The organism is Lactobacillus sp. ESL0679, from assembly GCF_029433515.1.
Lineage (GTDB): Bacteria > Bacillota > Bacilli > Lactobacillales > Lactobacillaceae > Lactobacillus.
On sequence record NZ_JAQTIG010000007.1, the window covers coordinates 57672 to 115342 of the forward strand.

The following is a 57671-nucleotide window of genomic DNA, read 5'->3' on the forward strand; positions in this document are numbered from 1 at the left end:
CATGAACCTTGAAGATGTGACAGTTTTTGCTGATTTAATGGGCGGTACTCCAGCTAACGTTGTTAGTCAGATGATTATGGGTGGTCAATCAATCCAGTTAATTTCGGGGATGAACTTGCCGCTGGTAATTGAATGGCTTAACAGTCAAATGAATGGTAACGAATCTGATTATATTACTGCCGGCAAGGCAGGGATGGTTAACATTACTCAAATGCTGGCAAACATGAAGAAGTAAAATTATTTAAGGTATAAAAATACCATGAGTTGAGAAAAGCTCATGGTGTTTTGTTGTTTTGAAGTAATGATGGATTTAATTAAAGAGCAGCTGGATCGTTTCTAATGGGTTAAGTTCAGCAGCAATTGTTGCAATGCCGTCTGTAACAGTTACCTGGGCAATCTTAGTGCTGACTGTCTCGCCATTTTTGCGCACAATTGTCACTGCGTTACTTGGTAATGGTTTACTTAGGTGCCAGCGAATTTGTGAATAAGCATCTAGGGTGAAGTTGGCTAGCCAAGCAACGCGGCGGTCATCTTGCATGTTTAATTTAACATTCGGCATGGCAATTAGATAATCGATTGGCTGGATACTATCAAGCATTTGCTCTAAAAGTCCCTGCTTGTAAGTGGTAAATTGTGATTCCCAGCCATGTTTTGGATCCTGATCCATCGGCAAAACAATAATATGCTTGTCAATTACCGCCATGACATTACCTAGCTCTTCATCAAGCGAGCTGTAAGCCTTAGACCAGATAGCAACATCACTGCCTGTTTCATAAGTAAGTTTTAAATAATTTCCGGTATGCTGCAGCATTGTAATTCTTGGATTCTTGACACCATCAACGGTAACATTGTCTGCTTGTTCAAATGACTGGTAGGCAGTGCGGTATGGGTGCCAAACGGCTTGTTCAATGTGCAGCAGTTTACCTAAACCACGCTCAAGCAAGACGTTAACACTTTCGCCGTCTAGTAAAACCGTATTGTTATTAAGTAGGGCAGTAATCTGACTATTGGTGAAATTCCGCAATAATTGTCCCGCAATGGCGATAGTTTGCTTTTGAAGTTTAGTATGAGCATTGACTGGCAGAATTGTGGTCGCAAAGCCAAAGGCTGATAGAAGACTAGCCCAATTCTTTTCGTGTGGCAATAATTCTTCTGCTGCTTGACCGCTCTTAGTATGCAAGCAATAACTGGAATCTTGATCAACTAAAATTTTAATGCCAGCTAAGTGGTTAATCTTTAAGCAATTTTCGGATAGTTTGTTAACAAATGGCTTGATTTCAGCTAGCATTTTCGCATAATGCCAATTTTCATTAATGCCGTTGCCCATCATGTCGAATAGATTAAGCAAAATTCCCTTACTGCCAATCAGGGCAGTGGTGATAATCTGAAACTTGGTAAAGGCGAGTGATTTGACTAGTGGCGAATACATGTAACTTTCCAGCTCAGGATATAATTCCGCATTTTCGCCTAAATAAGCGGCAGTGATACGAGTATATTCTTCAAAATTACGTCCATATTGTAATGGTGCAACTTCGTTATAAGCGGGCAAATGTGGCCTAGCTACTTGGGGATGATTGGGCCCAGCTTGAGCAGCAAACAATTGCTGCCAATCACGGCCTTCAATTGCATGCCAATCAGGGAATGAGGTCATCTGTGCGAGGTCAGTTTCTGGACTAACTTGGTGCACGGCTTCTTCGATTAAATGCTCGTTTTCAATCATTTCCTGGCGAGCCTGGTCTAGGTAAATTTGCCGTTCTGGCATCGGTTTTCCTGGCTTGAGCATATTTTTAACAAAATCTTCGCGTGACTCTGCCTTGCCTAATTTTTGCTGGTAAAGTCGCATATGATAATCACAAAAACACATCAATTTTAGCGGTGTGTGGTTATAATGGCGAAAATCATCTTCGAGCCATAAACGTCGGGGATGAATGCTAGCATATTGAGCATAAGTTTGCGCAAGATATTTGCGCCAAGTTGGGTCAGCAGGACAAGCCATGTCTTGCGCTTTTTGCCCATTGATGTCGACAAAGGTATTAAAGCCAATTGCGGGATTGACCTGGTAGCCGCGGTCGGAATGCATGATTGTCGTCCAGGGGTTAAGGCTAGTAGTAACTCCCATTTGCTTGAGCTTTTTCTGCAACGGCTTAATCGCATCAAGCCAAACTTGAGTTTCCTGAGTAGTTAAATGACTGTGGTTTAGTTCTTCGCCATTTATAAAAAAGGCAACATCGTCAATTTGCCCTTTTTGAACAAATTCAATCAGTTTTTGGTCTTTTTCAGATGTGTTGGTGCGAGGATCAAGCATGTATCTGAGCGTATAAATAAAAGACATGAAATTCTCCTGTATAAAATAATATGAGTCAAATAGTCATACTGACCCCATTTAATTGTTAATCTTTATAATTAAAATTATAAAGCGCTTCTAAAAAAATGAAAGTGCTTTAATCGAAATTTATACTACTGGTAAGGTTAATTTTTACTATTTTATAAATAATCATGAAAAGCTTTACATAAAAGATAGGTAAGCTTTAAAAGCAATTTACATGAGTATATAATAATGGTGTGCGATTAATTTGAATTAAAGGAGAAAAATAATGAGAACAATTTCTTCAGAAGTTGCTAAACATATGACGAACTTGTCAACTGATGAGGGCGTAATTAGCGCCTTGGCGATTGACCAACGTGGTTCATTGAAAAAGATGTTGGCAGAAGCTGCCAACAAGCCAGCCGACGAAACAACAATTGTTGATTTTAAGAAGGCAATTTCAAGTGAATTAACACCTTATGCGTCATCAATTTTGACTGATCCAGAATATGGCTTACCTGCAACCAAAGTTAGAGATAAGAATTGTGGGTTGCTTCTTTCTTATGAAAAGACCGGTTATGATACAACTGAGCCAGGTAGAATGCCAGACTTGATTGCTAATCAATCAGGTTTACGGATTAAGAATGAAGGTGGCGATGCAATTAAGTTTTTGCTCTACTACGATCCAGATGAGGGCGAAGAAATTAACGATAAAAAGCAAGCCTTCGTTGAAAGAGTCGGTGCTGAAGCTAAAGCCAATGAATTACCATTGTTCTTGGAATTATTGACTTATGATGCAAATATTGCTGATGCTAAAGGCGCAGATTTTGCTAAGGTAAAGGCCGACAAAGTTTTAAAGACTATGAAGGAATTTTCAGCACCAAAATATGGTGTAACAGTTTTGAAGGTGGAAATTCCATTCAACATTAAGTTTGTTGAAGGCTTCAATGGTGATAACGAAGTTGTCTACACACAAGCTCAGGCTAAGGAATTGCTGAAGAAACAATCAGATATTACTGATTTGCCATATATCTTCTTGTCAGCTGGGGTAACATCAGAAGAATTCATCGCTGAAATCAAGATGGCTGAAGAAGCTGGGGCTGACTTTAATGGTGTTCTTTGTGGTCGTGCCACATGGAAGCCATCAATCAAGCCATTTGCTGCAGAGGGTGAAGAAGTCGGTAAGAAATGGCTGGCCACTCAAGGCAAAGAAAATATCGAAAACTTGAACAAAGCATTAACAGGAGCAAAATCTTGGCGTGACAAGTTAACAGTAGAAAAATAAAATAATTAACTTAAATTAAAACATTCTATGGCTAAAACATAGAATGTTTTTTTGTTTTAGTGTAAATTAGTATTAAATTATTTTTAATAATTAAGAAATATTTAATTTATTTATAAGGAGATATGGAATGCTTAAAATTGTGGCTTATGGTGTTCGTGAAAACGAAGTGGCCTTTTTTGAAAAGTTAAACAAGTATCATTATGACTTGAAACTAGAACAGGAATTGTTGACTCATGATAATGTGGCAACTGCTAAGGGTGCAGATGCCGTATTATTGCGCGCCAATTGTGTTGCCGATGCAGCAAACTTGGCTAAATTCAATGATTGGGGAATTAAGTATGTTTTTACACGAACAGTTGGCTTTAATCATATTGATTTAAAAACCTGTGCCAAATATGGGATGAAGGTTGCGCGAGTTCCTGCATATTCACCTTATGCGGTTGCAGAACTGGCGTTAACACTGGGGATGATGCTGTTTCGCCATCTTGCACTAGCAACGACTAGTACAGACAAAGGTGATTTTCGCGTGTTACCCAGCATGTTTTCTGGTGAAATCCATTCAGGAACTGTCGGAATTATTGGTACTGGGCGAATTGGTGCTACTGAAGCCAAACTTTATCATGGGTTCGGCACCAATGTCCTGGCCTATGATCCGTACCCGAGTGACTATGCGAAACAATTTGTAACGTTTGTTAGCCAAGATGAATTGCTCGCTAAGTCTGATATTGTTTCAATTCATGTTCCATATTTCCCAGGGCAAAATGATAAGCTGATTAATGCCGCTTTTTTAAGTAAAATGAAGAAATCAGCAGTGCTAGTTAATACGGCAAGGACCCAGCTGGCAGATTATGATGCGATTATTGCTGCTGTCAAAAATGGGACAATTGCTGGCTTTGCCTCAGATGTCTTGCCCAATGAGGCTAAAGTGATGGGGCATAACTTTCACGGTCAAATTACTGATTCACAAACTAAGCAATTGCAAGAACTTTATCCTAAGGTCTTGCTCACACCACATATTGGCTCTTATACCAGTCCGGCCCTGACTGATATGATTGCGGTCAGTTACGAGAACTTTCATCAGGTTTTATCAACTGGGCACACGGATAATGACGTTAAGTTAGAATAATTATTAAAAAGCACAGGTTTCTCAGCGAGAAGCTTGTGCTTTTAGTGATTTGAAGTATATTTATTAACTTTATTAGAGACTACTTACTTTTGTAAAAAGCGGTTCTAACTGAGTAAGCATCGCAAAATATGCGAGTCATTATTTGCAAAGGTAAACGAGAACGTACTTCATATTCTGGAAAATAATTAGTTTTAGATTTATAGCCAATAAATGATAATGTAGAATATTTGAGAATTTTGCCATATTGGTTAGTGGTAAAAGTGATTATGGAAATGTCATGTTTATATAGCTTCTTTGCAGCTGTTAGAAGTTCCTCTGTTTCACCATTTAATGTAATGAAGATAACTAATGCATTAGTTTGAATCTTGTTGGCAATAGTTTTAATGATATTGGGGTCAGAATGGAATTCACAGTATTTACCAGTTAGTTGCAGTTTAACCATGATTTCACTGGCTATTGATTCAGATAAACCACGAGCAAAAATATATACTATTTTTGCTTGCTTAGTCAAAGAGATACTATCTTCAATTGTACTATAACTTAAATTATGCAATGTATTGTTCATTTCGATTTCATTTTTGGTGATTACGCTGCTGATTTTATCGTCAGCCTCATTAAGGACACTAAAAGTCGAATTAGAATTGTTTTTTAATTTGAGAAATTCGCGATATGAAGTGTAACCACTATAGCCCATTTTTTGCATTGTACGAACAATTGTTGCAGTAGATACATGAGCATATTGACTTAATTTAATAATGGACATATTAGCGATTTTACTGGGATTGTTTTCAACTATGTTCCATAAATGTAATTCAGTTGCACTTAGTTCTTTTGTTGGCATTGAAGTACCTCTTTTGTAAAATTTTTTGATTATTTTGGAAAGCGCAATCATTTAAGAAAAACGTTACACAAAATTATCTATATAATAGATTAAAGGTAGAAAAAGGAGAATTCATATGATATATACAATAACTTTGAATCCTGCAATTGATTTAGTCATTGTAACTAAAAAATTACAGCCAAAGGTTGTAAATCGTACTGAAAAGTTTGAATTACAACCTAATGGTAAAGGTGTCAACGTTTCATTTATTTTACAAAAGCTAGGAATAGAAAATGTTGCAACTGGCATTGGTGGTGGCTTTACTTTAGATTATATAACTTCAGGCCTTGAGGAAAAAGGTATAGCGACAAAATTTTTGAAAGTTAAAGAACCAACTAGAGTTAATGTTTTTACTGATGTAATTGAAGAGAATACAGAATATAAAGAAGTTAATCCTGGACCTGATATTAATCAGAAAACGCAAACATCATTCTTAACGTATTTACAAAAAGTATTGAAACCAAATGATATGGTAGTTGTTTCGGGAAGTTTTTCTAAAGGAATTAAACCTGGATTTTTAGTTAAAATTGCACAAATTGCACAAGAAAAGCAAGTCAGATTGGTGATTGACAGCAGTTATTTGGCAGTCCTGGATACATTAGATTATCATCCATTTTTACTAAAGCCGAATGAGGATGAGTTAGCAAGTTTCTTCAATTATCAAGGAAAGATGGATTCTAAAGTAATAATTGAGCTAGCAAGAAAACTAATTAATCGAGGTTGTCAAAATGTATTAGTTTCCTTGGGTGCTGCAGGAGCAGTTCTAGTTACGAAAACAAAAGTCTTATCAGCTAACGCGCCTAAGATTCAAGTGGTCAATTCAGCTTGTGCAGGGGATACTATGCTTGGTACTTTTATTGCTTTTTTAGAGAAAAAGCAACCATTGGAGAAAGCACTTCAAGTTGCTATTGCAGCAGGAAGTGATACTGCAAGTAAAACAGGGTTAACTGATTTTGCACTAGAAAAGTTATTGCCGCAAATTATAGTTAAAGAAGGGATGAAATAAAATGGCTAAATATGATTTAGTGGGAGCAACAGGTTGTGCAACTGGGGTTGCACACACTTTTATGGCTGAAGAAGCATTGGAAAAAGCCGCTAAAAAATTGGGCTATACAATTAAAATCGAAACTCATGGTCAAACAGGGATCGAAAACAATTTAACCAATGATGAAATTGAAGAAGCTAAGGCAATAATTGTGGCATCTGATATTGATGTTGGTACAGATCGATTTGCAGGTAAACGCTTAATTGTTGTTCCAGTTGCACGTGGTGTTAAGGAACCAGAAGAATTAATTGAAAAGGCTTTAACAGCTCCAATTTATAAAGACAATCAAGTAGCTTCAAGTTCAAATAGTGATAATATTAGTAATCAGAAATTGGGTAATAAAATTTATACGTCGCTAATGAATGGTGTATCACACATGTTGCCATTTGTTGTTGCAGGTGGTGTACTGATTGCAATTTCTTTCTTTTGGGGAATCAATTCGGCCGATCCTAAGAGTAGTGAGTATAATCAATTTGCCGCAATGTTAAATACAGTTGGTAGTACAACAATGAACTTAATGGCTCCTGTTTTAGGTGCTTACATTGCTGAAGCTTTAGCACAAAGGACGGGATTTGTTGTTGGACTTGCTGCTGGTTTCATTACTTTTAATGGCGGTGGTGGCTTTTTAGGAGCTATTATTGGTGGCTACCTTGCTGTTATTGTTGTTAAGGCGTTACAAAAAGTCTTTGCGCCGCTACCTGATGATAAATTTAGAGGTCTAAAATCAATTTTTTTATTCCCGGTTTTAGGTGTATTTATTACCGGCGCAATTATGTATTGGCTGAACACGCCAATTAAAGCAATTAATCTTGGTTTAATGTCATGGCTAAAAGGTTTTGAGAACACTAGTCCAATTTTATTGGGAATTATTGTTGGGATTATGTGTTCAACTGACTTTGGCGGACCAGTTAATAAGGCTGCGTATGTTACAGGTACAATTTTACTAGCACAAGGAAATTATTTCTTTATGGCTGGTGTTTCTGCAGCATGTATTCAATCACCATTAGCTACTGGTTTTGCTGTCTTGTTTAATCCTAAAGCATATTCTAAGAGTGAAAGAACTGCTGGGTATGTTAACTTCTTACTTGGATCTACCCATATTACTGAAGGTGCAATTCCGTTTGCCGCTAAACATCCGTTGTGGAATATCCCAGCATTTATGCTTGGTTCTGCTGTCTCATCAGCATTAACTTATATGACTCATATTAGTGTACCTGCACCTCATGGTGGTTTCATTATTTTACCATTAGTTAATAAGCCGTTCTTATGGGTGCTTTGGATTTTACTTGGTGCTGTTATTTCAGGAGCTTTACTTGCGTTAATTGCCGGTAGATTTGCAAAAAAGGAAGCTAGATTAGCAGGTAATTCAGGTTCATTAACTGGTGCTGCTAAGGTAGAAGTCCAAGAAACACATAATCCAAATGATATTCTTGATATTAATAATATTAAGCTTGATGTTGATGTTAACAATCGTGATGAAGCACTTAAGTATTTGGCTGATCTAGCCGTAAATAATAATTTAGCAAGTGATAGCAGTAAAGTTTTGGCTAGTTATAGAACTAGAGAAAAAGAGGGTTCTACAGGAATGACAGATGGTTTTGCAATACCGCATGCTCAATCAGCGGCTATTAAAAAATCTTCAATGTTAGTGTTGAAATTAAAAAATCCAATTGATTGGCAGTCACTTGATGGTCAATCAGTTGATACTGTAATTTCGTTTTTGATTCCACAGGTTGATAGTAATGACCATTTGAAGTATTTGTCGAATACTGCTAAATTACTTACACACCAAGATTTTATTACTGAATTGAAGGCTGCTAATACGCCACAAACAATTAAGGCTCTGTTTTCAAGAGAATAAGAAGTATAGATAACGTTGTAAAAAATATAAATTTTGTTAACCTAGGACTAGCTACTTATAATGAAGCTAGTCTTTTTACTTATTTAAAATAATACTTTCTGATATAAAAATCTATCTAAGTCTTACCCAATGAAATCAAAGTGATGGGGCAGAACTTTAACGGTCAAATTACTGATCCACCAACAAAGCAATTGCAAGAGCTCTATCCTAAGGTCTTGCTCACGCCGCATATTGGCTCTTATACCAGTCCGGCCCTGACTGATATGATTGCGGTCAGTTACGAAAACTTTCATCAGGTTTTATCAACTGGGCATACAGATAATGATGTTAAGTTAGAATAATCACTAAAAAAGCACAAGTTCTTGATATAAAAACTTGTGCTTTTAGTTATTTAAAGTGATAATTTGCAATTTTACTTAGGTATCGTTGCCGTCTGGCTAGTGATGAATTAGTAATACCGCCAAAATGTAGCCAATGTCTATCCTGCATACCTAACTGGTGTAAAGTTTGATTGATGAAAATTCTCTTAATTGCATTGCCATTAAATAAGCTGATGTAAAACTTAGGCGAAGTTGAAGTTGTTAAGACATATGTATGCTTGATATTAGTCAGCTCACCATGAACGCCAGTTTTGGAAACAGTGTGGGACAGGCCGTCTCCTTCCTTCATTACTTTATCGATAAAGCCTTTGAGCATACCAGGAATACTATTCCACCAAAGCGGCGTGATAAAAATAATGGTTGATGCACTTTTTAATAGGGCCAGATATTTTTTTACAAGTGGGTCATGGGTATTGCCATCATGAAATAACCGTAATTCTTCTTGGTCATAAACTGGGTTAAAGCCATCATGGTATAAGTCAATTACGGTGAAGTCACTATTATTTCTAGTCAAATTTGTCTTAATTGCTGTTAAAACGGCATGATTAAAACTTTTGTCGTAGGGATGGCAGTAGATAATTAATGTTTTCATTTCATTCGTCTCCTTTAATCATTTGAATAAGTGTTAGTTGAACTAATTGTTTGTTGTAATTTGTAATGCCGTTTTTAATTAGTAGAGCATAGCCTTGGATGAAAGACCAAATTTGAATGAAAAAATCATCGCTGGTAGTACTGCTATTTTGAGTAATTTGGTCAGTTAATTGACGCATTTTTACTAGAAATGGAAATTCGTTAGCAGTATTTTTAAAGGCAGCTGTAGCATTTTCATTGAAAAAAAGGAATTCCATTGTGTTTGGATGTTCTTGTACCTGGTTAACAAAATAATCAGCAATTTGTAGAAGTTGTGCCTCTGGCTTATCGTTGTGAAAGTCAATTTGTGCGATAAAGTCTTGTGATAATTTAATAGTTGCTTGATTAAATAGGTCATTTTTACTAGTAAAATGCTTGTAAAAAGCGCCAGTTGTTAAGCCAATTGCAGCAGTTAATTTTCGTAGTGAAAGGTTTTGAAAACCTTCTTGGTCAATAACTTTGATGGCTCTTTCAACTAATTGTTCTTCTGTTTTTTTCATATATATCTTCCTATTTTAGATAACGGTGTTACCGTGGCTTTTGATTTTATGATAACACCGTTATCTAAAAAGAACAAGAAATTCTTGTAAAATAAAAAAGCTTCCTTAGTAAGAGAGCTTTTTTATTAAGACTAATCTTCGACTTTCTTAGCTTCATTCATCGCCTTCATCAATGAAGGGTTCTTTGAGTGACAGTCCTTGATCATTTGCCAATCTTTCTCGTCTAATTTAACAACGTATTTGCTCATGATAATTTTCCTTTCATTAAAAATACAATTTAACTATAGCACTTTTCGCAATAATAGAAGAATAGAGTTCACAACAATTTTTGCAATTGTGTTGCAAAAGCAAGCACTGTCTAGACCATTTGTTATGTGAAAATTTGATTTTTTATCGGTGAATGATGCTTCGAGTGCTGATTTTAAAGGGATTGTTAATTTGAGAAAGCGCTTTTGAAAAATATTACAATTGTTACATAAATCTGTTACTGGGTAATCAATTCTTAAAGCCTGAGAGATAGTTCTGTTATGGTTCTGACATTTTAACACTGTAGTATAGAGACAATCAAATTGAGTAAGTCGTTTTTAGATTTGTTCAATTTTGGAAAGAAAATGATATGAAATTTTTTTATTAAGGAGAGATAATTTTTGAAGGTAAAATCTATCTTAGTTAAATCAGCAGCAGTGGCAGCATTAACAGTTTCAGGTGCAATGGTAATGAATAGTGCAAAGACAAGCACTGTTCACGCAGCAACGGTTGCTAATGATGCGGCAGTTGTTACAGTGAACTACGTTGACGGCAACTTAATTCACGTTTGGAATAATTACGAGAATCCAGTAGCTACCGGTCAAGTTTTACCAAGTAATTCTTCTTGGAAAGTTATCAAAACCGCTTACGATGCTCAAGGTCATAAATGGTACGACCTTGGTAAAAATCAATGGGTTAGAGCTTCATACGTTAACAAAGGCTACTCCCCAGCTCAAGATACACAAGTAACAACAAATAATGCTAATACTAATAACACTGCTGCTACTAGTCAAAATGTTGTTGCAACTGCTTCTGATTCAGAATCCAGTGCTAAGGCATGGATTGCTGGACATGAATCAGGTGGCTCATACAGTGCACAAAATGGCCAATACATCGGTAAATACCAACTTTCTTCTTCATACCTTAACGGTGATTATTCTGCCGCTAACCAAGAACGAGTTGCAGATAATTATGTTGCCAGTCGTTACGGCTCATGGGCAGCTGCTAAGGCTTTCTGGCAAGCAAATGGTTGGTATTAATTTTTAAAACTACCAATATCATAAAACTGAATAATCTAAATAGGCGTTAGTCAAAAAATTGGCTAACGTCTATTTTTTGTAATTTTTAAGTAAAAGCTCAAGTATTTTTAAAGAAATCGTTTACATTTAATTTAAAAATAGTATACTTGAATTAAAGATTATATAAGATTATATAATCAAGCATAATTTAAGGAGCGGATATTATGAAAAAAGAACATATTGATCAAATCAATAAAGCAATTGAGGAAGTTAAGAAGCGGGATATCAAGAGTATTTACTTTGTAGCTTGTGGTGGTTCACAAGCGGTGTTAATGCCAGGTAAATACATGATGGACAGAAATACTGACTTGATTAGCCAAGTATATACTGCAAATGAATTTGTTTATGATGCACCAAAATCATTGGGCAAGAATTCAATTGTTATTTCGATATCACACTCTGGTACTACCCCAGAAACTGTTAATGCTACTAAATTAGGGAGAGAAAAGGGTGCCATTACTATTAGCTTTTCTCACGCTGATGAATCTCCATTATGGCAAGCAACTGAATTTCCAATTCACTATGATTGGGGAACAGATGCTGATGCCAGTGATTTAAATAAGCCTGTAGTATATGGCTTGGCATTTAAGTTGTTAGAGCACTTTACTGGTGATAAAAAGTGGGCTGTTTGCTTTGACGAATTGAATAAGTTACAAGACTTAACAGTTAAGGTAAAGAAGGATCACGCTAAATCTGCTGAAAAATGGGGCCAAAGCTATAAGCGCAGTGCAAATATTTACACTATTGGTAGTGGTATTAACTATGGTGAAGTTTACTCAACTGCAATGTGCTGGTTTATGGAAATGCAATGGATTAATTCAGCAGCAATTAATTCTGGTGAATATTTCCATGGCCCATTTGAAGTTACAGACTATGATGTACCATTTATTTTAGTTAAGAGTATTGGTAATACTCGTCACCTTGATGAACGAGTAGAAAAATTTGCTAAGCAACATACTAAGTGCTTAGAAGTTCTTGACCAAGCAGATTTGCCATTAGATGACGTAAAGCCAGAAGCTAAAGAATTTATTGCAGCTATTTTATCTGGTGTTGTTATTAGACAAATGGTTGAGGCAATTGCCTACGAACGCGGTCATTCATTGGATGTTCGTAGATATATGTGGCACCTTGATTATTAATTAAGAGTGGGTAACTAAATATGATTAAACTTTTTAGAGTAGATCATCGTTTAATTCATGGGCAAGTTGTTTTTTCATGGGTTAAGCAATATTCTATTAATCGAATTATTGTGGCAGATGACATAGTTCCAAACAATCCAATGGCTAAAATGGCATTATCAATGGCTAAGCCAACAGATTGCGAATTGGATATTGTGCCAATTAATCAAGTTGCTTCTGTTGTTGAAGCAAATCCAAAAGATCAAATTATGATTTTGGCAAAAGGACCAGTTGAAGCATTAGCAGTAACGGAGCAAGTACCAGAAATAACAGAAATTAATTATGGTGGTGTTGCTAAAAAAGACGGTTCAAAGCAATATGGTAAAACCATTTTTCTCAATGATGAAGAATTAGAAGCAACCAGAAAAATTATTGCTAAGAACGTTAAGATTGTGGTTCAACAGGTTCCAGCAGTTTCTCCAGAAAAAGTGGACTTTAATAAGTAGTGAGTAAGGAGGATGAGTTATGTTAATAAAAGCAATCCTGCTAGGCTTAGTGTCGATAGTCGGCGTAATTGACTCAAGATTAATTGGACGTCAAAACGTCGGGAGACCTTTAATTCTATGTACATTGACCGGTTTAGTGCTAGGTAATTTAAAAGCTGGCATTATTTTAGGTGCTTCGATGGAATTAATCTCAATGGGATTTGTTGCCATTGGTGCCGCAGCTCCGCCAAATATGCAAATTGGTAGTATCGTGGCTACAGCGTTTGCAATTATTTCTGGTGCTAGTAAGGAAACGGCTCTAGCTATTGCGTTGCCAGTAGCTGTTGCAGCGGAATTTATTGATATTTTAATGAGAATGATTATTGCGCAATTTGGTCACGTAGCCGATAAGGCGATTGATGAGGGTAAATTTAAAAAAGCCCAGCATATTCATGTGATTTGGTCATTTTTATTAAACTCAATATTGTATTTTGCCTTGATTTTCGTTGCCTTTTACTTTGGTGCCAATTCGATCAAGCCAATCGTTAATAGTATTCCTACTGTAATAACTCATGGGTTAACAGTTGCGGGTAACCTATTATCAGCATTGGGATTTGCTATGTTGCTGAGTACAATGCTCAGTAAAAAGCTATTTCCATATTTCTTATTTGGCTTTTTAGTAGTTGCGTATTCTAATTTGAGTCTGATTGGCTTAACCTGCTTCTCGGTTTTGTTAGCCTTTATTATGGATAAAGTCAATTATGGTGGAAAGAAGGCGGCGAAATAAAAATGGAAGAATCTGAAAAGAAAAGCATCATTACAAAGAAAGACTTACGTAAGGTTTTCTTTAGATCAATGACCATTATGTGTTCGTGGAACTATGAGCGGCAAATGCATATGGGCTTTATGTACGGAATGGCTCCAATTTTAGACAAATTATATGCTGATGATTTGGAAGAAAAGAAAAAGGCCTATAAACGTCATATGCAATTTTATAACTGTACGCCGCAGTTGACTTCCTTTATCATGGGGATTGCTGCTTCGATGGAAGAACAAAATGCTCAAAATAAGGGTGAATATGATCCTGAGTCAATCTCAATGATTAAGACTAGTTTAATGGGACCTTTTGCTGGTATTGGTGATTCGTTTTTCCAAGGTACAGTTAGAATAATTACTTTTGGTATTGGGCTTTCATTTGCCAAGCAAGGCAGTATTTTAGGTCCATTGCTAGCAGTTGGGCTATTTATGATACCTTCATTGCTGACTTCATATTACGGTACATTTTTAGGTTATAATTCTGGGAACAAGTACTTAACTAAGATGTATCAAGAAGGTTTAATGGACCGCATAATGGAATTTGCTTCTATTATTGGTTTATCAATAGTCGGTGGCATGGTTGCTAGCATGGTAGATATTACGACGCCGATTAAATTTGCTGCAGGTGGTGCTAAACTAACTTTGCAGTCAATTTTAAATCAAATGTTTCCTAAAATGTTACCCTTGCTGTTTACTTTAGCAATCTATTATTTGATTAAGAAAAAGATTAATACAAATGCCCTCTTAATTGGTATTATCATTTTTGGTATAATAATAGGTGCTTTGGGAATTTTGTAAAATAAAAGTCCATTTTCAGCTTAATGTCTGATAAATGGACTTTTTTATTGCTTTATAGTAGGATACACGTATGAAAAAGCTAAAAGATGATAAACTATTATATTTACAAATTGCTTCTTTGATTAAAAGCAACATTTATTCTAATAAGTATTATCCCACACAAAAATTACCAACTGAAAGCGAACTTTGTGTTTTGTATTCAGTTAGTAAAATAACAGTTCGTAAAGCAATAAAAATTTTAGAAGCTCAGGATTTAGTTAAAAAAATTCGTGGTAAAGGTACTTTTGTAAAAGTTAAAAAAGAAAGTTTACAAATTGGGAAAAATTCAGTTGGTTTTACTGACTTTTTTTCAACTAAAGGACAACAATTAGAGAGCCAATTTTTGCAAACGCAATTTATTAATGAAGTTAATGAATTGCCAGAAGAAATTCAAGCTAAATTTTCGGTTCCAGTTGTTTACATTAAACGTCTTTTTATTAGGGAAGGAGTACCGATAGGACTAGATAATCTCTATGTTTCTGGTGAGGAATTTCCTAAATTTATTGAAAAGATGCTAACATCAAAAGGCTTGTATAATACTTTGCTAGAATATTATGGTGTCAAGATTACTAAATCAGAATTGAAAATTGATGGCATAACGGCAGATGCAGAGTATGCGGATGAATTAAAGTGTGCACTTGGTGATCCTTTGTTTGTTGTTAAAAAGGATGGCTATACTGCAGATCATCAATTAATTCACTCTTCTAAGTCAGTTGTTAGGTGTGATCGCATAGAATACAAGTTTACTATTTAAAATCGTAAATAATAGATATTAGGGAAGACAGTTTATGATGTCTTCCTTTTATTTTGGATAAAAATATCCTGTTAACCAGATACTATAAGGTATCTGGCAACAGGATATAATAGATAGTTTTTAAAATTAATATTAACTATTCAGTGGCTTTTTATTAGTAATAATGATTCCTGAGATTAGCAGTAGCACACCTAAAATCGTATAAGCAATAAAAATTGGCGTCCAGGAATGAAGCAAGCCTTGCAAGTAGCCTGATAAGGCAGGACCAACTGCTGCTAAGAGATAGCCAAATGATTGGGCTGTCCCTGACAGTTGAGCTGTTTGCCTAAAGTTAGCCGACTTCTTTTGAAAGAAAACAACGCAGAGACTGAAGGCTGAACCGGCGCCAATCCCTAGAATAATTGCTAGAATCACATTAGCAGTGAAGTTTCCGGGGAATAGCAGTAATAGTCCAGCACCTATGGCAAAGCCACCACCGACAATGCTGGAAGCTAAAGCCATACCGATCTTTTTTCGAGCAATAATTGGTGTCAATAAGGACATTGGCATCCCGCATAACTGAAAAATTGTTGCCAATAGCCCAGCCGTTGTCACGCTAAAGCCTGTGCTGGTCCAAAAGCTTGGCAGCCAGGTTAACATTGAATAGTAGAGCAGTGACTGGGTACCAAAGAAGAAGGTAATTAACCATGTTAGTTGATAGTGATTAATTGAAGTAACCTTGTTTTGCGTGGTTGCCTTAACATGGTGTGGTTTAGGAACGATCCGGACAACAACTGCCCATAATAAGAATCCACCGAGGCCAATTAAACTAAATAATGCCAGTGTCATTGGCAAATTGATTTTTTTAACTAGCGGAGCTGCAAGTCCGGTCCCAAGAGAAGCTACTAATCCCATGGTAAAAGTGTAAAGACTGGTGAAAACCGTCGCCTTAGTTGGAAAATATTCCTGAATAACGGCGGGAAGCAGTACGTTACCACCGGAAATCCCGACACCAATTAATACTGTTCCTAATAATAGGAAGTAGCTGTTAGGAATAACGCGTAAGTAGCCGCCGATTGCTAGGATTAAAAGTGTAAAAAATAGCACTCTGGCATTACCTTGCTTAATCCCAAGGTGAGCAATGACTGGCGATAATAAAGCAAACATGACTAGTGGAATAGTTGTCAGCCAGCCGCTCATACTTGGCGCCAAGCCAATTTCGCTTTGCAGCCAGGGTAAAATTGGCGGAATCATTGTAATTGGCAGCCGTAAATTAGCGGCAATTAGTAAGATACCTGCACCAATTAAAAAATTTTTCTTTTTCACATTAACACGTTCTTTCAATTTGTTTTGCTTATCAAAGCACCAGTTAATAACTTTAATGGAAAAATAATATTTTGGCAAATAGACTGTTTTAATAAGAGAAGCAGAATTAAATTAATTGGCATTAACTAGCAATAAGTTTTAAAATGACAGTTAAAGCCACAAAGAGATATAGAACTATCGACTCTCGAGGAAATTAAATGAAGAAAAATAAATTTGCGCTTGCTTTAATTAGTGTTACTTTGTTGTCGATTGGTATGGCAGATGTGCAAAACACTTCTCAATCCGTCATAGCGGCAACTCAAGGCTATGTCAAGGTTAAGACAAAGAAAAAGGTTCGGCTTTATTGGGCTTCTGGGAAACATTCTAATTATTATGCTTTACCGAATCGCAAATATTCGTATAGTAGTAAAAGTCGAATTGGTAAGCGGCATGTATCTGCCTATAAAATTGGTAATAATGCGCACTGGATTTTAGCTAAAGATGTGAAGACAGTTAAAAAGGCAAAAGCTGTTACCTATGCTAAAGCTCAAATGGTTTTGCCGCGAGGGTACACTCGGGCAGAATTACTCAAGGCATATGAGGGACACCCTAGTAAGGCGTTTGTCGCTGCTTCCATGCAAGGGATGAAGACCAATACTTTTAGTCGTAATCATCTTGCCGAGAGTAAGGCAGATAATCAGACGCAGGTTGACTTAGATAATATCACGCTAGAGCAATTGACGACTTTATCGGATTTTTCTCTTAGATTAATTAATGAAGCTCGCAATAACTTGGGTCTGAAGGCTTGGGTGGATAGTGCTGGTGCGCAAAAATTGGCGCAAACAATTGCGACAGAGTACGAACAAAATGGTAAAACGATCAAGGATGGTCATTATGTGCCAGGCATTGTTCGGGCCTGCCAAGCTAACGGTTTAAATTTGAACGATAATTATGTTGAAGATATGGCTGGCTTTTATAATCAGAAGCAAACATTGTCGATGACTGAGCTGAAGAAAAGTATTTATTTTGGCATTAAGCAAATGATGTTTGGCTATGTTGGCAGCGGTGAAAGTGATCGCGGTAAACGTAGTTACTATCAAGAATGGGAACATGCTGGAGATCTGTTTAACACGCAAGGTTCTTTGCACGATGGTGATTATAATTATTTCGGCTTTAGCGTATCGCGAACTGATGACATTTGTTCACTACATTTTATTAGTGTACCGACCTATGTTGTAAAAGATCAGAAGTATAATTTGAGCTTCAAGCCATAATTTTAAAAATTTAAAAAGGCAGTTTACACTTGATGTAAACTGTCTTTTTTTTGCTTGATAATTCTAAAAAACGAATTTGGTAAAAGCTTGGCTAATACCGTTATCATTATTTGAGCTAGTTATATAATCAGCTTGCTCCTTAGCCTGCTGGCTACCGTTACCCATGCACACACCTGTACCAGCAAAATTAAACATCGGAATATCGTTACGCTCATCGCCAAGTGCCATGACCTCGCTAGCATCAATATTTAACGTAGCACAAAGCTCTTTTAGACCATTACCCTTGTTGACCTTGGGATTGAGCAGCTCGATGAAGTGAGGGTCGGAGCGAATAACATAGAGCTCTTTGCCAAATTCAGCTGAAATGCTGTCTTGATAACGATCAAGTAATTCAGACTCGCCGACAAAGCAACCTTTAGCAACCGAAAAGTTGTTGGGTAATTCGTCTGGTGTACGCACATATAGAGGAGCGGTATTTTCGTAAGCCTGAAGATAGACAACGTAATCAATATTATGATTAGCGGTGATAATGTGTGAATCTTCGTCCACAACGTTAAAAGGTAACTTGTGTGCTAATGCAAATGCCGTCATTTTGCGATAAAGTTCATTGCCAACCAAATCTTTAGTGATAATTTTATCGTCAGCATCGCGTGTAATTGCGCCATTTAGGGTAACGGCGTATTGCTTTGGACCAGTAATGCCTAGTTCTGTCATATATGGCTTAAGACCTGCAATTGGCCTGCCAGAACAAAGTACAATTTTGACGCCTTGGTTAAGTGCCTTAGTAATTGCTGCTTTAGTGCTGGCTAAAATCTGCCCAGCTGAATTTAATAAAGTGCCGTCAGTGTCGATTGCGACTAGTTTAATTGCCATGTTATTTTCCTCCTAGCTGTTGCTATCATTACTATCATTATACTAAAATTAAACTATTAATAATAGTGGAGGAAAAAGAATGTCAGTTTATATTCGCTTGGCGCAAAACGCTGATATGCCGGCAATTATGATGATTATTAACCAAGCAAAAGAGTTGTTAAAACGCGATGGTAGCCCTCAATGGCAGGATGGACATCCTAATAGGCAAATGTTTCAGGATGATATTATCAAGAAGCGCGCGTACGTGTTAATTGTTGACCAAGAAGTAGCGGGAGTTGCGGTTTTACAAACTACTCCTGATCATAATTATGATGAAATTACGGGTGCATGGCAAAATACGACGACGGAATATGCAACAATTCACCGAATTGCAATTTCTGATCAATATCGCGGCCAACATTTGGGAATGATTTTTATTTCCAATTTATTGTCGCGGGGAGTATTCTTGGGCTTTCATAACTTTCGCATTGACACGCATGCTTTGAATAAGCGTATGCAGGGGCTAATCAAGAAGTCAGGTTATCAATATCGCGGTGTAATTCAAGTTGACCCAACGCCAGATGGGGCTAGATATGCGTATGAATTAAACTTATAACAAGAAAATAAAAATTTTACTTGACTTGAGCGTTACATTTCTCTATACTTATCAATGTTGAGTGACAAGTAAAAGCTCAAATGTTTGGGTTATAGCCAAGCGGTAAGGCACTAGTTTTTGGTACTAGTATGCGCTGGTTCGAATCCAGCTAACCCAATAGATGTAATTAGTCTTAATGTCAACTAGCTTCAAGCGTTGGTGTTAAGGCTTTTTTGTTAAATGAAATTAAGTAAAATTATGCCGAATTACGTTGTTAGGTTACAACATTTTTGCAATGGTGGGCTAATCAAAATATTCTAAAATTGGTCTAAACGTAAAAAAGTGACCCGAAAAATGCTATAATAATTGTGTTCAGTAATTTAAATCTATTAGCTTAGATACCTCAAGAAAGCCTTAATAGCGGGCTTTCTTTTTGTTTGTCATTAATTTAGTTTAAACAGTTTTTAGTAAAAAAGTGCGGTGCAAAATTTTGTAAATCGGTGCAAAGTTTTTGGTACTGATTGTGTAATAGATTGAGATAATCAGATTTAATTAATGTGTAGATGCAAAATTCGGTGCATCCCTTTAGGGTGTTAAATTGTTTACAGGGGGTCTGTGATTTACCAACTCCTTTAAGTTAAATCACTATAAGCCAACTTGATACCGAAATGGTATCGAGTTATTCAATCATGTTTTACGACGGTATTAAAAAATCCTCTGCGTAAACAGAGGATCATTTTAATGACTGCCTAAAGTAACCAGCTTTAGGACTTTTTGAGGTTCAGCCTCATTGATATCATTCAATATCATTCTACAATATTTTAGGTCATTGTCAACGTATAAAATTCTGGTAAAATGACTAATGGAATTATCTGAGATTTAATCACTCTCAACTATGATAATTCTAGGAGGTGGAACTCCGATGATAAGTTTTATTATTGGCGTGGTATCTGGGATACTAGCCAATGTTATTGCTGATATGATTGTCGATTATATTAGACGTCATCATAAACAATAATTTCAAAAGGGGAGCGTGTGGGCAATACCACTACTCTCTTTTTATTATAGCAGCTGAGGTACTGAAATGGTACTAGAGAGATCCTAACTACCTGATAGCAATAAAAAATCCTCTGTACAAGCAGAGGATCATTTTAATGACTGCCTAAAGTAATCGGCTCTAGGACTTTTGAGGTTTTACCCCGCGATAAGTTTTATCGTGAATATTGTACGAAAGAACATTAGCATTGTCAACGTATAAAATTCTGGTAAAATGACTAATGGAATTATTTGAGACTTAACCACTCTCAATTATGGTAATTCTAGGAGGTGAAGGCCTCTATGGTATCATTCATTTTGGGTCTAATATCAGGTATACTAGCTAACTTAATTTCTGCATGGTTATATGACCATTTCAAGAAATAGTCCAACATTTAAAGGGAGTAAGCAGGTAAAGCTGCTGCTCTCTTTTTATTATAGCAGCTGAGGTACTGAAATGGTACTAGAGAGATCCTAACTACCTGATAGCAATAAAAAATCCTCTGCATAAGCAGAGGATCATTTTAATGACTGCCTAAAGTAATCGGCTTTAGGACTTTTAAGGTTTGAAGCCTTGTAAAATCTCACTAGCTTAATTCTACAATATTTTTAGTTATTGTCAATGAATAAAATTCTGGTAAAATGGCTAATAGAATTACTAGGGACTTAATCACTCTTAATTATGGTAATTCTAGGAGGCGACAAGCCTTGAAAGATCTCATAATTGGCTTAGTATCAGGTATATTCGCCAATGTTATTCTGAATTGATTATAGATCACTTCAAAAATCATAGTAAGAAATAATTTTTCAAAAGAAGAGCGTGTGGACAATACCACTGCTCTCTTTTTATTATAGCAGGAATTATGCCTACTTAAAATTACTTTCTTTAACGTATTTTCCACTATCGATGCAGTAGTAATTTTTGCCATTAATTGTAACTACTGGACCTAAGACAAGTAATGAATGATTTTTCTTTAATGATTTTTGCCGTGCTTTTTTACCAAATTGATTGTAGACGTAAGCATTATGACGTAACTTTTTAACTGTAAATTGTGGCTTTTGCTTACCGCCATACATTACATAAGTAGCGGCAGGGCACTTAGCGTTTGCTTGATTGTATAAGGTCTGTAATTCGCCAGTTGTAAAGGTTTTGCCATTGGGTTTGTTGACAGTTCCTGTACCGACTGCTTGAATATGGTCTTTGCCACTTGCAAGGCTTGCATCAGGATAAATCCGGTGATGACCTAGTTTTAAAATAAAGCCAGAGGGATCACCTGTGTTTTTAAGCATATCTTGAATTAAATCGGTTCGATCAAATTTGTTATGAATAATGTGGTTAGTATCAAAGTTGCTGAGATCAAGTTTGATCAACTTAGTATCGTCTTGGAAGGTAAAGCGATTGTGCGTGACCTTTTTGGTATTAAAGCTTGATAAATTGATAGTCCGCAAATTCTTAGCACCTTTGAACATCCCGCTCATCCGATGTAATTTCTTGGTATTAAAGCTTGATAAATCAAGGTCGGTTAAACTAGTTGCACCGTTAAACATGTCGGTCATATCAGTAACTTTTTTGGTATTAAAACGACTTAAATCAATGCTAGTTAAATTAGGAGTATCGCGGAACATACTGTTCATATTGGTAACGTTGCTGGTGTCAAAATTGTGTAAATCAATTTCAGCTAAGCCGCTACCTTGGAACATTTGGTCCATATCAGTTACATTTTTAGTATTGAAACTAGAAATATTCAACTTGGCTAAGTTGGTATCGTTAGCAAATAATCCTTCCATGTTGTTAACTTGGCTTGTATTAAAGCTTGCAAGGTCTAGCTCGGTTAGATTCGGGTCACTGTTAAAGACCAGCAACATGCGCTTAACGTTTTTAGTATTAAAATTATGCAAATTCAGCTTAGTTAAAGCCGTATCGCGTTCAAACATGCCGCTAATGTCTGTTGCTTTGGCAGTATCCAGACCGCTGACATCAACTACCGGCAGTTTGGGATTATTGCTGAGCATGCTGTTAAAATCAGTTACATTATGAGTATCTAATTTTCCTAAATTAAGGGTAACCAATTGTGGATTATTAGCAATCATGCTGCGCATGTTGGTGACTTTACTAGTATTTAAATTACTAAGAATGAGTTCGGTTACACCAGTTCCTGAAAACATGTTGGCCATATTAGTAACGTTGCTCGTGTCAAAATTGGCGACGTTCAGCTTAGTAACATTCGGGGTGTAATCAAACATTCCTTCCATATTAGTAACTTTTGCAGTGTTGAATTTACTTACATCAAGGTTAGTTAATTTGTCATCACCAGCAAACATCCACGCCATGTCGGTAACCTTACTGGTATCAAAATTACTTAAGTCCAAATTGCGCAAATTATTATCTTCTTTAAATAAAAAGTGCATGTTGGTTACATTGCTGGTGTCAACTTTGTCTAATCCAGTAATGTCTTCTAGACCTTCAAGTTGGCAGAAAAGGTAGCGCGAATCGGCTGGTAACTTAATTTGTCCGGTGAAGACAAGGTGCTTAAGCTTACTGTCTCTGTATACTTGTTCTTCAGTATCTTCGTCGCCGAATTTACTACTGCTAGTGACAATTTGTGCTAACTGCTCAGTTCCCAGTTGGTTGCCAGTGCTGCCTGGACTAATGGTTAAGGTCTGAGAGTTTTTGTTGTATGTCCAGACACAATCGCCATCGTTACCAGTGGTGATTTGATTGTCAGTTAGTTCACTTGATGTCTGATTTTCAGTGGGTGCAGCGGCATTAATAATAGTATCTGTACTGGCTAAGATAGCTGCACTAACGGCAACTGCATTGAATAGTAATAGGTGCTTTTTACTTTTTAAAAAATATTTTTTCTTCATATTAATCTCCTGTATTATTTATTACTTACCGTTATTGTAAATGTTTAGTTATTAAAAGTTAATTAGGATTAATAAAATTTTGCTTTTCTATTTAAAAGTGGGGGTAATTGGTTTAAGATAGCCTCTGTAATTTGTTGGAAGATTAATAGAGGTCTCAATAATAACATTATGAATACTGGTAAAAATAAGACAATCGTATTTGGTCATCGTGGTTATCCCGCAAAATTTGCGGAAAATTCTCTTGAAGGCTTTCGCAATGCAATTAAAAATGGCGTTGAGGGTGTCGAATTTGATGTTCATTTAACTAAAGATGGTGTCCCAGTTGTGATGCACGACGAACGTGTTGACCGCACAACTGATGGTCAGGGCTATATCAAGGATTTTACGCTAGTAGAGCTGCGGCAATTGCATTTGGCTAATGGTGAGCCGGTGCCAGAATTGCGTGAGCTCTTTGACTTGCTTAGCGGCAAGGATGTTTTAATTAACTTGGAGTTTAAGACGGGAATTATCCATTATCAAGGGATTGAAAAGACAGTGTTGTCTTTGGCGAAGCAATATCAATTTGTTCATCCGCTTATTTATTCGTCCTTTGATTACGTAACGCTAAAGAATTGCCAAGAAATTGACCCTAACCAGATATATTGTTATTTGACGGATCAGGATGTTACTAACTCGGCTAAACTAATTAAGGAAAATCATTTTGCTGGGATTCATCCGGGAAAATTTCTCGCCTCACAAGAAGCAATCACGCAGCGAATTTGGACAGTTGATGATCCAGCTGTTGCCAAAAAATACTTTCAGCGGCATGTTGCCGGAATTTTTACCAATAATTATCCTGTAATGATTAAATTGCGGAATCAAGTGCAGGGCCTGGCATAATAAATTAGCTAAAAATTAAAAAATAATTGTAGAAAAATGATGATATTAATTGTATAATTTGTTCATATGAAAAAGAAAGTTTGGTGAAATTATATGGTTAAATTAATCAATTATATGAAAAAAGGCTTAGCAGATGCTCCTTCAAATCCGATTTTGAAGTTTTCTGATTATGCTAGCAAGATTCCGGATGTTGTTAAGTTCACGCTAGGTGAGCCCGACTTTAACACCCCAGAACATATTAAGGAAGCTGCCAAGAGGAGTATCGATGATAACCATTCTCACTATGCACCTTCTAACGGTACAATGGGGCTTAGAACGGCGGCAAGTCAATTTTTAGCTAAAAAATATGGTCAAAAGTATGATCCAGCTACTGAAGTTTTGGTAACTAATGGGGTAACGGAGTCAATTTTTGACGCCGAAGTCGCATGCTTAAATCCTGGCGATATAATGGTTGTTCCAACACCAGCTTTCTCATTATATATGACTGATGAAACTGTGTTGGGAACAGGTGTTAAAATCGTTGAGATTGATACTTCTGCTGACAACTTTAAGTTGACACCAGCTAAGCTGCAAAAAGTTATTGATGAGTATGGTGACAAAGTTCGGATGCTCGTGATGAACTATCCAAGCAATCCAACTGGTGCAATGTACAGTCAAAAAGAGCTTGATGCTTTAGCCGATGTTGTCCGTGATAAGCCAATTTTTGTTGTTTGTGATGAAATTTATAGTGAATTAAATTACGATCAACCACATGCCTCAATGGAAAAGAGCCTGCACGATCAAGTGATCTTGATGAATGGGGTCTCCAAGTCTTGGGCAATGACTGGCTACCGGATTGGGATTGTTTGTGCGCCAAAGGATATTTTGGAACAAATTGCCAAGGTTCACCAAGCAGCCAACACTACTGAGCCAACACCAATGCAAGATGCCGCTGAAGAAGCTTTTAAGAATGGCATGGATGATTCGCAACCAATGAAGGCAGAATTCCTAAAGCGGCGCGACGTTCTTTACAATGGTTTGACTAAGATTGGCTTTGAATGTGTCAAGCCAAACGGTGCTTTCTACATTTTTGCTAAAATTCCGGATGGTTTTGAACAAGATGATGAAAAGTTCATTTATGAATTGGTTGACAAGGCTCGCGTAGCCGTAACTGCCGGTTCCTGCTTTGACAAAGGCGGTAAGGGTTGGATTAGATTTTCTTATGCCGTTTCGATGGATGTAATTAATGAAGGTCTAAAACGACTGGAAAAGTTCGTCAAAGAAAATAAGAAATAAAATTTAAGCAATTTTTACTTGCAATTACGCACGTTTTTCGGTAATATAATTAACGTGCGTTATGGAGGAGTAGCGAAGTGGCTAAACGCGGCGGTCTGTAAAACCGCTCTCTCTGAGTTCGGCGGTTCGAATCCACCCTCCTCCATTGATTGGGTTATAGCCAAGCGGTAAGGCACTAGTTTTTGGTACTAGTATGCGCTGGTTCGAATCCAGCTAACCCAATAATTCTTAAAAGAATTACCCAACCCTAAAAGAAGCAACTTCTATTCAGAAGTTGCTTCTTTTTTGACAAAAAAATATCCAGCCTAACGACTGGATATTAGTTTTAATTATTAAAAGTTAGCCCGTTTAATGTAGCGGTTGTTGTCAACGATGTAGTAACGTTGACCCTTAATTAAAACGGAGCTGCCGTAAGTGCGAACACTAGACTTAGCAGATAATACCTTGTGACCAATCCGCTTACCGTGCTTATTATATAAGTAAGAATTGTGAGTCAATGTTCGCTTAGTACCATCAATGTTAGCTGCTAAGATACGCTTGCGACCGTGGTCAAATTCGTAATACTGTTTGCCATTGATTGTTTCGCTAATGGCGGCATAGCACTTAGTACCAATTTTTAAAATCAGTTTATTAGTCCGTTTGCCGTTTTTGTCATAAATGTAAGCCTTGTGTTTGAGAACACCATTAATGACTAACCCATCAACATCACCAGGACGTTGTGGTGTTGGGTTGATTTCAACTAAGTCGCCTTTTTTAATGTATTGATTTTGGTCAATTAAGTAGTATTCAGTACCGTTGATGCGGACAGGATCGCCAAAGGTAGGGATGTATTGGTCTTTAGCTAAAACAATTGGCAATCCTTGGTTACCGTTTTGATCGTAAATGTAAGAATCACGAGCAAGTTCACGAGTTTTGCGGTCAATATTTCCGGCAGCAATGTATAATTGATTCTTTAAGTTGTAGAACTTACGGTTATTGATTAAAGTTGTACCGTAAGTTTCAACAGTTGAACCAGCATTCATTGTTACATCATTGGCCCGTTTGCCGTCTTGATTGTACAAAAAGGCATTGTGAACTAACGTTTTTTCTACAGGATCAAAAGACTCCGTTAATTTTTGGCGAACAACTGGTTTATCATCGGTATCGTTAGTCTTAGTCGGAATATTTGTTACTTCGGCCTTAGGTGCAGTCGCGGTTTGTGTTGTCTTAGCATTAGTGGCAGCAGTAGTTTCTGCACTTACAGTTTGCTTACTGAGACCAACTAAAGAGGTAAGAGCTAAGCCGATTAATCCAAACTTGATAATATTTTTATTTGAGAAACGATCATAGCCAGTAAATTGTTGACGGTTATGTTTCATATAGAATCCAACCTTTCTAAAGCTTCTTTAATAGTAGTGTACTGTTTTCTAAAATACACCTTCATTTTACCTTAAAACCAAGATTTTCTCGAATTTTTTTGTTAAAAACAATTTGCTTAAGTTAGGGCAAGCAAATTAAAATAAAGGGGGCAGTGAGTAAGATTTATTTTTACAAGTTAGTTTTAACTATTGATCTTGAAAAAATAGTACAATGATAGCTAGTTTACTGTTCACTGAGAAAGGGATTGTTATGCCAAGACTAATTAAAGTGGGAGCTGGTGGTGGTGAAATCAGCTGGCATGAAGCGCTGAAGGATTTACGCGCTGATGATGTAATGTTTTTGGAGCCGGGATTTTATGAATTGCCGCAAGGAATTACCTTAGCAGATATTACAATTAAGGGCACTGGCAGCTTGCCCGAAGATACGACGATTTTGGGGTATGTTAATGTCGCTGCTGACAGTCGGTTCGTCAATTTGGAAAACTTATGCATTAACACAAATAATGATAATAATACTTTGTTTGTACCGGCTGAGGCGAATACTTATCTTAGTTTGCGTAATTGCGTCATCAAGGGCTTTGGCAGTGATACGGCAGCGATTGCGGCTAACGGTAAGATTACGCTTGAACTTTATTCAACTAAGATTATAAACGGCTCGGTATCATTGTTTGCGGACGCCGATTTTCGCTTGGAAATGAATGATTCTTCTATTGAAAATGTGGCCGAAGAATTTGGCGTTTTGGCTTTGGAAGGTCGCGGAACAGCAATAATTAATAATTCGCGGATTCATGGTAGTATTGATACTTTTGTCAAAACTAATGCCGAAGTGGATTTGAATAATTCGGTTGCCGATACGATTTTATTGCAAGGAAAAACATGGCTGAATATGCTAAATAGCAAGATTTTGTCTGATGATGACGCTTGTATGTATATTACCGATGACTCTTGGGTGAATATCGTTGATAGTTATTTCACCGGTGGGATATATTTGGACAAAAAGCCCCACGTAATTGTTCAAAATAGCCAGCTTAGTCGGATAATTGCAGTTAATGAGACGCAAATTACCCTGATTAATTCAGTAATTTTAAATCATGCGGACTTTCAAGATACCGCAAATTGTATTGCACGACGGGTAACCTTTAATGGTGGCAACGAATACCAATATTTTTTGGCATTAGGCGACAAGGCACAAATTGAAGGACACGACTTGGTGTTTAATCCCAATGGTGCAAGTTTAGCGGTTCAGGATAACGCGCAAATGCGGGTTAGTGTAGTTGCCTCAAGTGAGGAATTATTGCCGGTAGAATGCAGCTCAAAGGCCAATGTCAATATCTTAGGAATTAAATGGACCGCTAAGAAAAAATCGTGATAAAAAACTAGTCGTTTTTGTTTGTGCAAATTAGACCAATTTAGATTATAATAAAAGGACACATTTGGAGGAGTGCCTTATGGAAGAACCAATGTACATCAAAATTCATAATCAGATTAAACGCGACATTGAAAATCACGTCTATCGTGTTGGCAGCAGGATCCCTGCCGAGCGGCAATTGGCGCTAAAGTTTGGCGTGTCCCGCATGACGCTGCGACAGGCGATTAAGACCTTAGAGGATGAGGGGATTTTAGAGCGTCGCCTTGGCAGTGGTACTTATGTTGCCAGCCAGAAGGTCCAAGAGAAAATGTCGGGTATTATGTCGTTCACCGAGATTACCCATGCTAACGGGCAGACACCATCAAGTAAGTTAATTTCCTATCATATTGGTAAACCATCTTTGTCAGAAAAAGAGCGGCTGAACCTCGCCGATAGTGAAGAAATTTTGCGGATGGAACGGATTCGTTATGCCGATGAGGTGCCGATATGTTATGAAGTGGTTACTATTCCATATCGCTTAATTCAAAAAATGTCTAAATCTGATATTTCTTCGCACCTATACCAAACTTTAGCCAAAAGCGGCTATGAAGTTGGCCGGGTAACCGAGCATATTTCGGCTGCGGTTGCTAACGAAAATGCGGCGCGCTTATTAGATGCTCGCAAGGGCGAGGCCTTAATTACAAGGTTGCAGGTAACGGAACTAACAACTGGTGAGCCGTTTGAATACACGCGAGCTAGCTATGTTGCTGATCGGTTCGAATTTACCTTTTCAAAATAAAATAAAACTCTGAATTAACAAAAGTTAGTTCAGAGTTTTTTAATTATTTCAAGTCTTCTTTGATTTTACTAGTTGAAATTCCGGGAGTGCGGGGTAAATAGACAACCTTGCAATATGGCTTGAGAAAGTCGAATTTACCTTCCCAGTCATTGCCCATGACGAAGGTATCAATGTCGTAGTTTTGAACATCACTAATTTTTTGTTTCCAACCGTCTTCTGGGATGACCTTGTCAACGTAGCGAATTGCTTCCAAAATGTATTTGCGTTCGGCATAATTATTGTAAGATTCCTTGTGCTTTTGCAGTTGGTTAAATTCATCAGTTGAAAGGCCAACAATTAAGTAGTCTCCCATTTCCTTTGCCCGTTTGAGCAGGCGAACATGTCCGTAGTGCAGTAAATCAAATGTGCCGTAAGTAATAACTTTTTTCATTTTGTAAACGCTCCTATTTGTGCAGTCGCCGTAATCGTATCATATTTATAGTATATAAGTTAAAACATATCCCGCAAGGCCTAATTGTTTGCTAAAATAAGATTAAAAGTGCTCTAGGAGGCTGACAATTGAGTAAAGTAAACGTTTTAGGGATTGACTTCGATAACAAAAGTTTCACCCAATTTCAAAATGAATTTATTGGTCGGATTAATACCCACCAGTCAACTTTTGTTGTTACTGCTAATCCCGAGATTGTAATGGCGGCGAATGAAAATCCTGAATTTATGAAAATCCTGAATTTTGATGCTGATTACATTACACCCGATGGTATTGGAATTGTGAAGGCAGCTAAAATGTTACGCACACCGCTGAAGGAGCGGGTAACGGGTTATGATTTGTTTGTATGGCTGATGAGGCTCGCTAACGATCGCAACTTGCGGGTATATTTAATTGGTGCTAAACCGAACGTTATACATGCTATCCAGGAAAAAATCGCCCATGAATATTCGGGAATTCAATTAGTTGGGGCTGAAAATGGCTATTTTAACGAAGACCTGGAAGTTATAGCTTATCAGATTGAACGGACAGAACCTGACTTAGTGTTTGCTGCATTGGGTTCCCCGCGGCAGGAAAAGCTGTTGTCCATTTTGCGGAAAAATTTGCTACCCGCACTAATGATGGGAGTTGGCGGCAGCTTCGATGTCTTTTCAGGAGCTGTTAAAAGAGCACCATTATTTTGGCAGCACGCCCATCTTGAGTGGTTTTACCGCTTAGTTAAAAACCCGAGCCGCTTTAAACGGATGATGGCTTTGCCTAAATTTGTCCACGAAATTCACGAAGAAAAAAAGGAAAAGAAGTAACATGAAAGTTTTGCATGTCAACGCAGGTCTGGAAGCAGGCGGAGGGTTGACGCATATTGTTAACTTATTAACGGAAGCCAAAAGAGAGGGCGAAGATTTTACTTTGCTTTGCCTTGCCGAAGGCCCAGTTGCCCAAGCCGCACGAGAAGCGAACTTGCGAGTTGCGGTACTTGGAATTAATAGCCGCTACGATGTGGCAAGTCTTGGTAAACTTGCTGCCTTTATTAATGATGGCAATTATGACATTGTCCATACTCACGGGGCGCGAGCTAACTTGTTCTTGGCATTAATCCGGCGCAAACTCGGCGCTAAGTGGTGCGTGACGGTCCATTCCGACCCTTACCTTGACTTTGCTGATCGCGGTATGCTGGGCAAGTTGTTCACGGCGGCTAATCTTTATGCACTTAGAAAAAGTGACTGTGTGTTTGCCGTAACCAAAACCTTTGCCAACTTACTTGTGCATAAGGCGCATGTTAATCAAAATAAAGTCCATGTTATCTACAACGGCATTTTCTTTCATCAAGATAGTGAAATTCCGGCCAAATATCCCGAAGCAACATTTAATATAATTAACGTTGCACGCGTAGAAAAGGTCAAGGGTCAGGACTTATTATTGCGAGCTTTGAAAAATTTAAATAATGCCAATGTTCATTTGTTTATTGCTGGCGATGGCTCGCAAATGGCAACGTTAAAGGATTTAGTGCAAAAACTAGATTTGGGTCCGCAAGTGACTTTTCAAGGCTTCATGACGCAAAAGCAACTGCAAAATTTATATCGGCGGATGGATTTGGCAGTTTTGACGTCGTATTCAGAAAGTTTCCCCTTAGTTCTGCTCGAAGCCTGTGATAATCTAGTGCCGCTGTTATCCACCGATGTTGGTGATATTGAAATGATGATTCCGGATCAAGATAGTGGCTTTATAGCTAAGGTCGGAGACCTTAGCTCAATTACAAATGCTTTGCGTCAGGCAGTTGCTACACCTAAAAACGAATTAGAAGAAATGGCTATTCGCGAAAAAGCTTATATTACCGAACATTTTTCTGTTGCAAACCAGTTAGAAGCTATTATTCAAGAATATCAGGCAGTAATTAAACGCTAAAACTATTGCTTATAATCATCTGAATGTCTATAATTAAGAACAAAAATATTAGTGAAAAAATTAATAAGGGGATAAAATGTTTTATCAAGAATTAGATCAAGATGATTCTTTGGTTTTGCATACAGACTTGTATGAATTAAATATGATGTACACCTACTTCAAAGAAGGCATTGCTGACCGTAATGCTGTTTTTGAAGCTTTTTATCGCACTGAACCATTTGGTAACGGTTATTCAGTATTTGCTGGGCTAGAGCATGTTATCATGTACTTGAAAAATTTGAAATTTAAGGAAAGTGACCTTCAATATTTGAAGGAAGAAGTTGGCTACGATGATGATTTTATTGATTATTTGCGCCACTTCGAATTTAAATTGAGCGTGCGCTCAATGCGTGAAGGTGAAATTGTCTTTGCCAATGAGCCGCTTGTTCAAGTTGAGGGCCCACTAGCTCAATGTCAATTAGTTGAAACGACAATTTTAAATATTATTAACTTTCAAACTTTGCTGGCAACTAAAGCTGCACGAGTTAAATTAGCTGTTCAGGGCGATGGTGTAATGGAATTTGGTAGTCGGCGCGCGCAAGAAGCCGACGCTGCTATTTGGGGAACACGTGCCGCTTACATTGGTGGCTTTGACTCTACTAGTAATGTCCGTGCCGGTAAATTATTTGGTATTCCTGTTTCTGGAACGCATGCCCACTCACTAGTTGAAGCCTTTGGCAGCGAGTACGAGGGCTTTAAAGCCTATGCCGAAACACACAAAGATTGTGTCTTTTTGGTTGATACTTACGATACGGTGCGCAGCGGTGTTCCTAATGCCATTCGGGTTGCTAACGAAATGGGCGATAAGATTAATTTTCAAGGTGTGCGCATTGATTCTGGTGACCTTGCTTACATTTCTAAACAAGTACGTAAGGAATTAGATGATGCTGGTTATCCGAATGCCAAAATTTTTGCTTCTAATGACCTTGATGAAACAACGATCACCAGCTTAAAGATGCAAGGTGCTAAAATTGATGTCTGGGGAATTGGTACCAAGTACATTACCGCTTTTGATCAGCCCGCGCTTGGTGCTGTCTATAAGCTGGTATCAATGGCAGATGAGCACGGTCAGATGCATGACACGCTCAAGATTTCTTCAAATGCAATTAAGGTTTCAAATCCAGGAAAAAAGCAAGTTTGGCGGATTTCAGCTAATCGGAAAAAGAAGAATGAGGGTGACTGGATTGCTCGCAGCGGCGTTGATCCACGCAAGTTTGATTCATTATACATGTTCCACCCGCAGTACACTTATATCAATAAGATTGTGACTGATTACACGGCTGAGCCGCTATTGAAGGACATCTTCAAGGACGGCAAGCTTGTTTATGACCAACCTAAATTAATTGATATTAAAAAATTCTGCACCCAAAACCTTGATGGTTTGTGGGATGAATACAAGCGGATGCTTAATCCGCAGGAGTATCCGATTGACTTGTCACAAGACTTATACGATAGCAAGATGAATTTAATTAAAGATATTCGTCAAAAAATTACCGAAAGGAATGCAGCTAAATGAGACCACTGCAAAAAGAAATAATTGCTTACGAGCACGTGTTGCCAGAGATTGACCCCCAAACAGAAATTAGGCGATCTGTTGACTTCTTAAAAGATTATTTAAAGGCGAATCCCTTTTTAAAATCTTATGTGCTAGGGATTTCTGGCGGTCAAGATTCTACTTTGACGGGAAAATTAACGCAAATGGCAATTAGTGAATTACGCGCAGAAACTGGCGATAATTCTTACCAATTTATTGCTGTGCGCCTGCCTTATGGCGTTCAAGCTGATGCCCAAGATGCAGCTGATGCCGTGGCTTTCCAACAGCCAGATCAGGACTTGATTGTTAATATTAAGCCGGGAGTTGATGCGACTGTTGCCAGTTTAGAAGCAGCTGGGCAGACAATTACGGATTTTAATAAAGGCAACATTAAAGCGCGGGAACGGATGATTGTCCAGTATGCAATTGCTGGTGCTCATAATGGCGCCGTAGTCGGTACCGATCATGCCGCCGAAAACTTTAGCGGCTTTTATACCAAATATGGTGATGGTGCTGCGGATGTGACGCCGTTGTTCCGGTTAGATAAGCGGCAAGGCAAGCAGATGCTTGAAGCATTGGGCTGTCCTAAGCATCTTTATCTAAAAACGCCAACTGCTGATTTGGAAGAAGACCGCCCGTCGTTACCTGATGAAAAGGCGCTGGGCGTCACTTATAATGAAGTCGATGACTACTTAGAAGGTCGCACGATTTCAGAAGCTGCTGCGAAGCAGATTGAAGCACTGTGGTTAAAGAGTGAGCATAAACGGCACTTGCCTGTAACTGTGTTCGATGATTTTTATCAAAAATAAAAAGGTCGCTAGCTAGCGGCTTTTTTGTTACGCTAATATTACATTGTGTAACAAAAATGTAATATTTTTGTATAATTTTGGTAAAAATCTGTTATACTATCCTTAATAAATAAAGGAGGTATTCTTATGAAAAACAAATATATTTTACTAGTAGTAGCTGCAACTTTGGCAAGTAGTGGCTTAACAGCGGTCAGCCCAGTTGCTGCAGCAGTTAAACCGGCACAGGAGACTACTCAAGATAACAGTAATTACATTACGACTTATCCTAATAAGTTGCGCGGCACTTGGTATTATTATGATGGTAAAAAGTTGTGTAAAGAAGTTATCGGCAAAAAGACAATAACGGATTACCGTAGTGGTAAAAAATTCTCTCATCTTATCTTGCATGCTTATGTTGCTCATGACCCGGCAACAATGGATAAAACAGAGCTTGCCCGTACTAAGAACTGGGTAACTGCAGAAAAGAGAAAGTTACAAGGGCTTAGCTGGGTCGGCATTCATGGCTGGAGTGATGCAGCTGGTGCCGGCAACTTTATCAATGTTTCGCAATTAAAGGGACACAAAGTTCTAACAAGTGCTTATGGTGCAGGCGTTTGGGCCGATTATCATGCTTATAAAACGCCAAAATTAGCTAAAAAATTACAGAAGAAGCACTATCATCAATTTTCATATCTGCAATAATTTTGCTTTTGCAATTGTATCAAACTGCCAGTTTTTATTTTAATAATTATTAGAATCTAAGCATTAAAACGCGTAAAATAGCAATAATTATTTAAATAAAGGAGCAATATTGATGAAAGAACTTTACTTGATGCGTCATGGTGAAACTGTATTTAACAAGCGCAAGTTAATTCAGGGAGCTGTTGACTCGCCTTTAACGGCAGACGGCATTAAAATGGCACAAAAAATGGGCGCATACTTGAAAAAACAAGGCTTAACCTTTGATCATGCGTATACATCAACGCAAGAGCGGGCAAGCGATACACTGGAACTAGTGACCAAGCAGCCTTATGAGCGGTTAAAGGGACTCAAAGAATGGGATTTTGGCTTGTTTGAAGCGCAACCGCAATACCTGTTGCCCAAGTTTACTTTTAAAGATCCAGCCGAAGCCAGCTTTTTTGTACCGTACGGTGGTGAGTCAACGCAGCAGGTGATGGCGCGAATGCAAAAGACGCTTAGTAAGATTATGGCTCGTCCAAAGCATCAGCGAGTGTTAGTGGTTAGTCATGGATTAGCGATGTGGATGTTTTTGGCTAATTTTATGTCGTTTGCAGAAATGGCAGAAAAAGTTAAAGATATGCCTAATTGTTGCGTCCTGCGACTTGGATACGATGCTGGCAAATTTACATTTGAGCAGATAATTGATGTGCGTAATTTACCAGAATAGTTAAAATAAGCGTTACTAGTTATTGCTAGCAATGCTTTTTTAGTTAAAAGCATAAATTCTTGCTTGACCAGAAAAATTCGTGTATTGTGTTATTCATGTAAAGCTTACAAAAAGTAAGTAAAAAGAAAGAACAGGAAGAACATGGTACGAATAAACGACGAATTAATTTTTGGCTTGGATTCGTTTGGCGATGTGCCAGATGATCCAGCAACTAATCAGCCGGTGACTTACGGTAAGGCCCTCCAGCAGATTATCAAGGAAGCTAAATTAGCTGATGACTTGGGGATTGATGTAATTGCTTTAGGCGAACACCACCGACCAGAATATGCTATTTCTAGTCCTGAAATTATGTTGGCGGCGATTGCTAGTGTAACTAAGAGAATTAAGCTGAGTACTGGGGTAACGGTTTTAAGTTCGGATGACCCAGTGCGTGTTTATGAGCGCTTTGCAACTCTGGATAATATTTCGGGTGGCCGTGCTCAAGTCATGCTTGGGCGCGGCTCATTTACTGAATCCTTTCCGCTATTTGGCTATGACTTAAATGATTATAACGAATTATTTGAAGAAAAGGTTGCCATGTTTAACGAATTACGTGAGGGTAAACCGGTAACTTGGGAAAGTGAATACACACAGAATTTAAATAATGTCGAAATTTACCCTAAGATTACAGGCCACAAGCTAGACACTTACATTGGTGTTGGCGGTACGCCAAGTTCTGTTATTCGGGCAGCACGCTACGGCTTCCCAGTAATTATGGCAATTATTGGTGGCGATCCAGCAAGATTTCGGCCATATGTTGACTTATATAATGCCGCAGCTGCGCAATATCACAATCCGCAACATTCGTTGGGGATACATTCACATGGGGTAATTGCGGAAACTGATGAAGAAGCGTATGAGATTGGTTGGAAATATTTGCGGCGCTCAATGGATCGGATTGGTGCAGATCGTGGTTGGCCACCGATGACCAAGGAACACTTTGATTATGAAATCCAAACTGGTTCTTACTATATTGGTACTCCTGAACATGTGGCCCATAAGATTGCCGACAAAATGACGCAAGTCGGCGTTAAGCGATTTGACTTTATTTATGGTGCTGGTGGTCAAACTGCTACTATGCGAGAAAACATTTTACGTTTATATGGACAAAAGGTTGTGCCGATGGTTAAGGATTTGCTTAATTCTGGCGCTTATCAATTTAAATAATCTAATAGCCAACAAAATAGGCCTTGTATGGCTATTTTAGGATTGTTAAAATATGTAAATAGAAATATCTACTGGTTTTGACAAGAGAGAATTAAAATGAAAGATTTGTATTTAATGCGTCATGGCGAAACGATTTTTAATCAACGCAAGTTAGTTCAAGGTGCAGTTGACTCACCATTGACTGCAGCTGGAATTAAGGATGCCGCTAAAATGGGCGCGTACCTTAAGCAGCAAGGATTAACCTTTGACCACGCATTCGCCTCAACGCAAGAGCGAGCAAGTGATACTTTGGAATTAGTGACTAAGCAGCCGTATGAGCGGCTAAAAGGACTAAAGGAATGGGACTTTGGCTTGTTTGAGGCCCAGCCAGAATATTTATTGCCCAAATTTGTTTTTACTGATGCTGGTCAAGCTGACTTTTTTGTTCCTTATGGTGGCGAAGCCGCAGTGCAGGTCATGGATAGAATGGATAAGACAATTAGCCAAATCATGGCGAAGACTGATAATCAACGGGTACTAGTTGTTAGTCATGGTGCGGCTATTTTAATGTTTTTAGTTAAGTGGATGACGAGTACAGAGATAGTTAAAATTAAGGATTTGCCCAATTGCACTGTGCTGCATTTTACTTATAATACTGCTACTGGCAAGTTTGCTTTTGTGGAAATGTTTGAGCCACATAAATTATAGTTAAACTTTTAAAAACCAAATATTTGGCTAAAAATTGTTGTAAACTTTTTTGAAAAGGCTTTTTCGCCTAGAAATGTTTTGTTATAATTAAGAAATCGAACAAGAACTAAAAAGTTTTGTGGGCAGTAACTGTTTTTGAATGTACGACTTATACTTAATAGTTAAGGTAGCGCTATTGAGTAATAATTTTGCAAGAAGAAGCAGTTAGAGAACCCGTAAGGTTCTTCCCAATAGTTCGGAAGTTAAAGAAGTCCTGCAAACTGGCAGGACTTCTTTTTCTTATATTAGGTTAAGGAGGTATTTTGATGAAGAAAAACAAAAAAATGTTGGCGTTACTGTCTGCTGCATTATTAGTAACTGGTTGGACGGGAATTAATAATTTTAATCATGCTCAAACTGTTAATGCTAGTCAGACAACTAAATTGCAATTAGCTCATAAGTCACGTGTTTATAATAAGAAGGGGCAAAAATTATGGTACTACCAAGGTCATAGTGCTCTTCTTTCTACTAAGAAAACCGTGAAAGTTTCGGAGAAGCCTAAAGCGATTACCGATCCAAGAACTAAGCGTTATTCTTTTCATGATAAGGATTGGAACTGGTTTTCTTTACCTTATAAAACAATTAAGGGCAAGCTGTATTATAATATCGGTCATGGTGGTTATATCAAGGCTGGTAATGTGTCCTTAGTTAATGGCTATGAAGTTTTAGCTAATCAGGCAATCGTGACCATTACTAAGAAAATGTTTAATAAAGATGCTAAGACGATTTATGTTTATGATGTCAAGCAGGAAAAGTTTGTTAAGCAGAACTTTAAACTAGGACAAAAGATAACGATTGATTCAGAAGCTGATGGTGATGAAATGCAGATGACCGACGCGGATGAATATGCTAATTTGTATCATATTAAAGATACCAATCAATTTCTTTGCCAATATTATGATGAAGATGATGAGACTGTAGGCACGACATATACTAATGCTAATTTACTACCTTATGGAAAATTCACGCATGTTCTTGTTACTAAGGATACAAATCTTTATACTGAAAAAGGTGAAAAAGCTACCCAAATAGTTAGTACTAAGAATAATCCCCATAAAGTTGAAGAATTAGTCGATAAAAAGGGTTCTGAAGAAGCAGTGGTTAAGGAACTGTATTTATGTTTACCGGGTCAAGAAAAACCAGAATTATTTTATCAGCTACAATATAATTACCGGTATATTTATAATAAAAATGAATTTGATCTAATTAAGGCAGCTGATGTGAAATATATTTATGGTCCCCAATTACAGATTGCTAATACTCCTGAGGCAGCGCTTAATGGGCAGCAGTTACTGACAACTGCAGATAAGTCAGAATTGCAGGCACTGGTTGACCAGGCACCAGATATTGAAAAATGCTATCATGATAACCCTAATTTAGTTAATGGCTATGCTGAGCAATATCTTCAAAGGATAAAGCAAGCAAAGTATATTTTAGAATCACGAATTAGTAATAAGTTTGATGTTGCCAAAGAATCTGCTATTTTACAGAATTTGATTAATGAAATGAAATTGCCACAGAATCAAGATGGTAAGTGGGACGCACCTAAGTCTAATTAAATATTGACAAAGATTGTTCAAGTAGTACAATTATTTCTAACTGAAGATATGTTTTTTGAGTTAGTCATTCAAAGAGAAGACCGTGTGCTGAGAAGGTTAATGGCTGCTTGAAAAATGCTCCTTGCAGCGTTAAATAATAATAATTAAGAGGTAACAAACACTGTTGCAATTGAGGTGGTACCGCGTCTAGTAGCGTCCTCAAGTTTGCTGACAGTGTTTTTTATTTTATCAAAAAAGGAGAATATTAATGAAGAAACTGACAAGTTCTGAATTTAGACAAATGTTCTTGGACTTCTTTAAAGAACATGGTCATATGGTATTACCGAGTCAATCACTGATTCCGCAAGATGACCCAACATTATTGTGGATTAACTCTGGGGTTGCCACAATGAAGAAGTATTTTGACGGTTCAGTTGTGCCAAAGAACCACCGCATTACTAGCTCACAAAAATCAATTAGAACTAACGATATTGAGAATGTTGGTAAGACCGCACGTCACCAGACTTTCTTTGAAATGCTTGGTAATTTTTCGGTTGGTGACTACTTTAAGAAGGAAGCAATTCCGTGGGCTTGGGAGTTTTTAACCAGTCCTGACTGGTTAGGTTTAGATAAGGATAAACTGTACTGTACCGTTTATCCTAAAGATACCGAAGCACAAGAAATTTGGATGAAGACAGGGATGCCTGAAGACCACATTGTGAAGCTAGAAGAAAACTTCTGGGACATTGGTGAAGGTCCGTGTGGTCCTGACTCCGAAATCTTCTATGACCGTGGTCAAGAAAATAACGACGTTGCAGAAGACGACCCAGAAAACTTCCCGGGTGGTGAAAATGCACGTTACCTAGAAATTTGGAACATTGTGTTCTCACAATATAACCACTTAGCTAATGGCAAATATGTTGACCAGCCGCATAAGAACATTGATACGGGGATGGGACTAGAACGGGTTCTGTCAATCTTGCAAGATGCACCAACTAACTTTGAAACCGACTTGTTTATGCCAATTATCCATGAAACTGAAAAAATGACGGCTGGCAAGAAGTATGAGATTGATGATGAAAACACGCCGGCATTCAAGATTATTGCTGACCACGTTAGAACTGTCAGCTTTGCGATTGCCGATGGTGCTTTGCCATCAAATACTGGTCGTGGCTATGTTTTACGTCGACTAATCCGACGTGCAGACTTAAATGGTCAACGCTTGGGTATCAAGGGTGCTTTTCTTTATAAATTAGTGCCAGTTGTTGGTGAAATTATGCAGAGCCACTATCCAGAAGTGACAGAGCAAAAGAACTTTATTGCTAAGGTAATTAAGAATGAGGAAGAAAGATTCCAAGTAACGCTTGAATCTGGCTTGACTTTGCTTGATGACTTGATTGCAAAGGCGCAAAATTCTGCCGATAAAACTATTTCTGGTAAGGATGCCTTTAAGTTATTTGATACTTATGGTTTTCCTTATGAATTAACCTTTGAATCCGCTCAAGATGCCGGCTTAAAGGTTGATAAGAAGGGCTTTGATACCGAAATGCAAGCGCAGAAAGATCGGGCACGTAATGCTCGTGGTGACTTGCAATCAATGGGTGCTCAAGATGTTACCTTAATGAATATTAAGGATAAGTCCGAATTTGAATATGGTGTTTATGAAGAAAAACACGCTAAATTAATCGATATTATCGTTAATGATGAATTGGTTGACCAGACTGACAGTGAGACTGCTACTTTAATTTTTGATAAAACACCATTTTACGCAGAACGTGGTGGTCAAGTAGCTGACCACGGTGCAATTTACAATCAAGAAGGTGAGCTAGTTGCCAAGGTAACCGATGTGCAACACGCACCAAACGACCAAAACATGCATTTTGTTCAAGTAGTTTTGCCACTCGTAAAGGGTCAAGAATATGTCTTGAAGATTGACCGTGATCGCCGCGAAGGTTTGCGCCACTCACACTCAGCAACCCACTTGCTTCATGCAGCATTGCGCAGCATTTTGGGTGACCATACTCACCAAGCCGGTAGTTTAGTTGAACCTGACTATTTACGTTTTGACTTTACAGCGATTGAACCATTAACTGATAAGGAACTTAAGTCAGTCGAAGCTTTGGTCAACCAAAAGATTTGGGAAGCCTTAGATGTTAAGACGACAGTTACTGATGAAGAAACCGGTAAGAAGATGGGCGGGTTGGCCTTGTTCGACGGTAAATACGGTGATAAGGTCCGCGTTGTCCAAATGGGTGACTTCTCTAGTGAGTTCTGTGGCGGGACACACTGTGACAACACCAACCAAATCGGAATTTTTAAGATTACTTCCGAGTCAGCAGTTGGTGCCGGCGTCAGAAGAATTGAAGGGGTCATGTCCAAGAAGGCTTATGAATACTTAGCTGAACGGTCGAACTTACTCGATGATATTCAAACAGAAGTTAAATCAACTAAGCCAGAGGATATTATTGATAAGATCGATAGTCTTGAAAAAGAATTGCATGACAGTCAAAAGCAAGTTGGAGATCTTAACTTGAAGATTAACCAAGCTAAGGCCGGTGAAATTTTTAATGATGTTGAACAAGCTGGCGATTTGACAGTTATTGCCAAGAAGGCCGACGTTAGCGGAATGAATGATTTGCGTGAACTTGCTGATACGTGGAAGAGCGGCAATAAGTCTGATGTCTTAGTCTTAGCAGCAGCTAATGATGGCAAGGCCAACATGATTATTAGTTTGGGCCAAAAGGCTTTGGATAAAGGCTTGAAGGCTGGCGACTTAATTAAGCAGGCTGCACCAATCTTTGGTGGTGGCGGTGGTGGCCGTCCAAATATGGCTCAAGCTGGTGGTAAGAAGCCAGAAGGCCTTGACGATGCTATTAAGGCAGTTGTTGAAATAATTACTAAAAATTAATTGATTGAGTTTGAACTGTTTTTCAAGTAAAATTGTGTTAGGAGGAATGAAAATGAGTTCGCTAGATAAAACAATGCATTTTGATTTTAATCAAAATAAAGGCAAGAATGTTTATGATACTCTCCAAGATGTATATGATGCGCTTGAGGAAAAGGGCTATAATCCAATTAATCAGATTGTCGGCTACCTATTGTCTGGCGATCCAGCATACATTCCGCGGCACAATGACGCTCGTAATTTGATTTTGAAGCATGAGCGTGATGAAATTATTGAAGAACTTGTCAAAAGTTATCTTGGAAAAGACAAGTAATGCGTTTAATAGGTTTAGATGTCGGGTCTAAGACAGTTGGCGTTGCCGTTAGCGATGAATTGGGGATTACTGCCCAGAAGGTAGAGACGATTCCAATTGATGAAGCTAAGTTTAGTTTTGGGATGCGCCCACTTAAAAAAATCGTTCGGCAGTATGATGCGGATGGTTTTGTCTTGGGCTTACCCAAAAACATGGATGGCACATCTGGCAATTCGGTTGCGCGCAGCAAGGCTTATGGTGAGCGGTTGATCGCTAAGTTTGGCTTGCCCGTATATTATTCAGACGAGCGCCTGACAACGATTGAATCGCGTCGGGTCTTAGTAGAAGAAGCTGGCATGCATGACCGCCACCAGCGTAAAGAAGTAATTGACCAAATGGCCGCTGTCTTGATTTTACAAAATTATTTAGACTTACACCGAAAGGATTAATATGACACAAGAAGTTCACGGTGATGACCGGCAAATTACCCTTGTTGATGACAAGGGCAATGAAGAATTATACGAAGTTTTATTTACATTTCATTCAGATGACTATGACAAGTCTTACATCTTACTTTATCCAGCTGCAGTAGGTGATGATGAAGAAGTTGAAGTTCAAGCATTTAGTTATGATGCTGATGATGCAGGCGATGTGACCAGCAGCGATTTGCACGAAATTGAATCAGACGATGAATGGAACATGGTTCAAGGGGTGTTGAATACTTTCTTGGATGATGACCGTTTAAGTGGTGAATAAAAAAGAAAGACTGGCTTAGCCAGTCTTTTTTTATTAATAGAGAAAAATAGACGACTAATGAATGACAAAATATTAAAAACGTTGGAATTTTCTAAAATTACGCAAAGGTTGGCTGGTCAAGCAATTACGGCACCAGCTAAGGAGCGGGCAATAAACTTAAAGCCCAGCGGTGACTTTGCTCAAGTTGAATTATCTTTAAAGCAGACTTTGGCGTTAGTTAATTTATTGCGAATTAAGGGTCAACTACCGCTGACTGATTTTGAAGATGTCCGTCCTAGTACCAAGCGTTTGCGGATCAAGGCAAATTTGAATGCCAAAGAATTGGGGAATATCCTACTTGTCTTGGTTTTAGCCAATGAAGTTAATAGCTTTTTGGCAGATGTTAATGGCGAGCAACTAAACTTAGAGGCAATTACAGGAATTGTCGCCGAGCTAGATGTTCCCGAAATGTTATTGAACGAACTTAAGCGCGCACTTGACTTTGATGGTGAGATTTTAGATACGGCTTCAAGCAATTTGGCCCACTTGCGTCACGACTTAAAGAGCAATGACGAAGAGATCAAGGTGCGAATGGATGCCTATACTAAGGGCAGCAGCAGTAAATATTTATCAGAACAGATTGTGACCATTCGTGATGACCGCTATGTTATTCCGGTTAAGCAAGAATATCGGGCAAAATTTGGTGGTGTGGTCCATGATCAGAGTGCCAGTGGCCAGACTTTATTCGTGGAACCCGGTGCAGTTCTAAGTTTAAACAATCGCCAACAGAATTTATTAGCTCAGGAGCGGCAAGAAATTAACCGTATTTTACGGCAATTATCAGACTTGGCACGTGAAGAAGTGGTGCGACTCGATGCAATTGCTACGGCCCTAACCGAATTGGACTTTTTGCAGGCTAAGGCACATTTGGCTCGGGCAATGAAAGCAACTGAACCAAAGTTAAACCAAAAACATGAATTGAATTTATTACAGGCACGTCACCCGCTGATTGATCCAGAAAAGGTCTTGCCTAATGATATTCGCTTGGGACTTGAATTTGATACGATGTTAATTACCGGTCCTAACACTGGTGGTAAGACGATTACCCTCAAGACAACTGGTCTTTTGCAATTAATGGCGCAAGCTGGCTTATTTATTCCAGCTGCTGAGGGCAGTCAGGTCGGTGTTTTTAAAGATATTTGTGCTGATATTGGTGATGAGCAGTCAATTGAGCAGTCACTCAGTACTTTTTCATCGCACATTAACGATATTATTCAAATTATGAAAAAGGTTGACGATCAGACACTAGTTTTAATTGACGAAATTGGGGCTGGGACTGATCCAGAAGAGGGTGCCAGCCTGGCAATCAGTATTTTGGACTTTTTGCGTAAGAAAAAAGCTAAAATCATGGTTACAACGCACTATCCAGAATTAAAACTGTACGGTTATAATCGTTCGCGGACAAGCAATGCATCAATGGAATTTGATGTGAAGACACTGTCACCGACTTATCGTTTGCAAATTGGGATTCCTGGTCACAGTAATGCTTTTGCGATTGCGCGGCGGCTAGGAATGCGTGAGGATGTTGTTAAAAACGCACAGGAATTGATGTCTGATGAAAATTCGGACATTAATACTATGATTATGCGCTTAGATAAGCAGACCAAAGCAGCAACCGATGCTCGTAATCACTTGGAAAGTAGCCTTGATCGTAGTGAAAAGTTAGCGGAAAAATTGCAGCAGGCACTTGATTGGTATAATCAACGTGTGCAAAAGCAACTTGAGTTTGCGCAAGAACGGGCAAATGAGGTTGTTGCTAAAAAGCGCAAGAAAGCCGATCAAATTATTGCTAAGTTGGAAGAGCAGCACGGTAGTGTTAAGCAAAATGAGGTAATCGCTGCCAAGGGTGAATTTAACCAATTAGCAAAACAGGAAGAAAATCTGGCGCACAATAAGGTGTTGCAGCGTGAAAAGAAGCGGCATCATGTTACAGTTGGCGATCGGGTTAAAGTTTTGTCTTATGGTCAAGTGGGAACAATTACTAAACGCCTAGGTGAGCACCAATATGAAGTGCAAATGGGGATTATTAAGGTTAAAGTTAGTGATCGCGATGTTGAAAAAATTTCGGGTGAAACTAAGACTAAGCCGCAAAAAATGGTGCGTGCCACTAGTGCTAATCGCCGCAGTAATGCCCGGAGTGAACTTGACTTGCGCGGTCAACGCTATGAAGAAGCTATGACTAATCTTGATCGCTACATTGATTCGGTCTTGTTAGCTGGACTTGATGTTGTGACGATTATTCACGGTATTGGGACCGGGGCTATTCGTAAAGGTGTTTGGCAGTACTTGGCTTCCAGCAGCCATGTTAAGAGTTATAATTATGCACCAGCCAATGAAGGTGGCAATGGTGCAACAATTGTTCATTTAAAGTAAAGCACTTGTAAAAAGTAAGTCAGCTTGCTATACTAAAATCATTAAGAGATAACGTAAGTTTATGTAGGAGGTATTTTCATGGTTGATGAATTAACAGATGAAAATTTTGAAGAAGAAACCAAAGATGGTGTCGTTTTAACAGACTTTTGGGCAACTTGGTGTGGTCCATGTAAGATGCAATCACCAGTTGTTGATCAATTGGCTGAGGAACGTCAAGACGTTAAGTTCACTAAGATGGACGTTGACCAAAATAAAGAAACGCCAAACGCTTTAGGCATTATGGCGATTCCAACAATGATTATTAAAAAAGATGGTAAGATTGTTGATCGTTTGACTGGTTATACACCAAAGCCAAAGCTTGACCAAATCTTAAATCAATATACTGATTAGTAAGAAAGAGCCTCTCGCAAATGCGGGAAGCTCTTTTTTTGCTATGTTATTTTTCTTTTAAGAGGTCACGAATTTCACGTAAGTAATCGTCGGTCGTTGGTCCGGATGGTGCCTCTTTTTCTGGCTGATGCTTAGTTAATCGGTTAATTCCTTTAACTAAGAGGAATACGATGATCGCGATAATTAAGAAGTTAATTACCGTATTGATGAAGGCACCGTATTTAAAAGTCGCGCCGCCAACTCGTAAAACTAGATTTGAAAGGTCAATTTTGCCAATAAATAATCCAATTAGTGGGTTAATCAGGTTGTTAACCAGAGAATTGACGATATTAGTAAAGGCACCACCGATAATTACACCAACAGCCAAATCAATGACGTTGCCGCGTTGAATAAATTCTTTAAATTCTTTGAGCATTTTTGATCCTCCTATTATACCTTAATCATAGGTCAAGATGACAAAGAAGTGGTAGAAAAAAGATTAGATTGCTACTAAAAAATATTTGTACTATATAATTATTGATTGCTTTTTACTAAGAAGGAGATTTAACACAACTACAGTGATTGCGGCAATTTAAATAGGAGAGCCTAATAAATATTGTAATAATAGTTTGTAAATAATCAGCAAAATATTTTAAATAAAAAGTTTAAAATAAAATTGTCCGTATTCTATCTAAATAAGTGCAAAAATAGTCATAGCGATTAAGCATATAACTTAACAAAAGTAGTTAGTCAAATTGAGCAATTAATTGGACCTTTTGCTTTTTTTCGTCAATGTTGACGTCACATTCAGTAATGCGGCCGTTTTGTTTTTGCATTGCCTCGGCGACGATACCAGCCTCAAGCGAAAACTCGTGACTGTCACTATTCAGGCGGTCGATGACAGTTTGACCGTTTAATTCAAAAATAATTGTTGTTCGCTTTTCTTTAATTTTAGTTAAAGTGCCAAATTCAGCTGTCGCAAAAAAGCTGTTGACGTCTTCATAAGAGGCTAAATCATATTTGCGGGCGACGCGTTTACCGGCCCAATACAAAATAGCGTCATCGTCATCGCCTAAGATTTGTGGCAAGATGAAGTCACGGTACAGTTGATTAATAAAATATACATGTTCGCTTTGCTCAGTATTATTTTGCATAAAGTATTCATCCCTTTTATTCTTTTCTATTTTACCGTAAAATTGATAAGTAGAAAACTTTTAGGGAGAAATTTGTATGATGAACAATCGTCCAATTGGTCTGTTAGATTCCGGTGTTGGCGGACTAAGTGTCGTAAAAAAGGTACTGCAGAAAATGCCGCATGAATCAACGGTTTTTATTGGGGATAATGCCAACATTCCTTATGGCGATAAGTCACAAGCCGACATTATTGACCTCACACGGCAAAGTGTTAAATTTTTATTAAGTAAAAACGTGAAGCTAATTATTTTTGCCTGCAATACTGCAACAGCTGCCGCAATGGCTACCATTCAACGAGAAATTAGCCAACAAATTGTTGGTGTTATCCAATCTGGGGGACTGCTGGCGGCACAAACGACACAAAATAAAAACGTTGCCGTGGTGGCAACGAACTATACAATTTCTCACCACGCTTATCAACAAGAAATTAACTTTCGTGATCCCGAAATTAAGGTAACTGAATTAGCTGCGCCTAAGTTGGTGCCGCTAATTGAGCAAGATGCTAATGAGGCGACTTGTCTTGAGGCAGTTAAATCAACCTTGGCGCCGATTATAACGCAGAAATTTGATACGCTAGTTTTGGGGTGTACCCATTATCCGTTAATTAAGGCTCAGTTTGCCCAAACTCTTGGGGATAAAGTTAGGTTGGTCGATCCAGCTGATCAAGTAGCACAATACACGGCTAACGTGATGGAACGTGATGGTCTACTTAGCACGGCTGATAATAGGCCGACACATGAATATTACACAACTGGTGATGTGGCAATGTTTAATGAATTGGGCAGCAAGTTTTTAAATGATCCAGCATTTAAGGCACAGCATCTGATTAAAGGAGAAGATTATTGATGAAAGAAATTCTATTTGCAACGACTAATCAGGGGAAAGTTAAAGAATTACGCGAGGCTTTTGCACAAGCAGGGATTGAAGCTGTGATTAAAACCAATGCCGACCTGGATAATCCACCAATTGTGGATGAATACGGAACGACTTTTGAGCAAAATGCCAAGCTCAAGGCACACGAACTCGCTGATTTTAGCGGAATGATTACAATTGCCGATGATTCTGGGTTAATGGTTGATGCCCTTGACGGCGCTCCGGGAGTGCATTCTGCACGTTATGCCGGTGAAGGTCATAATGATGCCCAGAATAATGCAAAATTATTGGCAGAGCTTGGCGGTATCCCACAAGAAAAAAGGACAGCCAAGTTCAATACGACGATTGTTGCTTCAATGCCGGGTCAGTTTGACCATGATCTTGTAGTTGATGGTCAATGTGCTGGGCAGATTCTAGCAGCACCTCGCGGCGAAGATGGCTTTGGCTATGATCCGCTATTTTACGTACCAGAAAAGGGTAAAACTTTTGCGCAAATGACTTTGGATGAAAAAAATAGCCTGTCGCACCGCGGACGAGCAATTGTTAAGCTGCTTGCCGCATGGCCAGAGTGGTTAGCACAATTTAATTAAGTAAAAAAGGTTAACTCAATTTAAATGAGTTAACCTTTTTCTATCCTGCTAAAGTAATATTGTTGTCTTGTAAAATCTTGAGGTAAGCTGCTAAATAAATGTCCTGGACGTCTTTTTCTCTGCCGGGTTTAACTTGGAAGTGGATTACATAGTTGACGGTTTTGGCAGTTTGGTTAGTGATGCCGATAATCTTCGGTCCTTGCACCAAAGTCTTTTTAGCAAGCCCGACCTGATTATTTGCCTGATTAATCAGCGTGCGGACTTTGTCAAAGTCATTTTGGACATTTAATTGCAAGGTAATATCTAGGCCAATGCCGCCGTGAGCCAGATTTTGCACAATTGAAATATTGCGGTTAGGGATGTAAATAATGGACCCATCAGTGCCCTTGAGTCGCGTGGTTCTGAGCCCCAACTGGACCACAGTACCAGTTTGATTATTAATTTGGACAATATCACCAACGTCAAATTGGTCTTCACTTAAAATAAAAAAGCCGTTAACTAAGTCGCTGACAAAGCCCTGTGCGCCCATCCCTAATGCTAGGGAAAAGATACCGGCACTTGCTAGGAGAGTCCCAATTGGAATTCCCAAAATTGATAAAACTCCAAATAAGTAAAAGAAAATTACGGTATAGCTAAAAATACTATTTATTAAAGCAGCTACGGTTCTAGTACGCTTATTTTGGGGTCGTTTACTATGCTTTAAATAATGGTTTATAATTCTTTTTCCGCAGCAGTCAATAATATAAAAGATTGCTGTTGATAAGACCAGCTGCCAGATTACAGTGAGTAAATGTTCACCGATACTGTCCCAGTTTAGTTTTAAAAACTGGCGATTTAATTTAAGTAAGTTATTCATTGCGTTTACCTTTCATTGATGTACATTAACTATAACAAAATATTTACATATCAGTTGAGATTAAAGTGTTTACATGCTAGACTTTTTTTAGAAGTAAAATTGGAGGTAGAAGATGGAAATTTCCTATGGTGCGCTAGCAGGCTTAATTGCTGCTGTTGCATTACTAATTTTAGTACTTTTCGCTATTCCAGTGCTGGTTCGTGCTGCAAAGGCTACTAAAGAAGCAAAGAAAACTATTCAAATTGCGAATGAGTCAATCCAGCAAGTTGCCAAAGATGTTGATGGCTTGCTTGACCAAACAAATGATTTGCTTGACAAGACCAACGTCTTGCTGGCTGATGTTAATGTCAAGATGAAGACCTTAGATCCAGTTGTTCAAGCAGCTGCAGATTTGGGTGAAAGTGTTTCAGATGTTAATGCTTCTTCGCGGAAAATGGCAAAGCGGTTCAGTAGTGCTCATTTTAAGCGTAATGGGGCCGTTTCTTCTGCTTTAACAGCAATGTTTGCACGGCGCAGGCGTCGCAAAGGTGAAGATTAAGTAAAAGGAGTTACTTTTATGAAAAAATTTACAAGTTTTTTATTTGGTACAATCGTTGGTTGTGCCGCAGGATTTATTGCAGGATCATTGTTTGTTACTGATGATCAAGTAGACGATTTAAAGAGTAAGGTTAAGAACAATGATACTGTTCAAGACTTGAAGAAGAAATATGACAATGGTACCGAAGTCGTTAAGAATCAATTAGCATCATTTCCTAAGAATGTTGAAGACGATTCTGAATTAAAAGATTTCGATGATATTGTGATTGATGATTCGAATGAAAATGTTGCTCAAAGTGATAATGCGGAAAACGCAGTTGCTGATTTGCACGATGCCGAAAAAGACACAGACGTTGAACCACCAATTTATCCACAAGAATAAGTAATGTTAATAAAAAAGCACCAGACAGATTTTTCTGCTTGGTGCTTTTTTAGTTAATAATTAATCTTTAAGTGGTAAAACTTTCAATTCCTTGTCAGTGTGGGTGAATGGCTGGTAGCCGTCTTTAGTAACAACGCCGCAATCTTCAATTCTTACGCCAGCAACACCGGGGATGTAAATACCAGGTTCAATTGAGAAGCACATACCTTCTTCAATGATTAAGTCATTGCCTTGAACAATTGATGGGTACTCGTGTACGTCTTTACCAATTCCGTGGCCAAGTCTGTGGATAAAGTATTCGCCATAACCAGCCTTGGTAATAATATCCCGCGCAACGCCATCAAGTTCTGAAGCAGTCATTCCGGGACGAACGGCATCAATTGCAGCTTGTTGGGCTTCACGATCGATTTCGTAAATTTCCCGTTCCTTAGCGCTAGGTTCACCATAAGCAACAGTCCGACTTGAGTCAGAAGCATAGCCATTGTGCATGGTTCCGAGGTCAAACAAGACTAATTCGTTTGGCTTAATTTTGGTCATTGATGGCCCAAGGTGAGGATTGGCGGCATTGGCACCAGCCTGAACAATGGTTTCAAAACTTTCGTGCATGACACCTTTTTGTAATTTTAATTGGTAGTCAATTTGCCCAGCAATATAACGTTCAGTTACGCCGGTTCTGATAGCATCAAATCCAATTTGGAAAGCAAAGTCAGCTTCACGACCAGCAGCCTGCAATTCCTTAATCTCACTAGGTGTCTTGTACAATCGAATTTTAGCGATAAAGTTGGAAACGTCCCCGCTAAAATCGGCATCTGAAAATTGTTCATGGATTAATTGATAATGGGCAACAGATAAATTATTTTTCTGTAAAGCCCATTTGTGATATTCACTCGTTCTGCTTTTAATTTTGTCAGCGATAATTGACCAAGGATCTTCTGAATCGAGGTAGCCATAAACGTCGCCATCCCAAGCCGAATTTTTGGCTTCTTCGACATTTAATGCGGGAACGAAAACGAAGGGATCGCTGTCTTTAAAGGCAAGTAGAGCAAAAATACGCTCATGGGGCTCCATCTCGTAGCCAGTGAAATATGCAATAGTAATCGGATTAGAAATGTAAGCTACATCATTACCAGAACTTTGTAGCCATTCCTGTAATTTATTTAAATTCATCTTAATGTTCCTTTCAAAATAAATCGTAATCATGAAAAGTATATCATGTTCTAAGTGTGAAAAAATGAAAGAATGGTTGTAAACGTTTGCAATTTGCTGCAATTCATGGTAAATTCTATATTAAGGATTTTTTACGGAGGAACGAAGGATGCGTAAACAAGATATTACAATTTATGATGTTGCTCGTGAAGCCGAAGTCTCAATGGCGACAGTCTCACGGGTTGTTAATGGCAATACAAATGTGCGTAAAGACACGCGTGAACGAGTAATGGCGGTTATTAATCGCCTGCATTATCAACCAAATGCTGTTGCTCAAGGCTTGGCTTCTAAAAGGACAACAACTGTTGGTTTGATTGTGCCAGATTTGACCAACCTGTACTTTGCTGAACTATCAAAGGGGATTGATGATATTGCCTTGCTGTACAAGTACAACATTATTATTACAAGTATTGAAAATCGCTTAATGCGTGAAGACCAAGCAATCCAAGGCTTGTTAAATAAGCAGGTTGATGGTGTAATCTACATGTCAAATTGCTTACCAAAAGAAGCAGTTGAAGCATTTAAGCGCACTGATACGCCGGTAGTTTTAGCAGGAACTAAGGACAGTCACAAGGAATTTCCGTCAGTAACGATTGACTACCGCAAAGCAGATACCGAAGCCTTGAACTTACTATACAATGATGGCAAGCGTAACTTGGCCTTAGTTGTTGGGGATGCCGATGCTGTTGTTAATGCTGAATGTCGGATTCCAGCTTACAATGAATTTATGGCAGAGCATCACTTAGGTGAGGGTCGGATTTATGAGAATATCAAAGACCATTCAGATGGTTATAACTTGTATTCACGCTTGCTTCAAGACGGTGTTGATGGTGTAGTTGTTACCCGCGATATTACTGCTGTTGGTATTTTAAACTCAGCAATTGATGCTGGTAAGAAAGTGCCGGAAGACCTAGAAATTATTACGGCAAGTGCAACTCAAATTGCTTCGGTTGTTCGACCAGCTTTGACCGCAATTCGTCAGCCATTATATGACATGGGTGCTGTTGCGATGAGAATGTTGACCAAGTTGATGAACAACGAGGACGTAACGGATACGCAAATTGAGTTACCATATGAATTGTTGAAGAAGCAAAGTACGAGTAACCAATAATTTTAAGTATAGAAAAACGATTCACAGTTTAGTGAATCGCTTTTTTTGTTAGTAAATTATTTGTATGGTGGCTTTAATCAGCTCTGGAGTAGTCTTAATTCGCGGCGCCATCTGTGATAAGTAAGCTGTTAGAGCAATATTATGATAGCGACTTATGCGCGGCAATTGGCGGTAGCTTTCCCAACTTTGTTGATCAAAAAAGCCGTAGAACAAAATATCTTGCGCCTTGACCCAGCCTAATTTGGTGTAAAGCCACATGCTCTTGGGACTGCCGTTAAAGTTAGCAATCTTAAAGAGTGTATTAGCTGGCAAAGTTTTATCAGTCTTTGATTGATTATCAGGTAGGCGATAGATTGGCACCTGCTTTTGTGGTTTAGCGATGATTTGCTTATCCCGATATGGAGCGATGTCGCGTGTCGTTAAATCGAGGTTGACAAATTCAGCAGAGATAAAAGTTTGGTCGGCAACCTGATAATACAGCTGGTTATGAGCACGGACGCCATACATGACGTTGAGTTTTTGCCCAGGATGAATGTATTTGTGTTGCTTAATGCGGACGTATGGGTTCATCATGATTGGCGTTTTGCTTTTGCCAAAATAAACACCGCTGCGGTGAATATCGTACTTACTGGTGCCTTCTTTAGCCAATTTATATTTAAAACCGGTAGCCGGATAATTGGTAACCACGCCGTCAACATTTTTATTAATTAGCCAGTGCCATAGGGCAGGCGACTCATCCATTTCCGCCCAAACATACACCTGCTTATTAAGTAAATGCAACCAGTGAATCAACCAAGAATGCTCTTGAATAACGTCGGATGACACGTTGACCGCGTTAACTTGCGGTAAATTACTAAAATTCATGCGCTTGAGGCTGCCGACAAGTAAAATTAAATAGGCGTTTGGCATTAGTGACCGCAAATGAAAGAGACTTGCTGCCGAAAAAGAGTGGATCATGACGCGATTTTGCATGTGGTACTTTTTAATTGTCTGTGCGATTTCGTCTTCTAATTGGTAAGATGGATCGATTGAGTGGTCCACCTTGGTTTCTAAAACAAATTTTGTGTTTGGCTGCTTTTGGTAATGCTCAAAGAGTTGGTCCAAACTAAGTACATGTTCACCGTTATCATATGTTAATTGGCTAAGTGTTTGCCAAGTATTTTGTGATACAATTGCATGTGTATGAGTAACTCGAAATAAATCATCATCATGTGAGACAACTAAAACTCCGTCTGAAGACAGATGCAGGTCGAGTTCAACGTAATCGGCTCCAGAATTGAAGGCCGAGTCGTCACTCTGAATTGTTTCTTCAGGGTATTTGCTCGGATCGCCTCTGTGACCGACAACGGTAAAGCCGCTGGTCGTGACAAAGATTAAGCTAAAAAAAAGAGCCAGAATTAGATGGCTATATCGTTTCATGTGTACACCTCTATCGCTTAATACAATAGCATGGTTGCACATTTTTTGCTATAGAGCAAAAGTTTTTATTTTATGGAGGCGAGGTTAATGGATCAACAATATGAAGAGTTAGATTTGATTGAAGAAATTACCAGAAACGACGGCAGCAAGTACTTTGAGATTTCGAATATTGATCAAAATGGCATTGCCGAATTGGCTGTTGATCACGGCATGATTAAGAATGTCCGGATTTTGCAATTGAATATTCCTAGGACTAAAGCGTTGATTACTTATGAAAAATATATTAATAAAAATTATCATCTGGAAACTTTAACTAACGAAGATGATTGGAAAAATCCGAGTTGGGTTGAATGGGAGAAGCCAAAGGGCAAGATTCGGGATGCCTATCAGATGATTTTGAAATCTAACCAGATTGGATAAAAGAGCAGCATATGGAAACACTTCGCATTTTACATACCAATGATTTACACTCGCATTTTGAACATTTTCCTAAAATTGGGCGTTATTTAAAAACCGCCCAGCAGGATCAATCGGTCGACCAAGTTTTCACATTTGATGCCGGTGATTTTATGGATCGTTCACAGCCGCTAACTGATGCAACGTACGGGCAAGCCAATATTGATTTGATGAACTCGTTTAATTACGATGCAATTACTATTGGCAATAATGAGGGAATTTCTAATTCTCATGCGGTGGTTGAGCAGCTGTTTGACCGTGCCAAATTTCCCGTAATTTTGGCTAATTTGCGCGAGGAAGATGAGACATTGCCGCATTGGTGCGTGCAGGATAAAATTTTGACTACCAAAAAGGGTACGCGAATTGCCTTAATTGGTTTGACGGCGGCTTATCCTTTGTCTTATCTGCCTAATCATTGGCACGTTAAGATGTTAAAGGAAACAATGGATGCGGTTTTGCCTGAGATTGAGGGTCAGTACGATGTCTTAATTCTGTTAACCCACATTGGCTTGAACATGGATCGCTTTTTGGCAGAAAATTATCCACAGATTGACTTAATTGTCGGCGGTCACAGCCACGATTTATTAAAGCGTGGTGAACAAGTTAATGGCGTCTGGCTGACACAGACGGGCAAGTGGGGCAACTATGTTGGCAATATTCGGCTGGAACTTGATGACCAGCACCACGTGCAAAAGATTGTGCCTCACGTTGAACCAACAAGTCTGATGAAGGCGGAGCCGGATGATGAAGAAGTAATTCAAAGTTATCAAGACCGCGGTCGTGATATTTTAATGCGGGAACAGATTGCGGATTTACCAGAAAAATTTGCGAATGATTGCGAGGCTACTATTCAAGTATCGCTTGATGCAATTGCTAATTTTGCTGGGACAGACCTAGCAATGCTCAGTTCGGGCTTGTTTTTAAATCCGTTCAAAAAGGGCATTTTAACAAAATACGATTTGCAAAAGAGCTTGCCACACTCAATGCATGTTGTGCGCTCAACCTTAAAGGGCAGCGATTTGTGGCGGTTGGTTATGGAAATTGAAAAAAACCGGCATTTTCTCGATCATTTTCCGTTGCAGGGGATGAGCTTTCGCGGGAAGATTTTTGGCCAAATGCATTACAAGGGAATTAAATTTGATCCGATTAGTCGCGTTGTTTATGTTAATGGCAAGCAGATTGACCCGCTCAAGGAATATGAAATTGCGGTTCTAGACCACTACGTACTAGTGCCGTTTTTCCCGACATTAGCAATTGTGGGCGATAATAAATTCTTATTTCCGCAATTTTTGCGGGAAGTTGTTGGCAATTATTTAGCCAAAAAATACCCGATTGATAGGAAGTGAAATAAATGACAGATAGGACAGTAGCAGATAAGGCAGACAGCTCAAAAAGACCGGAACGGAATAACAAGTTTACTGAGGATCAGCCGTTGCGTCACCCGCTGGCTGTTGTTGGTCAAGTTAGTGATCAAGTTAAGATTAATAAGCAGGTTTACCAAATACTTGTTAACAAAAGAGAAGCGCTGGATATTGAAGTTTTACGGCAAAAGTATGATCCGTATCTCGATCAATATGACTTTTTGGTTGGGGATGTTTCCAGTGAACATTTACGACTAAAGGGTTTTTATAAGGATAATATGCGGACAGCGATTGACCGCAAGGAGCAGACGATTGCGGATTATTTGATGGAATACTGTAATCCGGGAACGGGTTACTTTATTTTGCAGCTGCTCAGTCCGGTTCATCATTATCATTCTAGTAGCCAGAAAAATTGGCATGGCAACTACCGGCAATCTGGGCACAGACGCTTTGCCGCTCATTCAAAGAAGACGGTGGTGTTTAAAAAGCGGCGGGTGCACAAGACTACTTTTAAGAAAAAAGAAACGGTTGCGGTTAAAAAAGGACACAGCAATCATCACTCTTTTGTAATTAAAAAGAGAAGAGGCAGCAAGTAAGTGAAAGATTACCAATTATTTTTGATTGACCTTGACGGCACGATTTATCGCGGCAAGGATACAATTGCTGCAGGTGTGCGTTTTGTTCATCGGTTAGAGCAAGCAGGTAAGGATTATTTATTCTTGACCAATAACACCACGAGAACACCGCAGATGGTCGTAGATAAGCTGGCGGGTCATGGCATTAAGACAGACATAGAACACGTTTATACGCCCTGTATGGCGACTGTGAGCTATCTTAGAAGGCAGAGCCCGCAATTGACGCCACTTAAATTTTATTTAATTGGTGAAATTGGCTTGTGGCACGAATTTTTACAGCAAAAAGATTTTGAGTTGGCCCCGCACCACCCAGACTATGTTATTGTGGGGATGGATCGCGATTTAACGTACCGCAAGGTTCAAATTGCTGCTGACGCCATTAGAAGCGGCGCGACGTTTATTGGGACCAATGCCGACGTTAATTTACCTAGTGATGAAGGACTATTGCCAGGAAATGGGTCGCAGTGTGCTATGATTGCCGTGTCTAGTGGCCAAGAACCGCTGTATATTGGTAAGCCGTCAGCGATTATTGTTGAGATGGCGCTGACTAAAATGAAGTGCTCAAAGGAGCAGGCAATTTTGGTTGGCGATAATTATGATACTGATATTAAGGCCGGCTTTAATAGCCAAGTTGACCAATTATTAGTGACCACAGGAATTACGCAGCCGAGCGATATTAAGGATCAGCGGCAACCAACATATGTCGTTGGTAGTTTGGATCAATTTGAATTATGAACAAGCAAAATAGTATTCTGATGATTATTTATCATTTCGTATTTGCAATTACAAGCAGCGTAGTGGGCGCAATTGTTGCTAGCTGGCCGCTGCTTTTGGTTTTTATTGTTGTCCAAAAAACAAACAAAACGGTGAAACTGACGATTGGCCAAGTAATGCATAATTATAATCAACTAATGTGGTATTTGATTTGGCCGTTTAAGCATGTGCTGCACATGCGTGACTTGCCAACTTCGCCGATGGCGGCGCAGCACTTTGCGGCAGTGAAGAAACTGTTTGTTTTGGCAATTGTTGCCTTTTTGTGCTGTTTAGCAATTCATTTTTGGGGCCGGCGGCAAAAGGGTAATGTGCTAAAGCTAAATAAAGTTTGGGCACTACTATTTTTACTATTGCCGATTGCAATTTTGCCGTTTGCCGTGACAAACTTTGACAGTTTCTTCGTTTTGTTTCACCATGTGCTGTTTGCGGGTAGTAATACGTGGTTATTTGACCCAGCAACTGATCCGATTATCAATGTGCTAACAGAAGGTTTTTTTGCCTCGTGTTTTGCGGTTGGTGGAATTATTTATGAATTATACTTCGCTGAAAAATTATTACAGCATTAAAAAGGAGTTCCTTTAATGGAACTCCTTTTTTAGTGTGATGTGCTTTTTTAACGCAACGATTAAAATCGGGATGACAGAAATCAAGATAATGGCTAGGATTAAAATTGAAAAATGATCCCTGACAAACGGGATGTTGCCGAAGAAAAAGCCGACAACGGTGAACACACCGCACCAGAGAATACCACCGACAATGTTGTATGCCGCGAATTTACCGTAGTGCATTTTGCTGCCGCCAGAAATGAAGGGAACAAAGGTCCGAATGAACGGGATAAAACGCCCAATTACGATTGTGATTGGGCCATGACGTTCAAAAAAATTTTCGGCAGCTAGGCGATTTTTTTGATTGATTAACTTATTGAACCAAGCATAATGGCTACCGGCATTAATAGATCGAGCGCCAAGCTCATAATTGCAAGCATCACCCAGGACTGCCGC

58 protein-coding genes and 3 tRNA genes (2 of these 61 cut by a window edge) are annotated in these 57671 nt (G+C 38.6%); 46 read left to right on the forward strand and 15 right to left on the reverse strand.

Translation table 11 applies throughout. The features are described from left to right. Positions 1-235 carry the 3' portion of a PTS sugar transporter subunit IIA gene (locus PT287_RS08675; RefSeq protein ID WP_277134249.1) on the forward strand. The gene continues 167 nt to the left of window position 1, outside the view, so only the last 235 of its 402 coding nucleotides appear in the window; its start codon lies beyond the left edge, outside the window; the stop codon is at positions 233-235. A gap of 75 nt (positions 236-310) precedes the next feature. On the opposite strand, the gene PT287_RS08680 is transcribed toward PT287_RS08675, so the two are convergent. Next, on the reverse strand, positions 311-2332 hold the full coding sequence (locus PT287_RS08680) for a hypothetical protein (RefSeq protein WP_277134250.1): 2022 nt from the start codon (positions 2330-2332) through the stop codon (positions 311-313). 262 nt (positions 2333-2594) lie between these two features. Between PT287_RS08680 and PT287_RS08685 the strand changes: the two genes are divergently transcribed. Together PT287_RS08685 and PT287_RS08690 are read left to right on the forward strand one after the other, a co-directional pair. After that, positions 2595-3590, forward strand: coding sequence for a tagatose 1,6-diphosphate aldolase (locus PT287_RS08685; RefSeq protein WP_277134251.1), 996 nt, complete (start codon positions 2595-2597; stop codon positions 3588-3590). 127 nt (positions 3591-3717) lie between these two features. Then, positions 3718-4716, forward strand: a complete 999-nt coding sequence (locus tag PT287_RS08690) for an NAD(P)-dependent oxidoreductase (RefSeq protein ID WP_277134252.1) — start codon at positions 3718-3720, stop codon at positions 4714-4716. A gap of 79 nt (positions 4717-4795) precedes the next feature. Here the strand turns inward: PT287_RS08690 and PT287_RS08695 are convergent, their stop codons facing one another. Further along, positions 4796-5557, reverse strand: a complete 762-nt coding sequence (locus PT287_RS08695; protein ID WP_277134253.1) for a MurR/RpiR family transcriptional regulator — start codon at positions 5555-5557, stop codon at positions 4796-4798. Between the two features lie 115 nt (positions 5558-5672). On the opposite strand from PT287_RS08695, the gene pfkB reads away from it, so the two are divergent. The 3 genes from pfkB to PT287_RS08710 all read left to right on the forward strand — a co-directional run bounded on the left by pfkB (position 5673) and on the right by PT287_RS08710 (position 8843). After that, complete coding sequence (pfkB, locus tag PT287_RS08700; RefSeq protein ID WP_277134254.1) at positions 5673-6602, forward strand: 1-phosphofructokinase; 930 nt, start codon at positions 5673-5675, stop codon at positions 6600-6602. Position 6603: 1 nt separating this feature from the next. Further along, entirely contained in the window at positions 6604-8502 is a 1899-nt protein-coding gene (locus PT287_RS08705) for a fructose-specific PTS transporter subunit EIIC (RefSeq protein ID WP_277134255.1), read from the forward strand. 143 nt (positions 8503-8645) lie between these two features. Further along, a complete protein-coding gene (locus PT287_RS08710) occupies positions 8646-8843 on the forward strand; it encodes a hypothetical protein (protein WP_277134256.1) in 198 nt (65 codons plus the stop codon). 46 nt (positions 8844-8889) lie between these two features. On the opposite strand, the gene PT287_RS08715 is transcribed toward PT287_RS08710, so the two are convergent. Beyond that, on the reverse strand, positions 8890-9474 hold the full coding sequence (locus tag PT287_RS08715) for an NAD(P)H-dependent oxidoreductase (RefSeq protein WP_277134257.1): 585 nt from the start codon (positions 9472-9474) through the stop codon (positions 8890-8892). A gap of 1 nt (position 9475) precedes the next feature. Further along, a complete protein-coding gene (locus PT287_RS08720; protein ID WP_277134258.1) occupies positions 9476-10012 on the reverse strand; it encodes a TetR/AcrR family transcriptional regulator in 537 nt (178 codons plus the stop codon). Between the two features lie 647 nt (positions 10013-10659). Between PT287_RS08720 and PT287_RS08725 the strand changes: the two genes are divergently transcribed. The 6 genes from PT287_RS08725 (at position 10660) to PT287_RS08750 (ending at position 15347) form a co-directional block, all read left to right on the forward strand. Then, positions 10660-11298 (forward strand): hypothetical protein, encoded by a 639-nt coding sequence (locus PT287_RS08725; RefSeq protein WP_277134259.1) that lies wholly within the window; start codon positions 10660-10662, stop codon positions 11296-11298. Between the two features lie 203 nt (positions 11299-11501). Next, positions 11502-12476, forward strand: coding sequence for an SIS domain-containing protein (locus PT287_RS08730; RefSeq protein ID WP_277134260.1), 975 nt, complete (start codon positions 11502-11504; stop codon positions 12474-12476). A 20-nt stretch (positions 12477-12496) separates the two neighbouring features. Then, positions 12497-12961: a PTS sugar transporter subunit IIB gene (locus PT287_RS08735; RefSeq protein WP_277134261.1), complete on the forward strand. Its 465-nt coding sequence runs from the start codon at positions 12497-12499 to the stop codon at positions 12959-12961. A 19-nt stretch (positions 12962-12980) separates the two neighbouring features. Next, a complete protein-coding gene (locus PT287_RS08740) occupies positions 12981-13727 on the forward strand; it encodes a PTS sugar transporter subunit IIC (protein ID WP_277134262.1) in 747 nt (248 codons plus the stop codon). Between the two features lie 2 nt (positions 13728-13729). Beyond that, positions 13730-14554 carry a PTS system mannose/fructose/sorbose family transporter subunit IID gene (locus tag PT287_RS08745; protein ID WP_277134263.1) on the forward strand — a complete coding sequence of 275 codons (825 nt, stop codon included), beginning with the start codon at positions 13730-13732 and terminating at the stop codon, positions 14552-14554. Positions 14555-14624: 70 nt separating this feature from the next. Next, positions 14625-15347: a GntR family transcriptional regulator gene (locus PT287_RS08750; protein ID WP_277134264.1), complete on the forward strand. Its 723-nt coding sequence runs from the start codon at positions 14625-14627 to the stop codon at positions 15345-15347. 132 nt (positions 15348-15479) lie between these two features. On the opposite strand, the gene PT287_RS08755 is transcribed toward PT287_RS08750, so the two are convergent. Next, a complete protein-coding gene (locus PT287_RS08755; RefSeq protein WP_277134265.1) occupies positions 15480-16652 on the reverse strand; it encodes an MFS transporter in 1173 nt (390 codons plus the stop codon). Between the two features lie 197 nt (positions 16653-16849). On the opposite strand from PT287_RS08755, the gene PT287_RS08760 reads away from it, so the two are divergent. Further along, on the forward strand, positions 16850-17905 hold the full coding sequence (locus PT287_RS08760) for an SEC10/PgrA surface exclusion domain-containing protein (protein ID WP_277134266.1): 1056 nt from the start codon (positions 16850-16852) through the stop codon (positions 17903-17905). Between the two features lie 63 nt (positions 17906-17968). On the opposite strand, the gene PT287_RS08765 is transcribed toward PT287_RS08760, so the two are convergent. Next, a complete protein-coding gene (locus PT287_RS08765; RefSeq protein ID WP_277134267.1) occupies positions 17969-18778 on the reverse strand; it encodes a Cof-type HAD-IIB family hydrolase in 810 nt (269 codons plus the stop codon). A 79-nt stretch (positions 18779-18857) separates the two neighbouring features. Here PT287_RS08765 and PT287_RS08770 point away from each other — a divergent pair, with 79 nt between their 5' ends. Beyond that, on the forward strand, positions 18858-19373 hold the full coding sequence (locus PT287_RS08770) for a GNAT family N-acetyltransferase (protein WP_277134268.1): 516 nt from the start codon (positions 18858-18860) through the stop codon (positions 19371-19373). Positions 19374-19458: 85 nt separating this feature from the next. Next, positions 19459-19530 (forward strand) — tRNA-Gln (locus tag PT287_RS08775). A gap of 1724 nt (positions 19531-21254) precedes the next feature. On the opposite strand, the gene PT287_RS08780 is transcribed toward PT287_RS08775, so the two are convergent. Continuing rightward, complete coding sequence (locus PT287_RS08780; protein WP_277134269.1) at positions 21255-23255, reverse strand: BspA family leucine-rich repeat surface protein; 2001 nt, start codon at positions 23253-23255, stop codon at positions 21255-21257. A gap of 168 nt (positions 23256-23423) precedes the next feature. Between PT287_RS08780 and PT287_RS08785 the strand changes: the two genes are divergently transcribed. The 4 genes from PT287_RS08785 to PT287_RS08800 all read left to right on the forward strand — a co-directional run bounded on the left by PT287_RS08785 (position 23424) and on the right by PT287_RS08800 (position 25631). Next, positions 23424-24134: a glycerophosphodiester phosphodiesterase family protein gene (locus PT287_RS08785; RefSeq protein ID WP_277134270.1), complete on the forward strand. Its 711-nt coding sequence runs from the start codon at positions 23424-23426 to the stop codon at positions 24132-24134. Between the two features lie 93 nt (positions 24135-24227). After that, entirely contained in the window at positions 24228-25409 is a 1182-nt protein-coding gene (locus PT287_RS08790) for an aminotransferase class I/II-fold pyridoxal phosphate-dependent enzyme (protein WP_277134271.1), read from the forward strand. 63 nt (positions 25410-25472) lie between these two features. Continuing rightward, positions 25473-25554, forward strand: a tRNA-Tyr gene (locus PT287_RS08795). A gap of 5 nt (positions 25555-25559) precedes the next feature. Beyond that, positions 25560-25631, forward strand: a tRNA-Gln gene (locus PT287_RS08800). A gap of 110 nt (positions 25632-25741) precedes the next feature. Here the strand turns inward: PT287_RS08800 and PT287_RS08805 are convergent. Next, positions 25742-26767, reverse strand: a complete 1026-nt coding sequence (locus PT287_RS08805) for an SLAP domain-containing protein (protein WP_277134272.1) — start codon at positions 26765-26767, stop codon at positions 25742-25744. A 250-nt stretch (positions 26768-27017) separates the two neighbouring features. Here PT287_RS08805 and PT287_RS08810 point away from each other — a divergent pair, with 250 nt between their 5' ends. Continuing rightward, a complete protein-coding gene (locus tag PT287_RS08810) occupies positions 27018-28136 on the forward strand; it encodes a hypothetical protein (RefSeq protein WP_277134273.1) in 1119 nt (372 codons plus the stop codon). Positions 28137-28215: 79 nt separating this feature from the next. Further along, positions 28216-28914, forward strand: coding sequence for a GntR family transcriptional regulator (locus tag PT287_RS08815; RefSeq protein WP_277134275.1), 699 nt, complete (start codon positions 28216-28218; stop codon positions 28912-28914). A 43-nt stretch (positions 28915-28957) separates the two neighbouring features. On the opposite strand, the gene tagD is transcribed toward PT287_RS08815, so the two are convergent. Then, positions 28958-29344: a glycerol-3-phosphate cytidylyltransferase gene (tagD, locus tag PT287_RS08820; RefSeq protein WP_277134277.1), complete on the reverse strand. Its 387-nt coding sequence runs from the start codon at positions 29342-29344 to the stop codon at positions 28958-28960. 128 nt (positions 29345-29472) lie between these two features. Here tagD and PT287_RS08825 point away from each other — a divergent pair, with 128 nt between their 5' ends. From PT287_RS08825 to trxA, 15 genes are all read left to right on the forward strand, one after another. Beyond that, positions 29473-30204 carry a WecB/TagA/CpsF family glycosyltransferase gene (locus PT287_RS08825; RefSeq protein WP_277134279.1) on the forward strand — a complete coding sequence of 244 codons (732 nt, stop codon included), beginning with the start codon at positions 29473-29475 and terminating at the stop codon, positions 30202-30204. Position 30205: 1 nt separating this feature from the next. Further along, the gene (locus PT287_RS08830) at positions 30206-31303 is read left to right on the forward strand and encodes a glycosyltransferase (RefSeq protein WP_277134280.1); all 1098 of its coding nucleotides are present in this window, start codon (positions 30206-30208) and stop codon (positions 31301-31303) included. A 76-nt stretch (positions 31304-31379) separates the two neighbouring features. Then, positions 31380-32858, forward strand: coding sequence for a nicotinate phosphoribosyltransferase (locus PT287_RS08835; RefSeq protein WP_277134282.1), 1479 nt, complete (start codon positions 31380-31382; stop codon positions 32856-32858). Beyond that, positions 32855-33685 (forward strand): ammonia-dependent NAD(+) synthetase, encoded by an 831-nt coding sequence (gene nadE / locus PT287_RS08840; RefSeq protein WP_277134284.1) that lies wholly within the window; start codon positions 32855-32857, stop codon positions 33683-33685. Before PT287_RS08835 ends, nadE begins: the two co-directional genes overlap by 4 nt. A 126-nt stretch (positions 33686-33811) precedes the next feature. Beyond that, a complete protein-coding gene (locus PT287_RS08845; protein ID WP_277134285.1) occupies positions 33812-34366 on the forward strand; it encodes a hypothetical protein in 555 nt (184 codons plus the stop codon). A gap of 112 nt (positions 34367-34478) precedes the next feature. Next, positions 34479-35072 (forward strand): histidine phosphatase family protein, encoded by a 594-nt coding sequence (locus PT287_RS08850; RefSeq protein WP_277134286.1) that lies wholly within the window; start codon positions 34479-34481, stop codon positions 35070-35072. A gap of 141 nt (positions 35073-35213) precedes the next feature. Then, positions 35214-36278 (forward strand): LLM class flavin-dependent oxidoreductase, encoded by a 1065-nt coding sequence (locus PT287_RS08855; protein WP_277134287.1) that lies wholly within the window; start codon positions 35214-35216, stop codon positions 36276-36278. 96 nt (positions 36279-36374) lie between these two features. Then, positions 36375-36965 (forward strand): histidine phosphatase family protein, encoded by a 591-nt coding sequence (locus PT287_RS08860; RefSeq protein ID WP_277134288.1) that lies wholly within the window; start codon positions 36375-36377, stop codon positions 36963-36965. A 305-nt stretch (positions 36966-37270) separates the two neighbouring features. Then, positions 37271-38563, forward strand: coding sequence for an SLAP domain-containing protein (locus PT287_RS08865; RefSeq protein ID WP_277134289.1), 1293 nt, complete (start codon positions 37271-37273; stop codon positions 38561-38563). 247 nt (positions 38564-38810) lie between these two features. Beyond that, positions 38811-41450 (forward strand): alanine--tRNA ligase, encoded by a 2640-nt coding sequence (alaS, locus tag PT287_RS08870; protein WP_277134292.1) that lies wholly within the window; start codon positions 38811-38813, stop codon positions 41448-41450. A gap of 52 nt (positions 41451-41502) precedes the next feature. Next, on the forward strand, positions 41503-41760 hold the full coding sequence (locus PT287_RS08875) for an IreB family regulatory phosphoprotein (protein WP_212781015.1): 258 nt from the start codon (positions 41503-41505) through the stop codon (positions 41758-41760). Then, the gene (gene ruvX / locus PT287_RS08880) at positions 41760-42188 is read left to right on the forward strand and encodes a Holliday junction resolvase RuvX (RefSeq protein ID WP_277134294.1); all 429 of its coding nucleotides are present in this window, start codon (positions 41760-41762) and stop codon (positions 42186-42188) included. Before PT287_RS08875 ends, ruvX begins: the two co-directional genes overlap by 1 nt. 1 nt (position 42189) lies before the next feature. Continuing rightward, positions 42190-42495: a DUF1292 domain-containing protein gene (locus PT287_RS08885; protein ID WP_277134296.1), complete on the forward strand. Its 306-nt coding sequence runs from the start codon at positions 42190-42192 to the stop codon at positions 42493-42495. Between the two features lie 57 nt (positions 42496-42552). Continuing rightward, on the forward strand, positions 42553-44907 hold the full coding sequence (locus tag PT287_RS08890; RefSeq protein WP_277134298.1) for an endonuclease MutS2: 2355 nt from the start codon (positions 42553-42555) through the stop codon (positions 44905-44907). 78 nt (positions 44908-44985) lie between these two features. Then, a complete protein-coding gene (gene trxA / locus PT287_RS08895; RefSeq protein WP_277134300.1) occupies positions 44986-45297 on the forward strand; it encodes a thioredoxin in 312 nt (103 codons plus the stop codon). Between the two features lie 46 nt (positions 45298-45343). Here trxA and mscL read toward each other — a convergent pair whose 3' ends face one another. Then, on the reverse strand, positions 45344-45712 hold the full coding sequence (gene mscL, locus PT287_RS08900) for a large-conductance mechanosensitive channel protein MscL (protein ID WP_277134301.1): 369 nt from the start codon (positions 45710-45712) through the stop codon (positions 45344-45346). A 310-nt stretch (positions 45713-46022) separates the two neighbouring features. Beyond that, a complete protein-coding gene (locus PT287_RS08905) occupies positions 46023-46430 on the reverse strand; it encodes a YslB family protein (RefSeq protein WP_277134302.1) in 408 nt (135 codons plus the stop codon). 79 nt (positions 46431-46509) lie between these two features. Between PT287_RS08905 and murI the strand changes: the two genes are divergently transcribed. Further along, the gene (gene murI / locus PT287_RS08910) at positions 46510-47316 is read left to right on the forward strand and encodes a glutamate racemase (protein ID WP_277134330.1); all 807 of its coding nucleotides are present in this window, start codon (positions 46510-46512) and stop codon (positions 47314-47316) included. Then, positions 47313-47933 carry an XTP/dITP diphosphatase gene (locus PT287_RS08915; protein WP_277134304.1) on the forward strand — a complete coding sequence of 207 codons (621 nt, stop codon included), beginning with the start codon at positions 47313-47315 and terminating at the stop codon, positions 47931-47933. Before murI ends, PT287_RS08915 begins: the two co-directional genes overlap by 4 nt. Positions 47934-47973: 40 nt before the next feature. Here PT287_RS08915 and PT287_RS08920 read toward each other — a convergent pair whose 3' ends face one another. Next, positions 47974-48789: a mechanosensitive ion channel family protein gene (locus PT287_RS08920; RefSeq protein WP_277134305.1), complete on the reverse strand. Its 816-nt coding sequence runs from the start codon at positions 48787-48789 to the stop codon at positions 47974-47976. Between the two features lie 112 nt (positions 48790-48901). On the opposite strand from PT287_RS08920, the gene PT287_RS08925 reads away from it, so the two are divergent. Both PT287_RS08925 and PT287_RS08930 read left to right on the forward strand, forming a co-directional pair. Continuing rightward, positions 48902-49327: a DUF948 domain-containing protein gene (locus PT287_RS08925; RefSeq protein WP_277134306.1), complete on the forward strand. Its 426-nt coding sequence runs from the start codon at positions 48902-48904 to the stop codon at positions 49325-49327. Positions 49328-49345: 18 nt separating this feature from the next. After that, the gene (locus PT287_RS08930; RefSeq protein ID WP_277134307.1) at positions 49346-49708 is read left to right on the forward strand and encodes a DUF1269 domain-containing family protein; all 363 of its coding nucleotides are present in this window, start codon (positions 49346-49348) and stop codon (positions 49706-49708) included. 60 nt (positions 49709-49768) lie between these two features. Here PT287_RS08930 and PT287_RS08935 read toward each other — a convergent pair whose 3' ends face one another. After that, positions 49769-50875, reverse strand: a complete 1107-nt coding sequence (locus PT287_RS08935; RefSeq protein ID WP_277134308.1) for a Xaa-Pro peptidase family protein — start codon at positions 50873-50875, stop codon at positions 49769-49771. 148 nt (positions 50876-51023) lie between these two features. Between PT287_RS08935 and PT287_RS08940 the strand changes: the two genes are divergently transcribed. Continuing rightward, positions 51024-52025, forward strand: coding sequence for a substrate-binding domain-containing protein (locus tag PT287_RS08940; RefSeq protein WP_277134310.1), 1002 nt, complete (start codon positions 51024-51026; stop codon positions 52023-52025). Positions 52026-52073: 48 nt separating this feature from the next. Here the strand turns inward: PT287_RS08940 and PT287_RS08945 are convergent, their stop codons facing one another. Next, positions 52074-53444, reverse strand: a complete 1371-nt coding sequence (locus tag PT287_RS08945; protein WP_277134312.1) for a glycerophosphodiester phosphodiesterase — start codon at positions 53442-53444, stop codon at positions 52074-52076. A gap of 87 nt (positions 53445-53531) precedes the next feature. Here PT287_RS08945 and PT287_RS08950 point away from each other — a divergent pair, with 87 nt between their 5' ends. Genes PT287_RS08950 through PT287_RS08970 form a run of 5 tightly spaced genes read left to right on the forward strand, consistent with a single transcriptional unit; the run spans position 53532 to position 57236 of the window. Beyond that, complete coding sequence (locus tag PT287_RS08950) at positions 53532-53864, forward strand: hypothetical protein (RefSeq protein WP_277134314.1); 333 nt, start codon at positions 53532-53534, stop codon at positions 53862-53864. Between the two features lie 11 nt (positions 53865-53875). After that, entirely contained in the window at positions 53876-55246 is a 1371-nt protein-coding gene (locus tag PT287_RS08955) for a bifunctional UDP-sugar hydrolase/5'-nucleotidase (protein ID WP_277134316.1), read from the forward strand. Between the two features lie 5 nt (positions 55247-55251). Next, positions 55252-55857 carry a YutD family protein gene (locus tag PT287_RS08960; RefSeq protein ID WP_277134318.1) on the forward strand — a complete coding sequence of 202 codons (606 nt, stop codon included), beginning with the start codon at positions 55252-55254 and terminating at the stop codon, positions 55855-55857. Continuing rightward, entirely contained in the window at positions 55858-56631 is a 774-nt protein-coding gene (locus PT287_RS08965; protein WP_277134320.1) for a TIGR01457 family HAD-type hydrolase, read from the forward strand. Continuing rightward, positions 56628-57236 carry a TIGR01906 family membrane protein gene (locus PT287_RS08970; RefSeq protein WP_277134322.1) on the forward strand — a complete coding sequence of 203 codons (609 nt, stop codon included), beginning with the start codon at positions 56628-56630 and terminating at the stop codon, positions 57234-57236. The genes PT287_RS08965 and PT287_RS08970 overlap by 4 nt, the downstream gene beginning before the upstream one ends. A gap of 12 nt (positions 57237-57248) precedes the next feature. On the opposite strand, the gene PT287_RS08975 is transcribed toward PT287_RS08970, so the two are convergent. Further along, positions 57249-57671, reverse strand: partial view of a VTT domain-containing protein gene (locus PT287_RS08975; protein ID WP_277134324.1) — the 3' portion only. Its footprint extends 228 nt past the window's final position; the window shows 423 of its 651 coding nt (coding positions 229-651); its start codon lies off the right edge, out of view; it ends in the stop codon at positions 57249-57251.

What these genes read in the sequence shown, in the direction of transcription:
- PT287_RS08680 (WP_277134250.1), bottom strand. Translation starts at nt 2,332, where the DNA reads ATGTCTTTTATTTATACGCTCAGATACATGCTTGATCCTCGCACCAAC.
- PT287_RS08685 (WP_277134251.1), top strand. Translation starts at nt 2,595, where the DNA reads ATGAGAACAATTTCTTCAGAAGTTGCTAAACATATGACGAACTTGTCA.
- PT287_RS08690 (WP_277134252.1), top strand. Translation starts at nt 3,718, where the DNA reads ATGCTTAAAATTGTGGCTTATGGTGTTCGTGAAAACGAAGTGGCCTTT.
- PT287_RS08695 (WP_277134253.1), bottom strand. Translation starts at nt 5,557, where the DNA reads ATGCCAACAAAAGAACTAAGTGCAACTGAATTACATTTATGGAACATA.
- pfkB (WP_277134254.1), top strand. Translation starts at nt 5,673, where the DNA reads ATGATATATACAATAACTTTGAATCCTGCAATTGATTTAGTCATTGTA.
- PT287_RS08705 (WP_277134255.1), top strand. Translation starts at nt 6,604, where the DNA reads ATGGCTAAATATGATTTAGTGGGAGCAACAGGTTGTGCAACTGGGGTT.
- PT287_RS08710 (WP_277134256.1), top strand. Translation starts at nt 8,646, where the DNA reads ATGGGGCAGAACTTTAACGGTCAAATTACTGATCCACCAACAAAGCAA.
- PT287_RS08715 (WP_277134257.1), bottom strand. Translation starts at nt 9,474, where the DNA reads ATGAAAACATTAATTATCTACTGCCATCCCTACGACAAAAGTTTTAAT.
- PT287_RS08720 (WP_277134258.1), bottom strand. Translation starts at nt 10,012, where the DNA reads ATGAAAAAAACAGAAGAACAATTAGTTGAAAGAGCCATCAAAGTTATT.
- PT287_RS08730 (WP_277134260.1), top strand. Translation starts at nt 11,502, where the DNA reads ATGAAAAAAGAACATATTGATCAAATCAATAAAGCAATTGAGGAAGTT.
- PT287_RS08735 (WP_277134261.1), top strand. Translation starts at nt 12,497, where the DNA reads ATGATTAAACTTTTTAGAGTAGATCATCGTTTAATTCATGGGCAAGTT.
- PT287_RS08740 (WP_277134262.1), top strand. Translation starts at nt 12,981, where the DNA reads ATGTTAATAAAAGCAATCCTGCTAGGCTTAGTGTCGATAGTCGGCGTA.
- PT287_RS08745 (WP_277134263.1), top strand. Translation starts at nt 13,730, where the DNA reads ATGGAAGAATCTGAAAAGAAAAGCATCATTACAAAGAAAGACTTACGT.
- PT287_RS08750 (WP_277134264.1), top strand. Translation starts at nt 14,625, where the DNA reads ATGAAAAAGCTAAAAGATGATAAACTATTATATTTACAAATTGCTTCT.
- PT287_RS08760 (WP_277134266.1), top strand. Translation starts at nt 16,850, where the DNA reads ATGAAGAAAAATAAATTTGCGCTTGCTTTAATTAGTGTTACTTTGTTG.
- PT287_RS08765 (WP_277134267.1), bottom strand. Translation starts at nt 18,778, where the DNA reads ATGGCAATTAAACTAGTCGCAATCGACACTGACGGCACTTTATTAAAT.
- PT287_RS08770 (WP_277134268.1), top strand. Translation starts at nt 18,858, where the DNA reads ATGTCAGTTTATATTCGCTTGGCGCAAAACGCTGATATGCCGGCAATT.
- PT287_RS08780 (WP_277134269.1), bottom strand. Translation starts at nt 23,255, where the DNA reads ATGAAGAAAAAATATTTTTTAAAAAGTAAAAAGCACCTATTACTATTC.
- PT287_RS08785 (WP_277134270.1), top strand. Translation starts at nt 23,424, where the DNA reads ATGAATACTGGTAAAAATAAGACAATCGTATTTGGTCATCGTGGTTAT.
- PT287_RS08790 (WP_277134271.1), top strand. Translation starts at nt 24,228, where the DNA reads ATGGTTAAATTAATCAATTATATGAAAAAAGGCTTAGCAGATGCTCCT.
- PT287_RS08805 (WP_277134272.1), bottom strand. Translation starts at nt 26,767, where the DNA reads ATGAAACATAACCGTCAACAATTTACTGGCTATGATCGTTTCTCAAAT.
- PT287_RS08810 (WP_277134273.1), top strand. Translation starts at nt 27,018, where the DNA reads ATGCCAAGACTAATTAAAGTGGGAGCTGGTGGTGGTGAAATCAGCTGG.
- PT287_RS08815 (WP_277134275.1), top strand. Translation starts at nt 28,216, where the DNA reads ATGGAAGAACCAATGTACATCAAAATTCATAATCAGATTAAACGCGAC.
- tagD (WP_277134277.1), bottom strand. Translation starts at nt 29,344, where the DNA reads ATGAAAAAAGTTATTACTTACGGCACATTTGATTTACTGCACTACGGA.
- PT287_RS08830 (WP_277134280.1), top strand. Translation starts at nt 30,206, where the DNA reads ATGAAAGTTTTGCATGTCAACGCAGGTCTGGAAGCAGGCGGAGGGTTG.
- PT287_RS08835 (WP_277134282.1), top strand. Translation starts at nt 31,380, where the DNA reads ATGTTTTATCAAGAATTAGATCAAGATGATTCTTTGGTTTTGCATACA.
- nadE (WP_277134284.1), top strand. Translation starts at nt 32,855, where the DNA reads ATGAGACCACTGCAAAAAGAAATAATTGCTTACGAGCACGTGTTGCCA.
- PT287_RS08845 (WP_277134285.1), top strand. Translation starts at nt 33,812, where the DNA reads ATGAAAAACAAATATATTTTACTAGTAGTAGCTGCAACTTTGGCAAGT.
- PT287_RS08850 (WP_277134286.1), top strand. Translation starts at nt 34,479, where the DNA reads ATGAAAGAACTTTACTTGATGCGTCATGGTGAAACTGTATTTAACAAG.
- PT287_RS08855 (WP_277134287.1), top strand. Translation starts at nt 35,214, where the DNA reads ATGGTACGAATAAACGACGAATTAATTTTTGGCTTGGATTCGTTTGGC.
- PT287_RS08860 (WP_277134288.1), top strand. Translation starts at nt 36,375, where the DNA reads ATGAAAGATTTGTATTTAATGCGTCATGGCGAAACGATTTTTAATCAA.
- PT287_RS08865 (WP_277134289.1), top strand. Translation starts at nt 37,271, where the DNA reads ATGAAGAAAAACAAAAAAATGTTGGCGTTACTGTCTGCTGCATTATTA.
- alaS (WP_277134292.1), top strand. Translation starts at nt 38,811, where the DNA reads ATGAAGAAACTGACAAGTTCTGAATTTAGACAAATGTTCTTGGACTTC.
- PT287_RS08875 (WP_212781015.1), top strand. Translation starts at nt 41,503, where the DNA reads ATGAGTTCGCTAGATAAAACAATGCATTTTGATTTTAATCAAAATAAA.
- ruvX (WP_277134294.1), top strand. Translation starts at nt 41,760, where the DNA reads ATGCGTTTAATAGGTTTAGATGTCGGGTCTAAGACAGTTGGCGTTGCC.
- PT287_RS08885 (WP_277134296.1), top strand. Translation starts at nt 42,190, where the DNA reads ATGACACAAGAAGTTCACGGTGATGACCGGCAAATTACCCTTGTTGAT.
- PT287_RS08890 (WP_277134298.1), top strand. Translation starts at nt 42,553, where the DNA reads ATGAATGACAAAATATTAAAAACGTTGGAATTTTCTAAAATTACGCAA.
- trxA (WP_277134300.1), top strand. Translation starts at nt 44,986, where the DNA reads ATGGTTGATGAATTAACAGATGAAAATTTTGAAGAAGAAACCAAAGAT.
- mscL (WP_277134301.1), bottom strand. Translation starts at nt 45,712, where the DNA reads ATGCTCAAAGAATTTAAAGAATTTATTCAACGCGGCAACGTCATTGAT.
- PT287_RS08905 (WP_277134302.1), bottom strand. Translation starts at nt 46,430, where the DNA reads ATGCAAAATAATACTGAGCAAAGCGAACATGTATATTTTATTAATCAA.
- murI (WP_277134330.1), top strand. Translation starts at nt 46,510, where the DNA reads ATGAACAATCGTCCAATTGGTCTGTTAGATTCCGGTGTTGGCGGACTA.
- PT287_RS08920 (WP_277134305.1), bottom strand. Translation starts at nt 48,789, where the DNA reads ATGAATAACTTACTTAAATTAAATCGCCAGTTTTTAAAACTAAACTGG.
- PT287_RS08925 (WP_277134306.1), top strand. Translation starts at nt 48,902, where the DNA reads ATGGAAATTTCCTATGGTGCGCTAGCAGGCTTAATTGCTGCTGTTGCA.
- PT287_RS08930 (WP_277134307.1), top strand. Translation starts at nt 49,346, where the DNA reads ATGAAAAAATTTACAAGTTTTTTATTTGGTACAATCGTTGGTTGTGCC.
- PT287_RS08935 (WP_277134308.1), bottom strand. Translation starts at nt 50,875, where the DNA reads ATGAATTTAAATAAATTACAGGAATGGCTACAAAGTTCTGGTAATGAT.
- PT287_RS08940 (WP_277134310.1), top strand. Translation starts at nt 51,024, where the DNA reads ATGCGTAAACAAGATATTACAATTTATGATGTTGCTCGTGAAGCCGAA.
- PT287_RS08945 (WP_277134312.1), bottom strand. Translation starts at nt 53,444, where the DNA reads ATGAAACGATATAGCCATCTAATTCTGGCTCTTTTTTTTAGCTTAATC.
- PT287_RS08950 (WP_277134314.1), top strand. Translation starts at nt 53,532, where the DNA reads ATGGATCAACAATATGAAGAGTTAGATTTGATTGAAGAAATTACCAGA.
- PT287_RS08955 (WP_277134316.1), top strand. Translation starts at nt 53,876, where the DNA reads ATGGAAACACTTCGCATTTTACATACCAATGATTTACACTCGCATTTT.
- PT287_RS08960 (WP_277134318.1), top strand. Translation starts at nt 55,252, where the DNA reads ATGACAGATAGGACAGTAGCAGATAAGGCAGACAGCTCAAAAAGACCG.
- PT287_RS08970 (WP_277134322.1), top strand. Translation starts at nt 56,628, where the DNA reads ATGAACAAGCAAAATAGTATTCTGATGATTATTTATCATTTCGTATTT.